The 52073-nt window shown below is 60.1% G+C and carries 53 protein-coding genes and 2 tRNA genes (1 of these 55 only partly in view); 9 read left to right on the forward strand and 46 right to left on the reverse strand.

Annotated elements, in window-relative coordinates; translation table 11 throughout:
• The 14 genes from AC1Q6Y_RS15635 to AC1Q6Y_RS15700 form a co-directional block, all read right to left on the reverse strand.
• Positions 1 to 350, reverse strand: the beginning of a protein-coding gene (locus tag AC1Q6Y_RS15635) for a GTP 3',8-cyclase MoaA (RefSeq protein WP_407514819.1). Its footprint begins 619 nt before the window's first position; the window shows 350 of its 969 coding nt (coding positions 1–350); the start codon lies at positions 348 to 350; the stop codon falls past the left edge of the window.
• A gap of 137 nt (positions 351 to 487) precedes the next feature.
• On the reverse strand, positions 488 to 1126 hold the full coding sequence (locus AC1Q6Y_RS15640) for a TetR/AcrR family transcriptional regulator (protein WP_007977040.1): 639 nt from the start codon (positions 1124 to 1126) through the stop codon (positions 488 to 490).
• Between the two features lie 342 nt (positions 1127 to 1468).
• A complete protein-coding gene (locus tag AC1Q6Y_RS15645; protein WP_492624782.1) occupies positions 1469 to 2254 on the reverse strand; it encodes a TatD family hydrolase in 786 nt (261 codons plus the stop codon).
• Between the two features lie 67 nt (positions 2255 to 2321).
• Positions 2322 to 3308, reverse strand: a complete 987-nt coding sequence (locus AC1Q6Y_RS15650) for a DNA polymerase III subunit delta' (protein WP_492624783.1) — start codon at positions 3306 to 3308, stop codon at positions 2322 to 2324.
• A complete protein-coding gene (gene tmk, locus AC1Q6Y_RS15655) occupies positions 3301 to 3933 on the reverse strand; it encodes a dTMP kinase (RefSeq protein ID WP_057713719.1) in 633 nt (210 codons plus the stop codon). Before tmk ends, AC1Q6Y_RS15650 begins: the two co-directional genes overlap by 8 nt.
• Before the next feature lie 19 nt (positions 3934 to 3952).
• Positions 3953 to 5185 (reverse strand): endolytic transglycosylase MltG, encoded by a 1233-nt coding sequence (gene mltG / locus AC1Q6Y_RS15660; protein ID WP_492624784.1) that lies wholly within the window; start codon positions 5183 to 5185, stop codon positions 3953 to 3955.
• A 3-nt stretch (positions 5186 to 5188) separates the two neighbouring features.
• Positions 5189 to 6004 (reverse strand): aminodeoxychorismate lyase, encoded by an 816-nt coding sequence (pabC, locus tag AC1Q6Y_RS15665; RefSeq protein ID WP_057713717.1) that lies wholly within the window; start codon positions 6002 to 6004, stop codon positions 5189 to 5191.
• Positions 6004 to 7248: a beta-ketoacyl-ACP synthase II gene (gene fabF / locus AC1Q6Y_RS15670; protein WP_057713716.1), complete on the reverse strand. Its 1245-nt coding sequence runs from the start codon at positions 7246 to 7248 to the stop codon at positions 6004 to 6006. Before fabF ends, pabC begins: the two co-directional genes overlap by 1 nt.
• A 109-nt stretch (positions 7249 to 7357) precedes the next feature.
• Positions 7358 to 7594, reverse strand: coding sequence for an acyl carrier protein (gene acpP, locus AC1Q6Y_RS15675; RefSeq protein ID WP_003175607.1), 237 nt, complete (start codon positions 7592 to 7594; stop codon positions 7358 to 7360).
• Between the two features lie 196 nt (positions 7595 to 7790).
• Entirely contained in the window at positions 7791 to 8531 is a 741-nt protein-coding gene (fabG, locus tag AC1Q6Y_RS15680) for a 3-oxoacyl-ACP reductase FabG (protein WP_090457205.1), read from the reverse strand.
• 16 nt (positions 8532 to 8547) lie between these two features.
• Positions 8548 to 9486 (reverse strand): ACP S-malonyltransferase, encoded by a 939-nt coding sequence (gene fabD / locus AC1Q6Y_RS15685; protein ID WP_008050436.1) that lies wholly within the window; start codon positions 9484 to 9486, stop codon positions 8548 to 8550.
• Between the two features lie 125 nt (positions 9487 to 9611).
• The gene (plsX, locus tag AC1Q6Y_RS15690; RefSeq protein ID WP_079246722.1) at positions 9612 to 10622 is read right to left on the reverse strand and encodes a phosphate acyltransferase PlsX; all 1011 of its coding nucleotides are present in this window, start codon (positions 10620 to 10622) and stop codon (positions 9612 to 9614) included.
• Positions 10623 to 10626: 4 nt separating this feature from the next.
• On the reverse strand, positions 10627 to 10809 hold the full coding sequence (gene rpmF / locus AC1Q6Y_RS15695; RefSeq protein WP_003179396.1) for a 50S ribosomal protein L32: 183 nt from the start codon (positions 10807 to 10809) through the stop codon (positions 10627 to 10629).
• Between the two features lie 13 nt (positions 10810 to 10822).
• The gene (locus AC1Q6Y_RS15700) at positions 10823 to 11350 is read right to left on the reverse strand and encodes a YceD family protein (protein WP_007942001.1); all 528 of its coding nucleotides are present in this window, start codon (positions 11348 to 11350) and stop codon (positions 10823 to 10825) included.
• A gap of 105 nt (positions 11351 to 11455) precedes the next feature.
• Here AC1Q6Y_RS15700 and AC1Q6Y_RS15705 point away from each other — a divergent pair, with 105 nt between their 5' ends.
• On the forward strand, positions 11456 to 12034 hold the full coding sequence (locus tag AC1Q6Y_RS15705; protein WP_492624785.1) for a Maf family protein: 579 nt from the start codon (positions 11456 to 11458) through the stop codon (positions 12032 to 12034).
• A 54-nt stretch (positions 12035 to 12088) separates the two neighbouring features.
• On the opposite strand, the gene AC1Q6Y_RS15710 is transcribed toward AC1Q6Y_RS15705, so the two are convergent.
• The 3 genes from AC1Q6Y_RS15710 to rluC are packed head-to-tail and all read right to left on the reverse strand — an operon-like array spanning position 12089 to position 14714.
• Positions 12089 to 13078, reverse strand: a complete 990-nt coding sequence (locus AC1Q6Y_RS15710) for a S49 family peptidase (RefSeq protein WP_150812203.1) — start codon at positions 13076 to 13078, stop codon at positions 12089 to 12091.
• Positions 13079 to 13102: 24 nt separating this feature from the next.
• The gene (locus AC1Q6Y_RS15715; RefSeq protein WP_492624786.1) at positions 13103 to 13765 is read right to left on the reverse strand and encodes an HAD-IA family hydrolase; all 663 of its coding nucleotides are present in this window, start codon (positions 13763 to 13765) and stop codon (positions 13103 to 13105) included.
• Complete coding sequence (rluC, locus tag AC1Q6Y_RS15720; protein WP_492624787.1) at positions 13752 to 14714, reverse strand: 23S rRNA pseudouridine(955/2504/2580) synthase RluC; 963 nt, start codon at positions 14712 to 14714, stop codon at positions 13752 to 13754. Before rluC ends, AC1Q6Y_RS15715 begins: the two co-directional genes overlap by 14 nt.
• Before the next feature lie 702 nt (positions 14715 to 15416).
• Between rluC and rne the strand changes: the two genes are divergently transcribed.
• Positions 15417 to 18680 (forward strand): ribonuclease E, encoded by a 3264-nt coding sequence (gene rne, locus AC1Q6Y_RS15725; protein WP_057713710.1) that lies wholly within the window; start codon positions 15417 to 15419, stop codon positions 18678 to 18680.
• Between the two features lie 187 nt (positions 18681 to 18867).
• Here the strand turns inward: rne and AC1Q6Y_RS15730 are convergent, their stop codons facing one another.
• The 12 genes from AC1Q6Y_RS15730 to AC1Q6Y_RS15785 all read right to left on the reverse strand — a co-directional run bounded on the left by AC1Q6Y_RS15730 (position 18868) and on the right by AC1Q6Y_RS15785 (position 30328).
• The gene (locus tag AC1Q6Y_RS15730) at positions 18868 to 19464 is read right to left on the reverse strand and encodes a nucleotidyltransferase family protein (protein ID WP_492624788.1); all 597 of its coding nucleotides are present in this window, start codon (positions 19462 to 19464) and stop codon (positions 18868 to 18870) included.
• Positions 19461 to 20444: an XdhC family protein gene (locus tag AC1Q6Y_RS15735; protein ID WP_349735051.1), complete on the reverse strand. Its 984-nt coding sequence runs from the start codon at positions 20442 to 20444 to the stop codon at positions 19461 to 19463. The genes AC1Q6Y_RS15730 and AC1Q6Y_RS15735 overlap by 4 nt, the downstream gene beginning before the upstream one ends.
• Complete coding sequence (locus tag AC1Q6Y_RS15740; RefSeq protein WP_492624789.1) at positions 20444 to 22765, reverse strand: xanthine dehydrogenase family protein molybdopterin-binding subunit; 2322 nt, start codon at positions 22763 to 22765, stop codon at positions 20444 to 20446. The genes AC1Q6Y_RS15735 and AC1Q6Y_RS15740 overlap by 1 nt, the downstream gene beginning before the upstream one ends.
• The gene (locus tag AC1Q6Y_RS15745; RefSeq protein WP_492624790.1) at positions 22762 to 23232 is read right to left on the reverse strand and encodes a (2Fe-2S)-binding protein; all 471 of its coding nucleotides are present in this window, start codon (positions 23230 to 23232) and stop codon (positions 22762 to 22764) included. The genes AC1Q6Y_RS15740 and AC1Q6Y_RS15745 overlap by 4 nt, the downstream gene beginning before the upstream one ends.
• Before the next feature lie 241 nt (positions 23233 to 23473).
• Positions 23474 to 24493 (reverse strand): UDP-N-acetylmuramate dehydrogenase, encoded by a 1020-nt coding sequence (gene murB, locus AC1Q6Y_RS15750; protein ID WP_090457214.1) that lies wholly within the window; start codon positions 24491 to 24493, stop codon positions 23474 to 23476.
• Positions 24490 to 24954: a low molecular weight protein-tyrosine-phosphatase gene (locus tag AC1Q6Y_RS15755; protein ID WP_090457215.1), complete on the reverse strand. Its 465-nt coding sequence runs from the start codon at positions 24952 to 24954 to the stop codon at positions 24490 to 24492. The genes murB and AC1Q6Y_RS15755 overlap by 4 nt, the downstream gene beginning before the upstream one ends.
• The gene (gene kdsB, locus AC1Q6Y_RS15760) at positions 24954 to 25718 is read right to left on the reverse strand and encodes a 3-deoxy-manno-octulosonate cytidylyltransferase (RefSeq protein WP_090457217.1); all 765 of its coding nucleotides are present in this window, start codon (positions 25716 to 25718) and stop codon (positions 24954 to 24956) included. The genes AC1Q6Y_RS15755 and kdsB overlap by 1 nt, the downstream gene beginning before the upstream one ends.
• Complete coding sequence (locus AC1Q6Y_RS15765) at positions 25715 to 25900, reverse strand: Trm112 family protein (RefSeq protein WP_003179363.1); 186 nt, start codon at positions 25898 to 25900, stop codon at positions 25715 to 25717. The genes kdsB and AC1Q6Y_RS15765 overlap by 4 nt, the downstream gene beginning before the upstream one ends.
• Positions 25901 to 25924: 24 nt before the next feature.
• Complete coding sequence (gene lpxK / locus AC1Q6Y_RS15770; protein WP_150812195.1) at positions 25925 to 26935, reverse strand: tetraacyldisaccharide 4'-kinase; 1011 nt, start codon at positions 26933 to 26935, stop codon at positions 25925 to 25927.
• A complete protein-coding gene (locus AC1Q6Y_RS15775) occupies positions 26935 to 27363 on the reverse strand; it encodes an ExbD/TolR family protein (RefSeq protein WP_057713701.1) in 429 nt (142 codons plus the stop codon). Before AC1Q6Y_RS15775 ends, lpxK begins: the two co-directional genes overlap by 1 nt.
• Positions 27360 to 27995: a MotA/TolQ/ExbB proton channel family protein gene (locus tag AC1Q6Y_RS15780; RefSeq protein WP_057713700.1), complete on the reverse strand. Its 636-nt coding sequence runs from the start codon at positions 27993 to 27995 to the stop codon at positions 27360 to 27362. The genes AC1Q6Y_RS15775 and AC1Q6Y_RS15780 overlap by 4 nt, the downstream gene beginning before the upstream one ends.
• Before the next feature lie 98 nt (positions 27996 to 28093).
• Positions 28094 to 30328, reverse strand: coding sequence for a DNA internalization-related competence protein ComEC/Rec2 (locus AC1Q6Y_RS15785; RefSeq protein WP_492624791.1), 2235 nt, complete (start codon positions 30326 to 30328; stop codon positions 28094 to 28096).
• 135 nt (positions 30329 to 30463) lie between these two features.
• On the opposite strand from AC1Q6Y_RS15785, the gene AC1Q6Y_RS15790 reads away from it, so the two are divergent.
• The gene (locus tag AC1Q6Y_RS15790) at positions 30464 to 30979 is read left to right on the forward strand and encodes a DUF2062 domain-containing protein (RefSeq protein ID WP_057713698.1); all 516 of its coding nucleotides are present in this window, start codon (positions 30464 to 30466) and stop codon (positions 30977 to 30979) included.
• Positions 30980 to 31134: 155 nt separating this feature from the next.
• Here AC1Q6Y_RS15790 and AC1Q6Y_RS15795 read toward each other — a convergent pair whose 3' ends face one another.
• The 4 genes from AC1Q6Y_RS15795 to AC1Q6Y_RS15810 all read right to left on the reverse strand — a co-directional run bounded on the left by AC1Q6Y_RS15795 (position 31135) and on the right by AC1Q6Y_RS15810 (position 34302).
• A complete protein-coding gene (locus AC1Q6Y_RS15795; RefSeq protein WP_057713697.1) occupies positions 31135 to 31914 on the reverse strand; it encodes an ABC transporter permease in 780 nt (259 codons plus the stop codon).
• Positions 31911 to 32843 carry an ABC transporter ATP-binding protein gene (locus tag AC1Q6Y_RS15800; RefSeq protein WP_057713696.1) on the reverse strand — a complete coding sequence of 311 codons (933 nt, stop codon included), beginning with the start codon at positions 32841 to 32843 and terminating at the stop codon, positions 31911 to 31913. Before AC1Q6Y_RS15800 ends, AC1Q6Y_RS15795 begins: the two co-directional genes overlap by 4 nt.
• A gap of 132 nt (positions 32844 to 32975) precedes the next feature.
• On the reverse strand, positions 32976 to 33599 hold the full coding sequence (locus AC1Q6Y_RS15805) for a glutathione S-transferase family protein (protein ID WP_154860330.1): 624 nt from the start codon (positions 33597 to 33599) through the stop codon (positions 32976 to 32978).
• A 43-nt stretch (positions 33600 to 33642) separates the two neighbouring features.
• The gene (locus AC1Q6Y_RS15810) at positions 33643 to 34302 is read right to left on the reverse strand and encodes a transglutaminase-like domain-containing protein (RefSeq protein WP_492624792.1); all 660 of its coding nucleotides are present in this window, start codon (positions 34300 to 34302) and stop codon (positions 33643 to 33645) included.
• Positions 34303 to 34551: 249 nt separating this feature from the next.
• Between AC1Q6Y_RS15810 and AC1Q6Y_RS15815 the strand changes: the two genes are divergently transcribed.
• From AC1Q6Y_RS15815 to AC1Q6Y_RS15835, 5 genes are all read left to right on the forward strand, one after another.
• The gene (locus AC1Q6Y_RS15815) at positions 34552 to 36999 is read left to right on the forward strand and encodes an acyl-CoA dehydrogenase (protein WP_492624795.1); all 2448 of its coding nucleotides are present in this window, start codon (positions 34552 to 34554) and stop codon (positions 36997 to 36999) included.
• 74 nt (positions 37000 to 37073) lie between these two features.
• The gene (locus tag AC1Q6Y_RS15820; RefSeq protein WP_007972361.1) at positions 37074 to 37481 is read left to right on the forward strand and encodes a PA2817 family protein; all 408 of its coding nucleotides are present in this window, start codon (positions 37074 to 37076) and stop codon (positions 37479 to 37481) included.
• A gap of 595 nt (positions 37482 to 38076) precedes the next feature.
• A complete protein-coding gene (locus AC1Q6Y_RS15825; RefSeq protein ID WP_057713692.1) occupies positions 38077 to 39300 on the forward strand; it encodes a type II and III secretion system protein family protein in 1224 nt (407 codons plus the stop codon).
• Between the two features lie 119 nt (positions 39301 to 39419).
• Positions 39420 to 40133, forward strand: coding sequence for a tetratricopeptide repeat protein (locus AC1Q6Y_RS15830; RefSeq protein ID WP_057713691.1), 714 nt, complete (start codon positions 39420 to 39422; stop codon positions 40131 to 40133).
• Positions 40134 to 40151: 18 nt separating this feature from the next.
• Complete coding sequence (locus tag AC1Q6Y_RS15835; protein ID WP_057713690.1) at positions 40152 to 40421, forward strand: DUF3613 domain-containing protein; 270 nt, start codon at positions 40152 to 40154, stop codon at positions 40419 to 40421.
• A gap of 220 nt (positions 40422 to 40641) precedes the next feature.
• Here AC1Q6Y_RS15835 and AC1Q6Y_RS15840 read toward each other — a convergent pair whose 3' ends face one another.
• The 11 genes from AC1Q6Y_RS15840 to AC1Q6Y_RS15890 form a co-directional block, all read right to left on the reverse strand.
• Positions 40642 to 41604: a type II secretion system F family protein gene (locus AC1Q6Y_RS15840; RefSeq protein WP_057713689.1), complete on the reverse strand. Its 963-nt coding sequence runs from the start codon at positions 41602 to 41604 to the stop codon at positions 40642 to 40644.
• A 29-nt stretch (positions 41605 to 41633) separates the two neighbouring features.
• Positions 41634 to 42620 carry a type II secretion system F family protein gene (locus AC1Q6Y_RS15845; protein WP_057713688.1) on the reverse strand — a complete coding sequence of 329 codons (987 nt, stop codon included), beginning with the start codon at positions 42618 to 42620 and terminating at the stop codon, positions 41634 to 41636.
• Positions 42617 to 44059, reverse strand: coding sequence for a TadA family conjugal transfer-associated ATPase (locus tag AC1Q6Y_RS15850; RefSeq protein WP_057713687.1), 1443 nt, complete (start codon positions 44057 to 44059; stop codon positions 42617 to 42619). The genes AC1Q6Y_RS15845 and AC1Q6Y_RS15850 overlap by 4 nt, the downstream gene beginning before the upstream one ends.
• 3 nt (positions 44060 to 44062) lie before the next feature.
• On the reverse strand, positions 44063 to 45283 hold the full coding sequence (locus AC1Q6Y_RS15855) for an AAA family ATPase (RefSeq protein ID WP_057713686.1): 1221 nt from the start codon (positions 45281 to 45283) through the stop codon (positions 44063 to 44065).
• A complete protein-coding gene (locus tag AC1Q6Y_RS15860; protein ID WP_057713685.1) occupies positions 45277 to 45771 on the reverse strand; it encodes a TadE/TadG family type IV pilus assembly protein in 495 nt (164 codons plus the stop codon). Before AC1Q6Y_RS15860 ends, AC1Q6Y_RS15855 begins: the two co-directional genes overlap by 7 nt.
• Entirely contained in the window at positions 45771 to 46250 is a 480-nt protein-coding gene (locus AC1Q6Y_RS15865) for a TadE/TadG family type IV pilus assembly protein (protein ID WP_057713684.1), read from the reverse strand. The genes AC1Q6Y_RS15860 and AC1Q6Y_RS15865 overlap by 1 nt, the downstream gene beginning before the upstream one ends.
• Positions 46251 to 46259: 9 nt before the next feature.
• Positions 46260 to 47588 carry a TadE/TadG family type IV pilus assembly protein gene (locus AC1Q6Y_RS15870; protein ID WP_057713683.1) on the reverse strand — a complete coding sequence of 443 codons (1329 nt, stop codon included), beginning with the start codon at positions 47586 to 47588 and terminating at the stop codon, positions 46260 to 46262.
• 75 nt (positions 47589 to 47663) lie between these two features.
• Positions 47664 to 48479, reverse strand: coding sequence for a Flp pilus assembly protein CpaB (gene cpaB / locus AC1Q6Y_RS15875; protein ID WP_057713682.1), 816 nt, complete (start codon positions 48477 to 48479; stop codon positions 47664 to 47666).
• 15 nt (positions 48480 to 48494) lie between these two features.
• Positions 48495 to 49823, reverse strand: a complete 1329-nt coding sequence (locus AC1Q6Y_RS15880) for a DUF8689 domain-containing protein (RefSeq protein ID WP_057713681.1) — start codon at positions 49821 to 49823, stop codon at positions 48495 to 48497.
• Positions 49824 to 49850: 27 nt separating this feature from the next.
• Positions 49851 to 50357 carry an A24 family peptidase gene (locus AC1Q6Y_RS15885; protein WP_057713680.1) on the reverse strand — a complete coding sequence of 169 codons (507 nt, stop codon included), beginning with the start codon at positions 50355 to 50357 and terminating at the stop codon, positions 49851 to 49853.
• 26 nt (positions 50358 to 50383) lie between these two features.
• Positions 50384 to 50581, reverse strand: a complete 198-nt coding sequence (locus AC1Q6Y_RS15890) for a Flp family type IVb pilin (protein ID WP_057713679.1) — start codon at positions 50579 to 50581, stop codon at positions 50384 to 50386.
• 409 nt (positions 50582 to 50990) lie between these two features.
• On the opposite strand from AC1Q6Y_RS15890, the gene AC1Q6Y_RS15895 reads away from it, so the two are divergent.
• Positions 50991 to 51860 carry an AraC family transcriptional regulator gene (locus AC1Q6Y_RS15895; RefSeq protein WP_349735072.1) on the forward strand — a complete coding sequence of 290 codons (870 nt, stop codon included), beginning with the start codon at positions 50991 to 50993 and terminating at the stop codon, positions 51858 to 51860.
• A gap of 57 nt (positions 51861 to 51917) precedes the next feature.
• Here AC1Q6Y_RS15895 and AC1Q6Y_RS15900 read toward each other — a convergent pair.
• Positions 51918 to 51993: transfer RNA gene (locus AC1Q6Y_RS15900), tRNA-Gly, on the reverse strand.
• A gap of 3 nt (positions 51994 to 51996) precedes the next feature.
• Positions 51997 to 52072 (reverse strand) — tRNA-Glu (locus AC1Q6Y_RS15905).
• Position 52073: the final 1 nt, after the last annotated feature.

Consider the following 52073-nt stretch of genomic DNA (forward strand, 5'->3'; position numbering starts at 1 on the left):
ACGTTGAGGCGCCGGATACCGGCGTTCACCAGCAGCGGCAGTTTCTTCGCCAGCAACTGGCCATTGGTGGTCAGGCTGATGTCTTCCAGGCCCATCTGCCCGACCGCCGTCATGAACGCCTCGAGTTTCGGGCTGACCAGCGGCTCGCCGCCGGTAATGCGCAGACGCTCGATGCCCGCCGCTTCAATCAGATAAGCCACGCCGCGCGCCATGGCTTCGGCCGACAATTCATCCTGCGCAGCCACCAGCCGCTTGCCGTTGGGCACGCAGTAGGTACAGGCGTAATTGCAGGCAGAGGTCAGACTGATTCGCAAGTTGCGAAAACGCCTGCCTTGACGATCAACGATCATGGTCACTCCGGCGGAAGAATATCGGGCCGCTAAAACTTGACTCAGAAATCAAGTTTTAGCAAGTCCTCTACCTGAGTATATTCCTGCGCTACTGCGCCATGTAGCGAAATCATGGCGCAATAAGGCAACTGAATGGCTCAGCTGCCGGAAGTGTCGGTGTCACGCTTGCGCTTGTTGCCCATGCGCACGCCGATGTCCATCAGGAACTGGAAGAAACCTTCCTGATCTTCCAGCACATTGCTCCAGAACGGCGAGTGATACAGCGCGACGGCACCGTGCACCAGCGCCCAGGACGCGCAGTAGTGGAAGTAAGGTGGCACGTCTTCCAGCTTGCCTTCGCTGATCCGGCCCTTGATCAGCAAGGTCAGGCGTTCGAAGTTCGAGGCACGGATCTTGTGCAGCTCCTCGATCATCTCCGGCACCTGGTTGCCCTTGACCACTTTCTCTTCGAGGCGGTCGAACAGGCGATAGCGTTGGGGATCGCGCATGCGGAATTCGAAGTAGGCCCGGGACAGGGCTTCCTTGTCCTTGTCGACATCGGCCGAATGCAGCAGAGCGTTCAAATCGCGCTCGTAGTCGAGCATCAGGCGCAGATAGATTTCCGCCTTGGATTTGAAGTGCTTGTAGATCGTGCCTTTGCCGATACCGACGGCATCAGCAATCATCTCGACGGTGACACTGTCTTCACCTTGTTCGAGGAACAGCTTGAGCGCGGTATCGAGAATTTCCTGCTCGCGGCGACGGAATTCACGGACCTTACGAGGTTCTTTATGCATAAGAAAAGGTCTGTCGGGGTCAAAATTCGAAGCCGCGTATTATGCCTAACTTACGCAAAAATGCACGGATCATCCGACCATATCTGCGCTTTCTGGTCATTCCGCGTACGTTTACAGGGTGATGAGAACTCTTCCGAAGCGCACGTATTCCAAATTTGTTTAAAAACCCGGACCGGTAAACTGGACGAGGCGCAATCCTGATCAATACTTGAACTGTCGGCGGGGCATCTCCCCCAAGTGTCACGCCGATATTGGTACCAACGGACCGCGTGCCATTGTTTTACTCCTAATGGTCTTAACCCGGATTCACCCCCCAGAACCCGGGTTTTTTTTGCCTGCGATTTAACCTTTTACGTGTGCCAGCGGGAAAAGTCGCTTGAAATTCGCCGTGGTTTGCTCGGCAAACCGCTCGTAGGGCTCACCGCGCAACATTGACAGAAATTCCGCAACCTCACGCACGTACTGCGGCAGGTTTGGTTTGCCGCGATAGGGGATCGGTGCCAGGTACGGCGAGTCGGTTTCCACCAGCAAACGGTCGGCCGGCACCTTGCTGGCCACATCACGCAATGCGTCGGCATTGCGAAAAGTGACAATCCCGGACAGGGAAATGTAATAGCCCATGTCCAGAGCGGCCTTCGCCATCTCCCAGTCTTCGGTGAAGCAATGCAACACGCCTGCCTGGGGCAGCGCCGCGTCCCGCAGCAAGTCCAGGGTATCGGTGCGGGCGCCACGGGTATGGATGATCACCGGTTTGCCGGTCTGCTGCGCTGCTTGCAGGTGCAGGCGGAACGATTCCTGCTGCAACTCTGCTGCTTCCGGCTCGTAGTGGTAATCGAGGCCGGTTTCGCCAATCGCCACCACCCGCGGGTGATTGAGTTCCTGCAACAGCCAGTCCAGCGCCGGCGCACCCCCCGGCTGCACATCCAGAGGGTGCACGCCCACCGAGCAGTCGACATCGTCATAACGTTCGGCCAGGGCCTTGACGTCGGCCGCGTTGTCCGCGCTGACACCGATACACAGAAAGTGCCCTACCCCACGCTGCCGGGCAGCTTCCAGGGCAGCATCCAGGGAGCCCTCATGGGCGGTCAGATCAAGGCGATCAAGGTGACAATGGGAATCTACGAGCATAAAGGGCTGCAACTTGTATGGGTGGGACGGTCGGATGTTCTGATACTCAGAGTCTAGGCGCAGACAGTCATCGTTGGGCAGGCAACGACGCCCATTGCACCAGCAATGCTTCCAGCAACAAGGCCGGGTTGAGGTTGGCCTTGCTCAGGACTTTCTGCCGCTGGGCGAGGATCCAGTCCTGAATATCGAGGACTTTGCCCTGGGCGCTTTTCTGCGCCAGGTATTGCACGACCTTGCGCATGTCGGTCAGGCCGAGGCCGGCTTCATCCTGAGTCAATTGATAGCGCAGGATCAGGCTCGACCAATCGCAGAACCAATCGAACAGGCGCAACATCGGAATGTTTTTCCATTCTTCGGCCAGTTGCGTCGGCGACTGCTGTTGCTTGAGGAGTTTTTTCACCCCTTCCACCACTTGCGCGCGCTGTTCACGCACGCCCTGGGCCTGGAGATTGACCGCCGCCAGCGGCGAACCGGCGGCCAGCGTCAGCAGTTCGACGCGCTCATCTTCGGAGCACTCCGGCAACGCCTGGGCCAACCACTTCAAGCTCATGGCCTCGCCCGGCAGCGGACAGGCCTGCTGCACGCAGCGACTCTTGATGGTTGGCAACAAGCGGCTCGGCTGATGGCTGACCAGCAACAGAACGGTATCGCCGGACGGTTCTTCAAGGCTTTTGAGCAAGGCGTTGGCGGCGTTGATGTTCATCGACTCGGCCGGTTCGATCAGCACCACTTTACGCCCGCCCAACTGCGCGGTCTGCACCACGAAACCGACCAGGTCGCGAACCTGGTCGACCTTGATCGCCTTGTCGGCTTCTTCCGGCTCCAGGATGTAGTTATCCGGATGGCTGCCAGCCCTGAGCAGCAGGCAGGATTTGCATTCGCCGCAGGCTTGCAGCGCGTTCGGGCGCTGGCACAGCAAGCTGGCCATCAAGCGCTCGGCCAGTGCCCGCTTGCCGATTCCGGCAGGGCCATGCAGCAGGTAGGCGTGCGCATGCTGGGTGCGACCGGCCAGTTGCTGCCAGAGGTTTTCCTGCCACGGATAGGCCTCAGCCACGGCTCAACTCCAGCAGGCGCGGCAGCAAGGCATCCAGCGATTGCTGAACCTGTGCCAACGGCTGGGCAGCATCGACCAGCACATAACGCGCCGGATCCGCCTTGGCCCGCTTGAGGAAGGCACTGCGTACGGCATCGAAAAAGGTCCGGCCTTCGAGCTCGAAGCGATCCAGACGACCACGAGCGCTGGCGCGGGCCAGGCCGACCTCGACAGGCAGATCGAAAATCAGCGTGAGATCCGGGCGCAGATCGCCCTGGACGAAGGTTTCCAGGGTCGCGATGCGCTCCAGCGACAAGCCGCGACCGCCGCCTTGATAGGCGTATGTCGAGTCGGTAAAACGATCACACAAGACCACGGCACCGCGGGCCAGCGCCGGGCGAATCACCTCGGCCAGATGCTGGGCACGCGCCGCGAACACCAACAGCAACTCGGTATCCGGGTTCATGACTTCATCGACCGGGGCCAGCAGCACTTCACGAATGCGCTCGGCCAACGGCGTGCCACCCGGCTCGCGGGTCAGCACCACCTCGATGCCGGCGGCGCGCAGGCGCTCGGCCAGGTATTCGCGATTGGTGCTCTTGCCGGCGCCTTCCGGGCCTTCCAGAGTAATAAACAAGCCAGTCACAGGCAGTCCTTAATCAGAGTCATTGCGGGCTTTTCGGTGCGCTTGCATCGGGTTCGGGCGTTTCAGGGGCTGGCGCAGGATCTTGCGCCGGTACTTGTGGCAGCCCCTCGGGAGCCGTGTTCGGTGAAGCGGCCGGGATCGGCGCCTGCTCCTGCGAAGACTTGGCCTCCTGCATACCGTTTTGCTCAGCCTGGATTGGCGGCATCTCGGGCGCAGTAGCGGGAGCCGGGCTGGAGCGGTAATCGGCGCGGCGCTTGATCTGGAACTCCTTCACGGCATTGTTGTGGGCATCCAGGTCATCGGAGAACACATGGGTGCCATCGCCACGCGCCACGAAGTAAAGGCTGTTGCCGTCCACCGGATTGAGTGCCGCATGGATGGCTTCGCGACCGACCATCGAAATCGGCGTCGGCGGCAATCCCGCATTCATGTAAGTGTTATACGGCGTCGATTCCCTTAGGTGAGCCCGGGTCAGCTTGCCGCTGTAGCGGTCGCCGAGGCCGTAGATCACCGTCGGGTCGGTCTGCAGCAGCATGCCCATCGCCATGCGCCGCACAAACACGCCGGCAATCTGCCCGCGCTCCTGCGGTACGCCGGTTTCCTTTTCCACCAGCGAAGCCATGATCAGCGCCTGGTAGGGTTCGGTGTACGGTGTATCTGCAGCGCGCTTCTCCCACTCCTTGGCGAGCACTTCATCGAGGCGGTCGTAAGCGGTTTTCAGCACCTCGACATCGGACATGCCCCGCACGTAGCGATAAGTGTCAGGGAAGAAGCGCCCTTCCGGAAAAATCCCGGTGTGGCCGAGCTTGTCCATGACCTGGCTATCGCTCAAACCGTCAAGACTATGTTCGAGCTTCTCTTCCCTGGCCAGCGCTGCGCGGACCTGACGGAAACTCCAGCCTTCGACCAGGGTCAGGCTGTACTGAACCATTTCCCCGCGTTTCCACAGGTCGATCAGGCCTTCGACGGTCATGCCGGGCTGCATGCGGTATTCACCGCTGTGCAGGGGTTGTCTGGCGAGGTTGAAGCGCCAATACACCCGCAGCCAGAATGCGTCCTTGATGACGCCGTTGGCTTCGAGTCGGTAGAGGGTGCGGGTCGGCGTGGTGCCCTTGGGCACATCCAGCAATTGTTCCTGGGTAATGTTCAGCGGCTGTACCAGCGCCGAATGAATCTTCCAGGCTGAAGCACCCATCAGCAGCCCTGCCAGAACCACACCGGTTTCCAGCAGCAGCAAGAGTTTACGTCTCACGTATCAAGCATCCAGTAGCACACGGGCAATGGTTTGGAGTTTACGGGTGAGCGGCCCAACCGGCCAGTGAAGAGCAGCATAGGCGCGCACCGGCCAGACACCATACACGCTGTTGCAGACAAAGACTTCGTCAGCCCATTGCAGCTGTTCGAGGGGGATATCGGTGATTTGCGTGGGGATTCCCAGCGACTTGGCCTGAAACAATATTTCTGCGCGCATCACGCCTGCCACGCCGCAGCGCTTGAGGTCAGCGGTGATGAGCACGCCATCACGCACCAGGAACAAGTTACTGAACACACCCTCAATTACGCGCCCGGCCTGATCGAGCATCAAGCCTTCGGCATGCTCGGTGTCCTGCCATTCGGCACGGGCGAGGACTTGTTCAAGACGATTGAGGTGCTTGAGGCCGGCCAGTAATGGTTGCCTGGACAATCGCGTGACGCAGGGAAACAGGCGAACACCCTGCTCACCGTGCGCGGCAGGGTAAGCCGCAGGTGGACTGCCTTGCACAATGCGTCGGGCCTGGGCCGAAGGATCGGGGGCATAACCGCGCAGACCGTCGCCACGGGTGAGAATGAGCTTGAGCACCCCGTCACCCAGTGCCGCGGCGTAGGCCAGCAGTTCGCTGCGGATCAGCTCCTGCTCGGCCGTTATCGCCAGGCGCGAACAGCCGTCCGCCAGACGCGACAGATGCCGGTCCAGCAACACGGGCTGGCCGCTGCGCACGGCGATGGTCTCGAACAGACCATCGCCATAAGCCAGGCCGCGATCCTTCAGCGACAAAGCGTCAGCCGGCTGACCGTCGACCCAGCTGTCCATCAGCCTGCGAACCGACGGAACACCAGCGAACCGTTGGTGCCGCCAAAACCGAAGGAGTTGGAAACGACCACATCGATATCCATGTTGCGCGCCGTGTGCGGCACAAAATCGAGATCGCAGCCTTCGTCCGGCTCATCGAGGTTGATGGTCGGCGGCGCTACCTGGCTGTTGATTGCCAGCACGCTGAAGATCGCCTCGACCGCGCCCGCCGCACCCAGCAGGTGACCGGTCATGGACTTGGTGGAACTGACGGCCAGCTTGTAGGCGTGCTCGCCGAATACCGACTTGATCGCATTGACTTCGGCCAGGTCGCCTGCAGGAGTCGAGGTGCCGTGGGCGTTGATGTACTGCACTTGATCGCCATTGATTTTGGCATCGCGCAGCGCATTGGTGATGCAGCGCGCAGCACCCGCACCATCGGCTGGCGGCGAGGTCATGTGGTAGGCATCGCCACTGGTGCCGAAGCCGATCAGCTCGGCGTAGATGGTCGCGCCACGCGCCTTGGCGTGCTCGAGTTCTTCCAATACCAGCGCACCGGCACCATTGGACAACACGAAGCCATCACGGCCCTTGTCCCATGGACGGCTGGCGCGGGTCGGCTCGTCGTTGCGGGTCGACAGCGCGCGGGAAGCGCCGAAGCCGCCCATGCCCAGACCGCAGGCCGCCATCTCGGCGCCGCCGGCAATCATCACGTCAGCTTCGTCGTACATGATGTTACGGGCCGCCATGCCAATGCAGTGTGTACCGGTGGTACAGGCCGTGGCGATGGCGTAGTTGGGTCCCTGTGCACCGAGGTGGATGGACAGGAAACCGGAAATCATATTGATGATCGAGCCTGGCACGAAGAACGGAGAGATCCGTCGTGGGCCGGTCTCGTGCAGCGTGCGGGCGGTTTCTTCGATATTGGTCAGACCGCCAATACCCGAGCCCATGGCCACGCCGATACGCTCACGGTTGGCGTCAGTGACTTCCAGACCGGCATTGCGTACCGCCTGAAAACCTGCGGCCAGACCGTATTGAATGAACAGGTCGAGCTTGCGGGCTTCCTTGACCGACAGGTATTCCTCGACATTGAAGTCCTTTACCGAGCCGCCAAAACGGGTGGAATAGGCAGAAAGGTCGGTGTGTTCGATCAGACCAATGCCACTGCGGCCAGCCAGAATGCCCTGCCAGCTGCTCGGCACATCCGTGCCCAGTGGCGACAACATACCCATACCGGTGACTACGACGCGTCTACGCGACACAGCACTCTCCTTTTTTCAAATGACGACTTTGCATCAGGCCTAAAGAAAAAACCGCACGCCATGATGGCAGTGCGGTTTTTCCATGACAGCGAGCAACGATTACAAACTATTACGCCTGGTGGCTAGTAACGTAGTCGATTGCAGCTTGTACAGTAGTGATCTTCTCGGCTTCTTCGTCAGGGATTTCGGTCTCGAATTCCTCTTCCAGAGCCATCACCAGCTCAACGGTGTCAAGGGAGTCGGCACCCAGGTCTTCAACGAAGGAAGCAGTGTTGACCACTTCTTCTTCTTTAACGCCCAGTTGCTCAGCAACGATTTTCTTGACGCGCTCTTCGATGGTGCTCATACCTTGTTTTCACTCCTAATGGACAAATTCAGGCAGCTGGCCAGTGGGTAAGTGTATAGAAAGGCTTTTCAGCTTTTCAACTGAAAGCTTCACTCCTCGAACCCGGTGACCCTCTGCCTATAAATAGATTGCAGCTTTATAACGGATTTTAGACAGCTCGTATGACATTTTTTTGAAGCAATCCGTCACATTTGAATTACATGTACATCCCGCCGTTCACCGGGATTGTAGCTCCGGTAACGTAAGCCGCACCGTCCGACGCAAGAAAAGCGACCACGGACGCGATCTCTTGAGCCTGCCCCAGACGACCCAGCGGAATCTGCGACTGCAAGGCTTCACGCTGTGCCTCGGGCAGTTCACGGGTCATATCGGTATCGATGAACCCAGGAGCCACCGAGTTTACCGTAATCGAACGCGAACCGACTTCGCGCGCCAGAGCACGGCTGAAACCTTCCAGACCGGCCTTGGCGGCAGCGTAGTTTACTTGGCCTGCGTTGCCCATGGCACCCACAACCGAGCCAATACTGATAATTCGGCCCCAACGAGCTTTGGTCATGCCGCGCAAAACGCCCTTGGACAGGCGGAACAGACTGTTCAGATTGGTATCGACAACGTCGTGCCACTCGTCGTCTTTCATGCGCATCATCAGGTTATCGCGGGTGATACCGGCATTATTGACCAGAATCGCCGGCGCACCGAATTGCTCCTGAATGCTCGCCAGAACACTTGCCACGGACTCGTCGCTGGTGACATTGAGTTCCAGGCCAGTGCCCTGAATACCGTTTTCCTTCAGGGTCGCAGCAATGCGCTCAGCACCCGACGCGGAGGTCGCGGTACCAACAACGATGGCGCCCTGACGACCCAGTTCCAGGGCGATAGCCTGGCCGATGCCACGGCTGGCACCGGTGACCAGTGCAACTTTACCTTGCAGACTCATGCAAGCTTCTCCTGATTCAGGCCAACGCTGCACGGGCGGCAGCGAAAGCGTCTGGGGTATTGAGGTTGGATGTCGACACGCCTTCGGCGCAACGCTTGTTCAGACCGGCCAGCACTTTACCCGGGCCACACTCGACCAGGTTGGTCGCGCCCTTGGCGGCCAGTGCCTGGACCGATTCAACCCAGCGTACTGGCTTGTACAGTTGCTCGAGCAGATCGCGCTTGAGGGTTTCCAGATCGGCCGGCACCTGGGCACTGACGTTCTGCACCACCGGAATCTGCGGTGCCTGCCAGTCGATCGCCGCGATCGATTCGGCGAAACGCTCAGCAGCCGGGCGCATCAGCTCGCAGTGCGACGGCACGCTGACCGGCAACGGCATGGCACGCTTGGCGCCACGCGCCTTGCAGCCTTCGATGGCGCGCTCGACGGCAGCCTTCGCACCGGCGATGACCACCTGGCCCGGCGAGTTGAAATTGACCGCGCTGACCACTTCGCCTTGCGCCGCTTCGGCACAGGCTGCCAGTACGTCGGCATCGTCCAGACCCAGGATGGCGGCCATGCCGCCCTGCCCGGCCGGAACGGCTTCCTGCATCAGCTGGCCACGACGCTCGACGAGCTTCACCGCATCGCCCAGGCTCAGACTGCCTGCCGCGACCAGCGCGCTGTATTCACCCAGGCTGTGCCCGGCAACGTAAGCCGGGCGCGCACCACCTTCGGCCAGCCACAAACGCCACAGGGCGATAGAGGCGGTCAGAATGGCTGGCTGGGTTTTATCGGTTTGATTGAGTTGCTCTTCCGGCCCTTGCTGGGTCAGTGCCCACAGGTCGTAACCCAGTGCATCGGAAGCTTCTTTGAATGTTTCAAGGACAACCGGATGTTGCGCGCCCAGCTCGGCCAGCATGCCGAGGGACTGCGAACCCTGTCCTGGAAAGACGAATGCGAGGGAAGCAGACATGTAACAAGCCCCTAATGATCTTGTCGTCGGAGAGTTGGCGCCCCGCTTTGGGGACGCAAGAAACTGACAGTTGGATGGCCCATCGAACCAAGCGGTCACATTTAAGCATTGTCCGACGAAAACGCCTAAAGCAACAAATCCTCCAGACGACCGTGCAGGCGCTCGGGAAGATTCTCCTGAATCTCGATCAAGGCGCGCTGAATGGCACTCTGAAACCCCTGAACCCCGGCAGAACCGTGGCTTTTCACCACAATGCCCTGCAAGCCGAGAAAGCTCGCGCCGTTGTGCCGGGCAGGTGCCAGATCGGCCTGCAGGCGCTTCATCAACGGTAGTGCAAGCGCACCGACCACGCGAGAGGCCACGCTCTTCCTGAACAACGCTTCGATGCGCCCGGCAATCATGGTCGCCAGACCTTCGCTGGATTTGAGCAGGATGTTGCCGACAAAACCGTCACACACCACCACATCCGCTTCGCCACGGTACAAACCGTCGCCCTCGATAAAGCCGATGTAATTGATGCCACGGGCGCCTTGCAACAAAGTCGCGGCCAGCTTGACCTGTTGATTGCCCTTGATGTCTTCGGTGCCGATGTTCAGCAACGCCACCCTAGGACGCGCTATGCCCAGGGTCTCGGCCGCAACCGAGCCCATGACCGCAAACTGCAACAGATGCTCGGCACTGCAGTCGACGTTGGCGCCCAGGTCGAGCAACTGGCAATAACCCTTTTGTGTCGGAATCGCCGCCACCATGGCCGGACGGTCAATGCCGGGCAAGGTCTTGAGCACGAACCGCGACAACGCCATCAGCGCACCGGTATTACCGGCACTGACACAAGCCTGGACCTTGCCGTCACGCAACAACTCAAGCGCCACGCGCATCGACGAGTCGGGCTTGCCGCGCAAAGCCTGGGCAGGTTTTTCGTCCATGGTGATGACTTCGGACGCTGGCATAATCGACAGGCGCGCGCGATCCACAGCCGGATGGCCAGCGATCAGTTCTTCAAGAAGGGAGGGTTGACCGACGAGGGTCAGGTGCAGCGAGGGCGTGGCAGACAGGCAAGCAAGGCTGGCCTGGACAATGCTGCGGGGACCGAAGTCCCCGCCCATTGCGTCAATCGCGATGACTTGAGCGGACAAGTGATTACTCGTCAGCGCCCTTGTCGATCACTTTACGACCACGGTATACGCCTTCTGGCGATACGTGGTGACGCAGGTGAACTTCACCGGTGGTTTTTTCTACAGACAGGGTGCTAGCCTCGAGAGCGTCGTGCGAACGGCGCATGTCACGGGCAGAGCGGGATTTTTTGTTCTGCTGAACAGCCATAATTGATTAACTCCTAAACGTTTGGGTCACGCTTTAACTGCGCCAATACACTGAACGGGTTGGACCGCGTTACCTCGTCCTCGCTCGGTTCGGGCTCATCTGCTCCCGCCGGCTGCTGGCATTCTTCCGGATGATGAGCAGGCACAATGGGCAAGGCGAGCAGAAGCTCCTCCTCGATCAGTGACTGCAGATCCAAAGGATCTTCGCCCAGTTCCAGCACGTCATAACCTTTCGGCAACGACTGGGTATTCGCACCCTCCTTCACCACAGCGTAACTGCATTCGCTATGGATCGGCAGGGTGACCAGCTCAAGACAACGCTGGCAAACCATTTTGACTTCAGTGTCGATAAAGCTGTGGATGACCACAGATTTACGTTCATCTCGTTCAAAAACGAATTTAGCCTGCACCGTACCGACATTGTCGGAAAGCGGGTCGCAGAGTCTCTCCAAATCGGCCAGCAGCATTTCACCTTGAAGGGTGGTGCCACGATCAGCCAATTTGCGCGGGTCAACGTGAGGTGGAATCGGGTCATTCAACATAGGCGCAGCATTATAGGGATGCACCCGCCCATGTCAAAGGAAATTCAGCCCTGTCCGTCACTTGGAAGCCTCGCTAGAATTCGCACACGCCTTATGGAGTTGTGCATGCTGCCTTTATTACTCGCTTCCAGCTCGGCCTATCGCCGGGAATTGCTGACCCGCCTGCAGCTGCCTTTCACTTGCAGCTCGCCGGATATCGACGAAAGCCATCGGCCGGCTGAGTCCGCCATCAAGCTGGTCAAACGCCTCGCCGAAGAGAAAGCGCGCGCCCTGGCCGACAGCCATACCGCTCATCTGATAATCGGTTCCGACCAGGTCGCAGTGCTGGGAGAGCGGATTATCGGCAAACCCCACACATTCGAAAAAGCCCGGGAACAACTGCTGGCCGCCAGCGGTGCCAGCGTGACGTTCCTCACCGGCCTGGCCCTGCTCAACAGCCAGACCGGGCACTGCCAGGTCGATTGCGTGCCGTTCACCGTACACATGCGCACACTTGACGCACCTCGCATCGAACGCTACCTGCGCGCCGAACAACCCTACGACTGCGCAGGCAGCTTCAAGGCCGAAGGCCTGGGGGTCAGCCTGTTTCGCAGCACCGAGGGACCTGACGCCACCAGCCTGATCGGCCTGCCGCTGATTCGCCTGATCGACATGCTGCTGACTGAAGGCGTACAGGTTCCCTGAATCCCGATACCAAAAAACCGGCCACGCAGGCCGGTTTTTCATGTCACATCAGAATCAGCGCAGCGACGGACCGTTAAAACCCATCCACATCGCCAAATGCTCAGCCACGCTGGCGCCGAGCTTTTTCGAAAAGCGATCGAATGGCGATTCCTGAACGGTGAAGTCCACCAGTTCTTTCTCACCGATCACATCCCGCGCAACCGAACTGGCATTACCCAGCCCATCGATCAACCCCAATGGCAGTGCCTGCTCGCCGGACCAGACCAGGCCAGAGAACAACTCCGGATGCTCCTTGTCTTTCAAGCGGTCGCCACGACCCTGCTTGACGCTATTGATGAACTGCTTGTGGGTCGTATCGAGCACGCCCTGCCAGAAGGCGGTTTCTTCCGGCTTCTGTGGCTGGAACGGATCGAGGAACGACTTGTGCTCGCCAGACGTGTAGGTACGACGTTCGACACCCAGCTTCTCCATGGTGCCAACAAAGCCATAACCGGCTGCCGTCACACCGATGGAACCGACCAGGCTCGCCTTGTCGGCGTAGATCTGATCCGCCGCACTGGCGATGTAGTAAGCGCCGGAAGCCCCCAGATCGGAAATGACCGCATAGAGCTTGATGTCCGGGTGCAGACCGCGCAGACGCTTGATCTCGTCATAGACATAACCCGACTGCACCGGACTGCCGCCCGGGCTGTTGATGCGCAGGATGACGCCCTTGACCTTCTTGTCCTCGAAAGCAGCACGCAAGCTGCCAACGATATTGTCTGCACTGGCCGACTCCTTGTCGGCAATCATGCCTCTCACATCGATCAACGCCGTGTAATTGGCACTAAGGGTGCCGGCCTTTTCCATATCCATCAGAGGCGAAAACAGGGCAATGGCGCCGAACAGATACACAAAAATCAGAAACTTGAAGAATATCCCCCAGCGACGGGACCGGCGCTGCTCCTGTATGCCGGCGAGCAGGGTCTTTTCCAGCAGTTTCCAGCTTTTGTCGTCACCGCTCTCTGCGCTCGCCTTGGCGGGCGCCTTCCATTCGTCGGTCATGCCATCCACCCCAAAAACAACCGGTTAAGCCCGCTGACTCAGCCAGGCATGCAATTCTGAAAAACGGTCGATGGCCAGTCGCGGCTCATACAACCTCAACGCGTCGATCGATTGAGCGCCATAACTGACGGCCACCGACCCCATGCCGGCGTTGCGCGCCATCTGCAAATCAAAGGACGAATCACCCACCATCAACGCCTGTTCCGGGCGGACCTCGCAATGGGCGAGAATCTGTTCGAGCATCAGCGGATGGGGCTTGCTGGCGGTTTCGTCGGCGGCGCGAGTGATATCGAAGTAATTCTCCCAGCCATGGGACTTCAACACCCGATCCAGCCCGCGACGGGCCTTGCCGGTCGCCACAGCCAGATGATAGCCCTCGGCACGAAATGCCTCGAGCGACTCGACCACACCCTCGAACAGCGGCGAAGGCTCAGCCTCCGACGCGATGTAATGCTCAGCATAGTGCTCGCGGAACGCGATCAGCTCGGCGTCGCCGATTTCGGGGTACAGGGTGCGGATCGCTTCCGGCAAGCCCAGGCCGATGATGCCCTTGACGGCCAGATCATCGCGCAGCTCAAAACCGGAACGCTGCGAGGCAACGTGCATCGCCTCGACAATCCGACCAATGGAATCGGCCAGAGTGCCGTCCCAATCAAAGATCAGCAGCTTGTAGTCAGATGGGCGCACTCAATCGCTCCACGGTTTTGGCCCACATCTCGTCGACCGGCGCTTGCAGCTTCAGCTCACCACCATCGGGGAGCGGCACCGTCAGCATGTAGGCGTGCAGGAACAGGCGTTTGCCGCCCAAATCGCGGATTTCCTTGCTGAAACCTTCGTCGCCATACTTGGTGTCGCCAGCGATGCAATGCCCGGCGTGCAATGTATGGACGCGGATCTGGTGAGTCCGGCCGGTAATCGGCTTGGCTTCGATCAGGGTGGCAAAGTCGCCGAAGCGGCGCAGGACCTTGAACACGGTCACGGACTCCTTCCCCTCCTCCTCGTCGACCTCGACCATGCGCTCGCCGGAGCGCAGATTGCTCTTGCCCAGCGACGCACGGATTTGCTTGATCGAGCTCGCCCAGTTACCGCGGACCAGCGCCATGTAGCGCTTGTCGACGCCATCACCGCGCAATGCGGTGTGCAAGTGGCGCAACATGCTGCGCTTCTTGGCGATCATCAACAGGCCGGACGTATCACGGTCGAGACGGTGAACCAGTTCGAGCTCTTTGCAATCGGGGCGCAACTGACGAAAGGCTTCGATTACCCCGAAAGTCAGGCCGCTACCACCATGAACAGCAATGCCCGCGGGCTTGTTGATCACGATCAGCGCCTTGTCTTCGAAGACAATCGAGGCCTCTAGCCGCTGCAACAGGCCTTGTGCCAGTGGCACCGGTTCGTCGCGCTCAGGCACGCGAACCGGCGGCACGCGCACGATATCGCCCGCCTGCAGCTTGTACTCGGGCTTGATCCGACCTTTGTTCACGCGCACTTCGCCCTTGCGCAAAATGCGATAAATCAAGGTCTTGGGCACGCCTTTGAGTCGGGCGAGAAGGAAATTATCAATGCGTTGGCCGGCATATTCCGGCGAGACCTCAAGCAGTTGTACGCCTGGAGTCGGGGGGGTAGTCGTCGTCATGGCGCGGATGATAACAATTTTTTATGGAATTGAAGCACTTAATCATTGCTGCTATAGTCGCGAACGCCGCCAAAAGCGGCCTGGACAGCGGACCAACGGTCAAAAACCGGCCCTGACCAACGCAATTCACCAGGACGCGAGGCCGTCCTACGGGGCTTTCGCTACGTAACGGTGGAGTTTGCAGGTGTAACGAGCGCAGGTGACATGAGGCCTGAATCACGCCACAAAGCAGAGTTTTCCACTCGTTTTGCGAGCCATATTCACGGCCAGTTCACAAAGTGCAGTCAGCTGCGAATGACCCCGAGCGAAGGCATCGGAAACAACGCCTAAATTAGCCATGATGCGTGACCTCCCCTTTCGGAGCTCACGGTAAATGCCAACCCGCTGCGGATTCTGCGCGCGGCAGCACCCGAATTATCAGGGATACGTGTAGGGTGGAGATGCACAACCGCCGGACTGTGTAGCAACAGGCTTTCTCAAGACGCTTCATCTCGTCCACAGCCGCTGGTTGATTCCTCCTCCTGACTGAGTGCTTAAGTAGCCACAGCAAGCAGGACGCGTACGTCGCGATGAAGGCCCACATTGGCCGGACTTCGCTGGACACGGGAAATGGCCAACCACTCCCGACGCACCTGACACCGACCGTGAGAAGTCGTGTGTGCCGAACGCCGTTTCCGGCAGCCCGGAAACCGACGGTACTACATGAAAAGAATGCTGATTAACGCAACTCAACCCGAAGAGTTGCGTGTTGCACTGGTAGATGGCCAGCGCCTCTACGACCTGGACATCGAATCCGGTGCACGCGAGCAGAAGAAGGCCAACATCTATAAAGGCCGGATTACTCGCATCGAACCAAGCCTCGAGGCTGCCTTTGTCGATTTCGGCTCTGAGCGCCACGGCTTCCTGCCCCTCAAAGAAATCTCCCGCGAATACTTCAAGAAAGCCCCGGAAGGTCGCGTCAACATCAAGGACGTCCTGAGCGAAGGCCAGGAAGTCATCGTTCAGGTCGAAAAAGAAGAACGTGGCAACAAGGGCGCCGCCCTGACCACCTTCATCAGCCTGGCCGGTCGTTACCTGGTGCTGATGCCGAACAACCCGCGTGCCGGCGGTATCTCCCGTCGCATCGAAGGCGAAGAGCGCAACGAACTGCGTGAAGCCCTGAATGGTCTGGTTGCCCCGGCCGACATGGGCCTGATCGTGCGCACTGCAGGCCTTGGCCGCAGCAGCGAAGAAATGCAGTGGGACCTCGACTACCTGCTGCAACTGTGGACCGCCATCAAGGAAGCTTCGCTGGACCGCGCCGCGCCATTCCTGATCTACCAGGAAAGCAACGTGATCATCCGCGCGATCCGCGATTACCTGCGCCAGGACATCGGCGAAGTGCTGATCGACAGCGTTGAAGCCCAGGACGAAGCCCTGACCTTCATCCGCCAGGTAATGCCGCAGTACGCCAGCAAGATCAAGCTGTACGAAGACAGCGTTCCGCTGTTCAACCGTTTCCAGATCGAAAGCCAGATCGAAACCGCTTTCCAGCGCGTTGTCGAACTGCCTTCCGGCGGTTCCATCGTGATCGATCCGACCGAAGCCCTGGTGTCCATCGACATCAACTCGGCGCGCGCCACCAAAGGCAGCGACATCGAAGAAACCGCGCTGCAAACCAACCTTGAAGCGGCCGAGGAAATCGCCCGTCAGTTGCGCCTGCGCGACATCGGCGGCCTGATCGTCATCGACTTCATCGACATGACCCCTGCCAAGAACCAGCGCGCCGTGGAAGAAAAAGTCCGCGAATGCCTGGAAGCCGACCGCGCTCGCGTGCAAGTCGGTCGCATTTCGCGCTTCGGCCTGCTGGAAATGTCCCGTCAGCGCCTGCGTCCATCCCTGGGTGAAAGCAGCGGCATCGTCTGCCCGCGTTGCAACGGCACCGGCATCATCCGTGACGTTGAATCGCTGTCCCTGGCGATCCTGCGCCTGATCGAAGAAGAAGCCCTGAAAGACCGTACCGCCGAAGTTCGTGCACAAGTGCCGATCCCGGTGGCGGCGTTCCTGCTCAACGAAAAACGCAACTCGATCACCAAGATCGAACTGCGCACCCGTGCCCGCATCGTCATCCTGCCGAACGATCACCTCGAAACGCCGCACTTTGAAGTACAGCGCCTGCGTGACGACAGCCCGGAAGCGGCGACCAACCAGTCCAGCTACGAAATCGCCGCTGCCGCTGCCGAAGTCGAAGAAGTCCAGCCAGCCGCTGCGACCCGCACCCTGGTTCGCCAGGAAGCTGCGGTCAAAACGGCCCCGGCCCGTGCCAACGCTCCTGTGCCAACAGAGGTGGCCGCTCCAGCCCCTGCCCCGGCCGCCGTACCGGAGCCAAGCCTGTTCAAAGGCCTGGTGAAGTCGCTGGTGAGCCTGTTCGCCACCAAGGAAGAGCCTGCCGCACCGGTTGTGGTTGAAAAACCTGCCGCCGAGCGTCCGGCCCGCAACGAAGAGCGTCGCAACGGTCGCCAGCAGAGCCGCAACCGTAACGGTCGCCGCGATGAAGAGCGCAAGCCTCGCGAAGAGCGTGCACCGCGTGAAGAACGCGCACCACGTGAGCCGCGTGAAGAGCGTCAGCCACGGGAAGTGCGTGAACCTCGCGAAACCCGCGAAGAAACGCCAGCGGTAGCCCGCGAAGAACGCGCACCACGCGCGCCTCGTGAAGAACGTGCACCGCGCGCTCCGCGTGAAGATCGCAAGCCACGTGGCGAGCGTGAAGAACGCGTTCGTGAACTGCGCGAGCCTCTGGATGCCGCTCCGGCTGCTCCGGCCGCTGCTGCTACCGCTACGGCTGCTACCGCTGAAGAACGCCCAGCTCGTCAGCCACGTGAAGAACGCGCGCCACGCCCACCGCGTGAAGAACGTCAGCCACGTGCCGAACAAGCTGCCGCAGCCGCAACTGAAGAAGAACTGACCACCAACGAAGAGCAACTGTCGGAAGACGGTCAGGAAAGCGCCGAAGGCGACCGTCCACGCCGCCGCTCCCGTGGTCAGCGTCGTCGCAGCAACCGTCGCGAGCGTCAGCGTGACGCCAACGGCAACGTGATCGAAGGTTCGGAAGAGTCCGAGTCCGGCGAAAACGCTGAAGCGCCAAGCACTGCCGATCTGGCCGCCGGCCTGGCTGTCACCGCAGCTGTTGCCAGCAGCGTGATCAGTGCTCCAGCAGAAGCTGAAGCCAATGTGCAAGCCGAACGCGCCACTGCCGCGACCCTGGAAGCAGCTCCGGTTGAAGCGCCAGTCGTTGAAGCGACCACACCGGTCGAAGTCACCGCCTCGCCGGAAATCGAAGTGGCGCCAGCGCCAGAAGCCCAGCCTGCTGTTGAAGCGGCTGCCGAGCCAGCACCAGTGGTAGAAGCACCTGCCCAGGCTGCGGAAGCGGTTGTTGAAACCGTGACTGACACCGTGCGTGAAGTTCGCGAAGAGCAAACCGCATTCAACTGGGTGGCCGAGCCAGCCGTCGCTGAAACCGCTGCACCTGCCGCTGAAACCCAAGTGGCTGAAGCCATGGTTTCCGAGCCGGTGGTTGCCGCAGCAGAACCGGCCCCGGCGCCGGTGGTTGAAGCGCCGGCAGTTGAAGCACCGGTCGTTGCCCAGGCACCTGCACCAGTGGTCGAAGCCGCTCCTGCCAGCGCCCTGACGCCAAGTGGCCGTGCGCCTAACGACCCGCGTGAAGTGCGTCGTCGCAAGCGTGAAGCCGAGCGTCTGCAGAAGGAAGCTGAACTGGCTGCCGCTGCGGCTCCAGCTGAAGCGGTTGTCGCCGCCGAGCCTGCACCGGTTGCTGCTGAAGTGGTTGAGGCAGCTCCTGCCCCGGCTGCCGAAGTGGCTGCCGAGCCGGTTGAGTCGGTGATCCACGAAGCACCGCGCTCCGTTCAGGAAGCGGTAGAGCAACACGAGCAGGCCCAGGAAAAAGAGCACGAGCCTAAACCTCTCGTCTGATTCCATCGGCCACTAAAAAGCCCCGCCTGGTGATCCCAGGCGGGGCTTTTTTTACATCTGTGAAATCACACCATTCCCCTGTGGGAGCAGCCGGTCGACGCTCGATTGCTCGCGATGGCGGAATGACATTCAACATTGGTGCTAGCTGATCCACCGCTATCGCGAGCAAGCTCGCTCCCACAAGGATCTATGCTGGCCTGAAGGTTAGTGCTTCAGGCACATCCACATCCCACACCACACCAGAATCATCCACGCTCACTTCAACCACTCGCCCTTGGGCGAACAGCGGCTTGGCGCCGCGATCCCCCGATAACGCCATCAACCCCGCCGCGAAGTCCCGTCCGAACCCGACCGGATGCCCGTACCCGCCGTCCTGCACGGGCACGCTGATACTGTCATCGCCAATCCCCGCCACCACTTGCTCGATACTCGATGGCAGGATGAACGGCATATCCCCCAGCACCATCAGCCAGCCATCGAGTTGCTTGCAGGCAGCGACTCCCGCGGCAATGCTGTCGCCCATTCCCGTCGATTCGATCAGCACAATCTCGCAGCCATAGGCCTGAGCCATGCGAATCACTTGCGGGCGGTCAGCAGTGGTCACCAGTACGCGCTTGTCCAGCGTCGCCGGCAGGTTGACCAATGTGTGCTCGATGACGGACCGCACCACGCCGTCACGCCCGGTGCAATCGGCCACCAATTTATCCTTTTCGGTACCCGCCACCTGACGAAACCGGCTGCCCTGCCCCGCTGCCAACACGATAACGCCGATGGATTTGCTCATACGCTCTCCCGCAGGACTTTCTTCTGCTTCAGTTCGATGCCGTTTTTGACCGCCACGATTTCCGCCATGAGCGACAAGGCAATTTCCGCTGGATTATGACTGCCGATGTGCAAACCGATCGGACCATGCAAGCGGTCAATCGCCGATTGCGACAAACCCAGTTGAGCCAGGTTTTCCCGGCGCTTCTGGCTGTTGACCCGCGACCCCAGCGCTCCGACGTAAAAAGCCCTGGAGTCCAGGGCCGTGAGCAGCGCCATGTCATCCAGACGCGGATCATGGGTCAAGGCCACGATAGCCGTGCGTTCATCGGTCTGGATATTCAATACCGCCTCATCCGGCATGCCCGAAACGAATCGTCCGTGCTGCTGCTCCCAGCCGTAGACGAACTCGCTACGCGGGTCGCAAATCAGCACCTCGAAATCCAGCAGCCGGGCCATTTCCGCCACATAGCGCGACAGCTGCCCCGCGCCGATCAGCAGCAAGCGCCAGCGCGGGCCATGGATCACCCGCAAGGTCTGTCCATCGAACGTCAACACGTCAGTTTTACTGGCCGGCTGCAAAAGTACTGCGCCGGTGGTCAGGTTCAGTTCACGCGCAACGATTTCATGGGCCTCGCAACGGGCGAGCAATTGCTCGACCCAATCCCCATCGTCGATACGCTCCTCGGTCAAGCGCAAGGTGCCACCGCAGGGCAAGCCGAAACGTGCGGCTTCCTCGCGGGTCACGCCGTAGGTGATCAATTGCACCGGCGGCCCGTCAAGTGCGAGGCGTCCGTCGTGCAGCCGGGCAATCAAGTCATCTTCGACACACCCGCCCGAGACCGAACCAATCACCATGCCGTCTTCGCGCAAAGCCAGCATGGCGCCGGGTGCCCGGGGCGCAGTGCCCCAGGTTTCGACCACGCTGTACAACACCACCCGCTGACCGGCGCGATGCCATTGCAACACGCTGCGCAGGACGTTCAGATCGGCACTGTCCATCAGGCGCCGGCCTTCTGCCAACCCGACAACTGATAACGAACAGGCAGATTGCGGATGCGTTTGCCGGTGGCGGCGAAGATCGCGTTGCACAGTGCCGGCGCAATCGGTGGCACGCCCGGTTCACCCACACCACCCAACGGGACATTGCCCGGCGGCGTCACCAGATGCACCGCCACTTCTTTCGGCGCCAGGGACATGCGCGCCACTTCGTACATATGGAAGTTATCCTGCTGGACTTTGCCGTCCTTGAAGCTGATTTCCCCAAGCACCGCATTACCCAGGCCCATGACACAGGCGCCTTCGAATTGCGCGCGAATCCGCTCGGGGTTGATCTGCGGCCCGCAATCGACGGCGATGTCAGCCTTGTGCACCACCAGCGTACCGTCGTCCTTGACCTCCACCTCGATCACCGCCGCCACATACGTCACGAAGCTGTAATGCACTGCCAGGCCCAGGCCGCGTCCCTTGGGCAACTCACGCCCCCAACCGGCGGCTTTGGCGGCGGTCTCCAGTACCGTGCGCAGGCGCGCGGTGTCGATCGGATAACGCTCGGGGGATTCGCCGTAGTTCCACTCTTCACTCAAGGTACGCGGATCGATCTGACGGTCCGGGCCGAGCAATCTGATCTGGTACTTCAGCGGATCCTGCCCGGCCTTGTGCGCCAGTTCATCGATAAAACTCTGGATCGCGAAACCATGGGGAATGTTCGACACCGAGCGATACCAACCTACCCGGGTATGCACCGTTGCCTCGGGGTTTTCCAGGCGAATGTTGGGGATCGCATACGCCATGTTGGTGAACCCCATGCCCAGTTCGAACGCCGCCTCATGGTTCATGCCCGGCGCAAACAACGCGGTGATGCTCGGCGCCACCGTACGGTGCAACCAGCCGGATGGCAGGCCATCCTTGTTCAGGCTGGCCTTGAGGTATTCGGCCGACACGGTGTGAAAATAGGAACAGTGGATGTCGTCTTCGCGGGTCCATTGCACCCGCACCGCTTTGCCGGGGAATTCCTTGGCGAGGATGGCGGCCTCGATGATGAAGTCAGGCTTGGACTTGCGCCCGAACCCGCCCCCGAGCAGGGTCACGTTGAACGTGACCTTGTCGAACGGCAGGCCCAGGCGCTCACCGATCCGTTCCCGGGTGACCTGCGGCGCCTGGCTTGGCCCCCAGGCTTGGCACGCACCGTCCTTGAACCGCGCAATGGCGACCATCGGTTCCATCGGCGACTGTGACATATGCGGCAAGTAGTAGGAGGCTTCCAGCGTGCTATCGGCGCTGGCCATGGCCTCATCGAGGTTGCCGGTATTGCGCACCACCTTGCCGGGCTTGAGCGAGGCGGCTTCGAGTTCCTTGCGATAGGCAATCGAGTCGTAGCTGGCGTTGGGGCCGTCGTCCCATTCGATTTTCAGTGCCTCGCGGCCCTTGATCGCCGCCCAGGTATTGCTCGCCACCACGGCGATGCCGCCCAGGGGTTGGAACTCCGAAGGCAACGGGCGGCTTTCGATCTGTACCACTTTGACCACGCCTGGGACTTTCATCGCCGCACTGCCATCGAAGCTTTTGACCTTGCCGCCATACACCGTGGGTCGCGCGATGGTCGCGTACAGCATGCCGTCGAAATGCACGTCGGCGCCGTACACCGCACGACCATTGACGATGTCCTCACCGTCGATGGCCTTGGTGCCTTCCTTACCGATATATCGAAATTCCGAAGGTTGCTTGAGTCTCAGGCTTTCTCGCGCAGGCACGGCCAAAGCGCCAGCGGCGGCGGCCAGCGCGCCATAGCCCAGTTCGCGGCCCGACGGTTTATGAATGACTTTATGAAGTTGCGCCTGGCACTCGCCGACTGACACTTTCCATTGGTCAGCGGCGGCTTGTTCCAGCATCGCGCGTGCGGCGGCGCCGCAACGACGCATCGGCTCGTACCAGTGACGCATGCTGCGCGAGCCGTCGGTGTCCTGGTTGCCGAAGCGCGCTTCATCGCCGGGGGCCTGCTGTACCTTGACCATCGCCCAGTCGGCTTCCAGTTCATCGGCCACCACCATGGTCAAGCTGGTGCGCACGCCCTGGCCCATCTCCGAGCGGTTGCAGATAACGGTCACCGTGCCATCGGCGGCGATGCTCACATAGACTTTCGGATCGTCGACCCAGCCGTGGGGCATGCCGTCGGCGCCGAACTTCTTCTCTTTCTCTTCGGCAAACGCGTCTTGCCAGCCCCAACTCGCGGCGACCACCAGCGCACCGGTCGCCCCCACACCCTTGAGAAAACCACGGCGACTGAGGTTGCTCAGGGCGAAATCATTCGGTAACCGGCTCATGCCTTGGCCTCCTTCAGGTGAGTGGAAGCCTGACGGATCGCGGTCTTGATACGGTTATAGGTGCCGCAGCGGCAGATGTTGCCGACCATGGCTTCTTCGATCTGCTCGTCGCTCGGGTTCGGATGGGTCTTGAGCAGCGCCGTCGCCGACATGATTTGCCCGCCCTGGCAGAAGCCGCATTGAGCCACTGCCGTGTCGAGCCAGGCTTGCTGCACGACTTTGCCGACCGGATCGGCGTGCAGGTTGTCGATGGTGCTGACATTCTGCCCGACGACTGAACCGATGGGCGTAATGCAACTGCGTGCCGGAGCCCCTTCGATATGAATGGTACAGGCGCCGCACAGGCCCATGCCGCAGCCGAATTTGGTGCCGTTGTAACCGGCCACGTCGCGGATCGCCCAGAGCAGCGGCATGTCCTCGGTGACGTCGAGTTGATGGTCTTGACCATTGAGTTTCAGGGTAATCATGGGCACGCCCGCATAGGTCTTGAGTTATGGGGTCGAGCAATCTGCCGCTGGATCTCGGTGGGTCGCACGCAGATCGACTCAGGCTAATGGGCTCTCTTATGCTGACTCAAACGGTCTGCACCGGGCCTTTGGTGGAGCAAGAGTGTGCATCGTTAGCTGACTAAGTTAACCGAGCATTAACAAAAAAGCCCTGCACAATAAACATTGTGCAGGGCTTTTTGATCCGTCCTGAAAGCTTAGCTCAATACCGGTTCGGCTCCATTTCCAGATCGACATGGAAACGCTCGAGAATGTCTTTCTGGATGCGCTGCGCCAGGTTCAACAGTTGCAGGCCCGTCGCGCCTCCATAGTTGACCAGCACCAGCGCCTGCAATTTATGCACGCCAGCATCAGCTTCACGGAAACCTTTCCACCCTGCCCGCTCGATCAGCCAACCGGCGGCCAGTTTCATCTGCCCGTCGGGTTGCGCATAGGCCACCAGGTCCGGGTATTCACCCTTGAGCCGTGCAGCCAGCGCCGACGACACCAAAGGGTTCTTGAAAAAGCTGCCGGCATTGCCGAGTACGGCCGGGTCCGGGAGTTTTTCGTTGCGGATGCTGCAAATGGCCTGGCTGACATCGCTGGCGGTCGGATGCTCGATGCCTTGTTCGGTCAGGCGCTGGCGCACCGGGCCGTACTCCAGGTGCAGATGCGCGGCGCGGTCGAGGGCGAAACGCACACGCAGGATCAACCAACGCCCCGGCTCCTGCTTGAACAGGCTGTCGCGGTAGGCGAAGTTGCACTCTTGCAGGGTAAAGTCGCGCAGTTCGCCGGTCTGGCGATCGAGGGCGGTCAGGCCGGCGAACACGTCCTTGATCTCGACGCCATAAGCGCCGATGTTCTGCATCGGTGCCGCACCGACAGTGCCGGGAATCAGGCTGAGATTTTCCAGGCCGGACAGCCCCAGGGACAGTGTGTGTTGCACAAATGGATGCCAGGGCTCGCCTGCCTCGGCCTCGATCACCACTTTGCCGCCCTCATCGCTCAGCACGCGAATCCCGCGCGTGGCCATGCGCAGAACCAGTGATTCGATATCTGCCGTCAGCAACAGGTTGCTGCCGCCGCCGATCACCAGCACCGGGACCTTGTGCTCCAGCCCGTAGGCCAGAGCTTCGCGCACATCGGCGTCGCTATGGGCCTGGGCAAACAGCCGGGCCTGGACATCCACGCCAAAGCTGTTGAACGGCTTGAGCGAAACCTGTGATTGAACCTGCAAACTCATAACCGTCCCTTCAATTCGATCACCAGCAAATCACTGGCGTGCTCGATCAGGTCCAGCACCTGCTCGAAGCCTTGTTCGCCGTCGTAGTACGGGTCCGGCACTTCATCGACTGGCGACTGGTAGCGACGCAGGAACAGGTCCAATTCGGCCTTGCCCTTGGCCGGCTGCAAGGCCTTGAGGTTGCGCAGGTTGCTGTTGTCCATCGCCAGGATCAGGTCGTAGGTGGCGAAATCGGCACGACTGACTTGCCGGGCGCGCTGGGCGGACAAGTCATAACCGCGCAGCTTCGCCGCGGCCTGACTGCGCTTGTCCGGCGCCTTGCCGACATGCCAATCACCGGTGCCGGCGGAGGCCACTTCAACCTGATCGGCCAAGCCGGCCTCGCGCAGCTTATGCCGCAGCACGCCTTCGGCCGTGGGCGAGCGACAGATGTTGCCCAGGCAGACAAACAGAACCCGCATCACGCCTCCAGCAGGCGACGAACGCGCTCAAGGTCTTCAACGGTGTCGACACCGGGCGGCGGCGCGATCAGTGCATCGGCGACGTGAATTCGTACGCCGTGCCACAGCGCACGCAGCTGTTCCAGACACTCAGTGTTTTCCAGCCAGCATGGACCCCAGCTGACGAAATCCTGCAGGAATCCGGCGCGATAGGCATAAATGCCGATATGGCGGCGGTACGGCACACCTTCGGGCAACTGCTCACGGTTCACGGCGAAGGCATCCCGCGCCCAGGGCAAGGTAGAGCGGCTGAACGTCAGCGCCAGGCCATTGAGGTCGCTGACGACCTTGACCACGTTGGGATTGAACAGGGTGTCCACGTCTTCGATCGGTTCGGCCAGGGTGGCCATGCGCGCTTCGGCGTGGGCTGCCAGGTTGGCGGCCACCTGATCGATCACGTTCGGCGGGATCAGCGGCTCGTCGCCCTGGACGTTGACCACGATAGCGTCGGGCGCCAGGCCCAGCTTCATCGCGACTTCGGCCAGGCGATCGGTGCCGGAGTTGTGATCCTCACGGGTCAACACCACTTCGGCGCCAAAGCCATTGCAGGCCTCGACGATGCGCGCGTCGTCGGTGGCCACCACCACCCGCTCGGCGCTGCTTTTGCTCGCCTGTTCCCAGACGTGCTGGATCATCGGCTTGCCGGCGATCAGCAGCAGCGGCTTGCCGGGCAGGCGTGTGGAGGCGTAACGCGATGGAATGACGACGGTAAAGGCTGTGGTCATTTATCCAGGCGCTCGTCGGTGGTCAGGGTGCGCGCTTCGGATTCGAGCATCACCGGGATACCGTCGCGAATCGGGTAGGCCAGGCCTGCGCCCTTGCTGATCAGCTCGGTCTTGTCGGCGCTGAGCTTGAGCGGGCCTTTGCAGACCGGGCAAGCGAGGATATCGAGCAATTTGGTGTCCATGAGCATTCCCTGGAAAAAACGGAGTTAAGGCAACAAACGAGCCGGCAGCAGGCGCATCAACTGCGTGTCGAACCAGGCCACGAAGGCCGGCGACGGCACAGCATCGACCGCCAGGTACCACCAGTCGGCGGCGGCAAAAGCACGGCATTTCACCGCGTCCTTTTCCGTCATCACCAACGGCAATGACGGCATGAAATTCAACGCCTCCACGCTGTATTCGGCGTGGTCGGCAAACGCATGTGGGACTGGCTGCCAGTGTAGCGTTTCGAGAGTCTTGAAGAAACGTTGTGGATTGCCGATGCCGGCCACCGCGTGCACGGCCTGGCCTGCGCCAAAGTGGTCGAGGGGACGACGTTCGCCGCTGCGCAGGTTGACCAGCGCGGTGGGTTGCAACTGGAAGGCAAATCCATCATCGCGGTCGGCCACGGCACCGTTGTAGAGGACCGCGTCGACGCTTTGCAGGCGCTCGACCGGCTCACGCAATGGCCCGGCAGGCAGGCAACGGCGATTGCCCAGGCCACGGGCAGCGTCGATCAGCACCAGTTCCAGGTCACGGGCAATGCGGTAGTGCTGCATGCCGTCGTCGGACAGGATCAGGTCCAGCGGCTCACTGGCCAACAAGGTTTTGACGGCGTTGCTGCGATTGGGGTCGATCATCAGCGGGACGCCCGTGCGCTGGACGATCAGCAACGGCTCGTCACCGGCGACGTCGGCGCTTTGCTCGGCCTCGACTCGCCATGGCAGTTGCGGCGGTTTGGCGCCGTAGCCGCGGCTGACCACGCCGACCCGCAGGCCGCTGCGCTGGCAGTGCTCGATCATCCACAGAATCAGCGGTGTCTTGCCGGTGCCACCCACGGTGATGTTGCCGACCACGATCAGCGGCACCGGTGGCTGATAGATCTCGCCCTCTCCGGCCAGAAAGCGCTTGCGCTTGTTCATGACCACGCGCCGGTACAGCCATTCCAGCGGCTGCAACAGTTTCAGGGCCGGATGACCTGCGTACCACGCGGCGAGCAATCGATCGGACATGGCCATCAGGACGCGGGGGGCGCCGCTTCGACAGTGGTCATGCGCAAATGGCTGAAACCGAGCTTGCCGGCCGCATCCATGGCGGTGATGACGGACTGATGCTGTGTCTTGCCATCAGCGCTGATCGACAGTGGCCGGTTGGTGTCGCCATTGGCTTCCTTTTGCAGCGCGTCCATCAGCGAAGCCAGGTCGCTTTTCGGCAGGATCTGGTTGTTCACCGAGAACACGCCGTCGGCACTGATGGCGATGTCCAGAGGCTTGTTCTGATCGTCGGCCGGCGCGCCGCTGACCGCTTCCGGCAGATCGACGCGTAGCTGGGTTTCACGGGTGAAGGTGGTGGTCACGACAAAAAACAGCAGCAGGATGAACACCACGTCGATCAGCGACGCGAGGTTGATGTCCACCGTTTCCCGTGGTTTGCGGCGGAATTTCACGCTTTGCTCCCGGCCAGGTCCACATCACGGTCGCCCTGCACTACCTCGACCAGTTTGATCGCTTCCTGCTCCATCCCTACCACCAGCTCATCGATCCGGCGTTGCAGGAATCGATGGAAGAATACCGCCGGGATACCAACCATCAAACCGGCAGCCGTGGTGATCAGGGCCTTGGAAATACCACCGGCCAGTACCGAGGCGTTGGTGGTCATGCCTGAGCCTGTGAACGCGCTGAAAATATCGATCATGCCCAGCACGGTACCGAGCAAGCCCAGCAATGGGGCCATGGCAGCAATGGTGCCCAGGGCGTTGACGTAGCGTTCGAGCTCATGGATGACCCGTTGAGCGGCCTCTTCGATGCACTCCTTCATGATCTCGCGACCATGCTTGGAGTTGGCCAGGCCGGCCGCCAGGATCTCGCCCAAAGGCGAATTGGCGCGCAGTTCCTTGAGCTTTTCCTTATTGAGCTGTTTGTCCTTGATCCAGACCCATACCTGCCCGAGCAAGTGCTCCGGGGTCACGCGGCTGGCCCGCAGGGTCCACAGACGCTCGGCAACGATCGCCATGGCCGCGATGGAACTCAAAATGATCGGCAGCATCATCCAGCCGCCGGATTTGACCAATTCCCACACAGTGACAGCCCCCTCGAAAAAGTGCGCCACTCTAACATAGGGGGTGGACGCACCGAAGACCGTGATGTCGCATCCGGTCGGGCTTTGATAACGCTCGGTTATGGGTTCAAGGGCGGCGGATCGCGCCAGAAACGCCGTTCCTGGCGCAATGACCACGGCGGCTCGAAGCGTCCCAGTTGCAGACGAATGGCACCCTGTTCGACGCTGTCGTAGATCGCCATTCCACGTTTTTGATAACGCGCGATGACCGTGGGATGCGGATGGCCAAACGAATTGCCCTGCCCGCGGGAGATCAGCGCACCTTTGGGTTGCAGGACATCCAGCAGGGCATTGGACGACGAGCTGCGACTGCCGTGGTGTGGCGCCTGCAGCCAATCGGTGGGCCGAGCCAACGGACTGTCCAGCAGGGCTCTCTCGGCGGCGGCATCGATGTCACCACTCAACAGCAGCCGTTCGCCATTGGCCTCGATCAGCAAGACACAAGAGTTCTGGTTGCTATCGCCGGCCAATGGCCAGTGCCAAAGCTGGAAATCGACTTCATCCCAGGTCCATCGCCGACCGCTCTCACATCTCCCGGCCTGCAGTTGCGCAGGCAAGTCTGACGGTTCACCACTGACCACCTGTTTCACCGGCAACCCCCTGGCAATCGCCGGGGCACCGCCGGCATGATCGGCGTGGGCGTGGCTGATCAGCATCAGGTCTATGCCCTTTACCCCCAGTTTGCGCAATGCCGGCAGCACCACCCGTTCCCCCTGGTCGAGTTCTCCGAAACGCGGTCCGGCGTCATACAGCAACGTGTGATGCCGGGTGCGCACCAGGATCGCCAGGCCTTGACCGACATTCAGTTGCCAGACTTCCGCCATGCCCTCCTGCAACATCGGCCTGGGCGAAAAAACCAGCATCAACAGCATGGGCCACCCTAACGGGCGCATCGGCAAGCCTCGCGGCAGCAAGAGCAAAAAGGCGCCAATAGCACCGATTGCCCAGGCCCATAGCGGGACTGCCGCGGGCACCCAAGCAGGAACCTGACCGGAGACGAACCCCAATCCGCTGAACCAACCGTCGATCAGACCGCCCGCCAGCCACAGCAATTTCTCACCCACATAAGGCACCGGCAGCAACAGCGTCCCGAGCAACGCCGGTGGCAATACCACCAGACTGATCCAGGGCACCGCAAACAAATTGGCCAGCGGCCCGCTCAGACTGATGGGCAACCCCAGTGCCAATAACAACGGGCACAGCCCGATTGCAATCAGCCACTGGGCACGGGTCCAGGTCTGCCACCAACGCCACGGCCCCAAACGTCCGCCGAAGGTCAATATCAAGACTGCCACGGCCGCGAAAGACAGCCAGAAACCAGGCTGGAGACTCGCCAGCGGCGCCAGCAGCAAAATGCCGTTGAGTGCCAACAACAGTGGCCACCACGCACCGAGATGACGGAACCGCAGACGCCACAACAACACCAGACCAATCATCAAGCAGGCCCGTCGCACCGGCACCTCGAAACCGGCCAGCATCCCGTAGCCGAGCGCAGCGGCGAATGCCAGGCCACACGCCCAGGGCAACCATGGCAGACGGTTCGGCCATAACCCAAAGCGGGCCAGGCCGGCGATCAGCAGATACACGACGCCCGCCAGCAATCCGATGTGCTGCCCGGAAATCACCAACAGATGAACCGTGCCGGTGTCCTGCAATACCTGCCAGTCTTCGCGACTCAACCCGGCGCCGTCCCCGAGCACCAACGCCGTCAACGCGCCGTTTCGCCCTTGGGCATCCACCGCCAGCAAACGCTGACGGATTGCATCGCGCCAGGCCCATTGGGCTGGCGCAAGGCGTTCGCCCTGCTTGATCGTCCCGGTCGCCCCGATGCGTTGTGCCAGCAACCAGGCCTGGTAGTCGAAGGCCTGCGGATTGAGCAGCCCGACCGGACGCTTCAACTTGACTGCCAGGCGCCAGCGCTCGCCACTGTTCACCGGCGGCCCGCCATACCAGGCCAGACGCATTTGCTGCGGCAGCCGGGTACGTCGGGACTGGATGTCGGTCAACTCGAAACGCACGACACCGTCGTCATGCCGGGGCAAGCCAGTGACCCGCCCTTCGACCCAACGGGTTTCTCCGTCCAGCGCCGGCGGTAACCGGTCATCCAGCGCCCACTGCGCATTCGCGCAGGCCCAACTCAGGCCGAACAAGTAAAACGCCACCGGATAAGTCCTGAACGGCAGCAACATCAAACCCGCTACCGGCATCGCCAGCCATAACCAGACCGGCGGTAATGCCGGTAAAAAACGCAAGGTCAAAAGACCCAACGCCAGCGCCATCATCCCTGTGCGCATAAGCCCGTCCTTGAAAGTCCCCTTCAAGGCTTAGCCCGCTCGTCGCATGGGCGCCGTCAATAATTGTCACAAAATCTGAATAGGCAGTTCATGGAATCCAGACATACTTGCCGCCCTGACCGACCGAGAAGCCTTATGCCCCGGCGCTTATTCAAACGCTACATGCCAGACCCGATGAGCATCAGGGAACACAAGTCCTTACGCTTTCTCGGCACGCTGTTGCATGACCCGAACCTGTGGCACCTCAACCGCCACTCCGTTGCCCGCGCCATGGCGGTGGGGCTGTTCGCCGCGTTCCTGCCGATCCCGCTACAGATGCTGCTGGCGGCAATCCTCGCCATCATCGTGCGCGGCAACATGCCGATTGCCGTGAGCCTGGTCTGGCTGACCAACCCGATCACCATGCCCGCCGTGTTCTTCTGCACGTACCAGACCGGCGCCTGGCTGATGGACGTTCCCGCCCGGCAGTTGCCGGACTCACTGAACTGGGAATGGATCACGGGTGAAATCTCAACCTTGTGGCAACCGTTTCTGTTGGGCTCGGTGGTAACGGGGCTGGTACTCGGCGCACTGGCCTACTTCCTGGTGATGATGTATTGGCGCTGGTGGGTGGCCAGGCAGTGGAAGCGGCGCAAGAAGAGCCGGATGTGAGAATGCAAAACGGCCTCCACTTGGGAGGCCGTTTTTTTTTGCGGTGTCCGGGCTGACGCCATCGCGAGCAAGCTCGCTCCCACATTCAATCTACGCGGCGAACAAGATCCCCTGTGGGAGCGAGCTTGCTCGCGATGCAGGCGACGCGGTATTCCTTAAGTCCGCATCCCGCGCCCGCTGACCAGCAACCTTGCACTACCGAAATACAGCACCGCGGTCGCAACCAGCATGAAGGCGATGGCCACGCTGATGCGGATATCCGATACGCCAAGAATGCCGTAGCGGAACGCGTTGACCATGTGCAACACCGGGTTGGCCAAGGACACGGTCTGCCAGAACGGTGGCAGCAAGGTGATCGAGTAGAAGACCCCGCCCAGGTAGGTCAGTGGCGTCAGCACGAAAGTCGGGATGATCGAAATGTCATCGAAGTTGCGCGCAAACACGGCGTTGATGAAGCCCAGCAACGAGAAGATGGTCGCGGTCAGCACCACCACCAGAATGGTCACGCCCAGGTGATGCACCTGCAAGTGGGTGAAGAACAGCGACAGCAGGGTCACGATGATCCCCACCATCAGGCCACGCAGCACGCCACCCAGGGTATAGCCGATCAGAATGGTGTGCGGCGACAACGGCGAGACCATCAATTCTTCAATGGACCGCTGGAACTTGCTGCCGAAGAAACTCGACACCACGTTGCCGTAGGAGTTGGTGATCACCGACATCATGATCAGCCCCGGCACGATGTACTCCATGTAAGTGAAGCCACCCATGTCGCCGATCTGCCGACCGATCAGATTACCGAAGATCACGAAGTACAGGACCATGGTGATGGCCGGCGGCAGCAGGGTCTGGGGCCAGATCCGGGTGAAACGCCGGACTTCACGGTAAACGATGGTGTTGAGGGCAACGAGGTTGGGGCGCAGCTCGGAACTCATACCGCCACCTTCGACAGATTTTTCTCAACCAGGGACACGAACAACTCCTCGAGGCGATTGGTTTTGTTACGCAGGCTCAGCACTTCGATGTTCTGCTGCGCCAACTGGGTGAACAGCGCGGTGATGCCCATGGACTTTTCCACCTGGACTTCCAGGGTGTGGCTGTCGATCAGCCGTGACGGGTAGCCGAGCAACTGCGGCGCCGCTGGCAGGTCGCCCTTGAGGTCCAGCAGGAAGGTTTCGACATGCAACTGGCTGAGCAACTGCCGCATGCTGGTGTTCTCGACGATGGTGCCGTGGTCGATGATGCCGATGTTGCGGCACAGCTGCTCAGCCTCTTCCAGATAGTGGGTCGTGAGGATGATGGTGATGCCTTTCTGGTTCAGCTCGGTGAGGAAGCTCCACATCGAACGACGCAGCTCGATGTCCACCCCGGCGGTCGGCTCGTCGAGGATCAGCAGACGCGGTTCATGAACCAGCGCGCGGGCGATCATCAGGCGACGCTTCATACCGCCGGAAAGCGAGCGCGATGGCACGTCCTTCTTGTCCCACAGGCCGAGCTGGGTCAGGTACTGTTCGGCGCGTTCCTTGGCGATTTTCGCCGGGATGCCGTAGTAGCCGGCCTGGGTCACGACGATGTCGAAGGTCTTTTCGAACTGGTTGAAGTTGAATTCCTGAGGCACCACGCCGATGGAGCGCTTGAGCTGCGCAGGATTCCTGTCCAGGTCGTGACCGAAGATGTTCACCGTGCCGCTGGTCTTGTTCACCAGGGTCGAGAGAATGCCGATGGTCGTGGACTTGCCGGCGCCGTTCGGGCCGAGCAAGGCGAAAAAGTCACCTTCGGCGACATCCAGATCGATACCACTCAGGGCCTGGAAACCGTTGCCGTAGGTTTTGGTTAGCTGCCGGATGGACAGAGCGGAACTCATATCTGATTTACGCACCAAGAAGGGAAGAAAAGGATAAGTATGGGCGGCGGCGAACAAAACAACCGCAGCGGAGTGGCACAATGGTGCTTGTCGCCGCCACACAAGTACAGTCAAGCGTGTCGATAGTGAGTATTAAGTCAACGCGGTCATGACCGCCTTTTGATACGCCGGACGCTGCTTCAACCGGCCATACCAGGCCTGCAGATGCGGTTGTGGCGCACGGTCGATCGGCATCTCGAACCAGGCATAAATGAAACTGCCCAGGGGAATATCACCCATGCCGATCTCGTCTCCGGACAGGTAGGGCTTGTTCGCCAACGCCTGATCGGCCATTGCCAGCAGCGTGTCGCACTCCTTGATCGCCGCCTTGATGGCGGGCCAGTCCTGCTGGTCTGCCGGGGTACGCAGCACACCCCAGAACACGGTACGGAACGGGCCGGCAAAGCTTGAGGTGGTCCAGTCCATCCACTTGTCGGCAGTGGCCCGGGCCTTGGGACTATTCGGGTACCAGGCCGTGCCGTCGGCATGCAAGGCCATCAGGTAACGCACGATGGCGTTGGACTCCCACAACACAAAACCGTCGTCTTCAATGACAGGCACGCGACCATTGGGATTCATGGCGCGGTATTCGGGTGTATCGACGACACCAAAGGCGCCACCGGCATCGATCGCCTCGTAGGCCAGTCCCAGTTCTTCGGCGGCCCACAATGGTTTTCTGACATTCGACGAGTTTTTCCGACCCCAGATCTTCAGCATGACCGCCTCTTTTTCGGTAAGTGGGCAGGCAGCATACGCCGGATCAGGCGCGACTCAAATCGCTCTGCATGTCGCCCAATAGTGGTTGCTGTTGCTCACCGAACAGGTGCGGATAGCACTTTTCCAGGTGTTCGAAAAAGAACGCTTCAGGTACGTCGGCGAACTGGCCGTGATCGACCAGGTACTCCATCAGCTTCGCGCCATCGCGGTTGAAGGGATGAAAAACGCTGTCGTTGATCCCGTCGAATTCCAGCGGCGCCACATTGAACAGGTCGCAGAGTTTGCGGTTGAACGCGGGTGTCGCCTTGACCCAGCGATCCTGCAAGTAAAACTCGGTGTAGCCGTGCATGGCGAACATGTCGCTCTTGAGCAATTCGAGCAGCCGTGGCGTCGACAAATGATTGCGCACATCCGCCAGACCGATCCGCGCGGGAATCCCGCAATGCCGCGCTGCACCTGCCAGCAACGTGGCCTTGGGCACGCAGTAACTCTCCCCGACCGCCAGCGCATAACTGCCGCGCAGGGTCTGCGGGTCGCGACTGAACGTGTACGGGTTGTAGCGCACCGCTTCGCGCACGGCGTAATAGAGACTGATCGCCTGCTCTAGCGGATCGCGACTGGCGCCACGGTGCTTTTCGGCGAACTCCACCACGGACGGATGGTCACTATCGATGAAGCGGCCGGGACTCAGATACTCGCGCATGAAAGTAATCTCCTGGGGAAGCCCCGAGTCTAGCGAGAGCTTCAGCACAGAGGTAACGACGTTTCGGCCAAACATGGCCGCTTTGCCGCTCGCTCAATGAACGTATTTCCCACGTGTGCGGCCCATTTGTCGCACGAAAATCATCCGGGGTTTCCCACGATTCGAATCACATCGCTCCAACCAGCCTGTTTCGCGGATGCCGTCTAAGCTCTGTGGGCTGGTTCGCCCTGGTTTCACGGAGGAATGAATATGCTGTTGTTGTGGATACTGGTTTTGCTGGTCGGGATTGCTTATTTGGCCCACCGCCGCATCGCCCCGCTGCCCGCCTTGGTCATCGTGGCCATCTATGTTGTGGCCATGGGCGCTTTCAGCCGCGCACCGGGCTGGCTGCTGCTGGTTTTCTGGGCGTTGATCGCCGCCGTCGCCGCGCCTTTGCTGCTGCCCGACCTGCGCCGCAAATTGTTCAGCGCGCCGATGTTCAACTGGTTCCAGAAAACCCTGCCGCCGATGTCGCAAACCGAACGCGATGCCATCGACGCTGGCACGGTCTGGTGGGACGGCGAACTGTTCACTGGCCGTCCGGACTGGAGCAAGCTGCTGTCCTATCCCAAGGCGCAATTGAATGAAGAGGAACAGGCCTTCATCGACGGGCCGACCGAAACACTCTGCGCCATGGTCAGTGAATGGCAGCTCGGTCAAACCATGGACCTGCCGCCGCAAGCCTGGACATTCATCAAGGACAACGGCTTTTTCGCCCTGATCATCCCCAAGGAGTTTGGCGGCAAGGGCTTCTCCGCCTATGCCCACTCGCAAGTGGCGATGAAACTGGCGAGCCACAGCGGCGACCTTGCCTCAACCGTGATGGTCCCCAATTCCCTCGGCCCGGCCGAACTGTTGCTGCATTACGGCACCGACGAACAACGCAATCATTACCTGCCTCGCCTGGCGCGCGGCGACGACATCCCGTGTTTTGCCCTGACCGGTCCGCTGGCCGGCTCCGACGCCGGCGGCATGCCGGACTCAGGAGTGATCTGCAAAGGTGAATGGGAGGGCCAGGAAGTCCTCGGCTTGCGCCTGAACTGGGAAAAACGCTACATCACCCTCAGTCCGGTGGCCACCCTCCTCGGCCTGGCCTTCAAGGCCTACGATCCGGATCACCTGCTGGGTGACAAGGAAGACCTGGGCATCAGCCTGGCACTGATTCCGACCGACATCGCCGGTGTCGAGATCGGCCGCCGGCATCTGCCATTGGGCGCGGCATTCATGAATGGCCCGAACTCGGGCAAGGACGTGTTCGTCCCGCTGGAGTTCCTCATCGGCGGCCAGGAGATGCTCGGCAAAGGCTGGATGATGCTGATGAACTGCCTGTCGGTCGGGCGTTCGATTTCCCTGCCGGCGGTGGGCACCGGCATGGCCAAGTTCACCAGTCTGGTAACGGGCCAATACGCTCAGGTTCGCGAGCAGTTCAATGTGCCGATTGCCTCGTTCGAAGGCATCCAGGAAGCCATGGCCCGCATTGGCGGCAACGCCTGGATGATGGACGCCGCCCGCATGCTGACCGCCAATGCAGTCGATCTGGGCGAGAAACCGTCGGTGCTGTCGGCAGTTCTCAAGTACCACCTGACCGAACGCGCCCGCGACTGCATCAGCGACGCCATGGATGTGCACGGCGGCAAGGCGATCATCATGGGGCCGAACAACTACCTCGGCCGCAAATGGAACGGTGCGCCGATTTTCATCACCGTCGAAGGCGCGAACATTCTCTCGCGCAACCTGATGATCTTCGGCCAGGGCGCGATTCGCTGCCATCCGTTCGTGCTCAAGGAAATGGCCCTCGCCGGCCGTGAAGACAAGGATCAGGCGCTCAGAGAGTTCGATGACCTGCTGCTCAAGCACATCGGTTTCGCCGTGGGCAACGCCGCCAGTACGCTGGTGCTCAATCTCGGTTTCGGGCATCTGGAACACACCCCGGGCGACAAACTCAGCCAGGGTTATTTCCGCGCACTCAACCGTCAGGCCGCTGCTTTCGCCCTGCTCGCCGACCTGAGCATGATGTTGCTGGGCGGCGCACTGAAACGCCGCGAACGCCTGTCCGCACGGCTAGGCGACGTATTGAGCAACCTTTACCTGGCGTCCGCCGCACTCAAGCGCTACAACGACCTTGACTCACCGCTGTACATGGCACCACTGCTGACCTGGGCCATGGAAGAAAGCCTGGGCCAGGCGGAACGGGCAATGGATGAACTGCTGAGCAACTTCCCGAACAAAGTCGTGGGCTGCCTGTTGCGAGTGATCGTGTTCCCGTTCGGGCGCCGGCACAAAGGGCCATCGGACAAACTCGGCGCCGAAGTCGCAGGGGTGATTAGCCGCGCCAAGGGCGACCCGGCACTGGAGGAAGTGCTCCTGGGGTGCTACCGCCCGCAAGCGAGCGACGATCCGGTCGGTGCATTGCAACACGCCTGCAATCTGTTGAGCGCCGCACAGCCGCTGCAGAAAAAACTGCATATGGCACTCAAGAGTGGCCAGGTCAAACCGGTGGCCGGCGAGTCGGTGATCGATGCCGCCCTCGAGGCTGGCGTATTGCAGCCGGTGGAGGCCCAAACCCTGCGAGAAGCCGAAGTGGCTCGGCGCAAGGTGATCGATGTCGATGACTTTGACCAAGAGGCCTTGGCACTGGCCAAGGGAAAAGTCCGCTGATCCCCTCAAACATGTAAAAACGGGCGCGGGCGCTTTATACTCCCGCGCCCGTTTTGCTCTTGAGGACTTATCTCGTGTCCAACATCGTTGCCGATCATCTCGTTTTACTCGACCACCTGCGCAGCATCCTGGTCGCCGTAGGTGAGGCCGAGCAGGTTCCCGACGAAAGTCATGCCTTGTTCCTTGAGCGCTTCGACGAACTGCTTGCGTTACTGCCTGTCGACCCGATCGAAAGCCAGTACCTGGGCCAGGACATCCTGTGCCAGGTCATCACTCGCTACCCGCAAATCGCTCACCTGGTCCCGCGCGACCTGCTGTGGTATTTCGCCGGCGACTGCCTGCACTACATGCCCGATGATGAAATCGACCTGTATCAGGCACTGGAAGAGCGCCGCTTCGAAGCCGAACAGAACGACGAACCCTTCGACTGGAACCAGGAAAAGCAGCTGCTGGCGCTGTCGAACCAGGACAGCAAGCACTGATTATCAATCAGTGATGCCAAAGGCCCGCATGCTTGAGCATGCGGGCCTTTTTTTTCCTTCAGCGCACCCCGTCAACTTCAGGCAACCGCACTGTGCTGCGACCTTTTCCGCAGCGTCCGCCTGCCTAGCTCCAGCCTTTGCACCAATAGTTTTCTCTCTATCTCATGGCACTTTGGTTTGATTGAACTACCTTCAAACTACAAGAAGTCATAACGGCTCGAGTTTTCACGTTAGCTTCAGTGATCAGATAGCGGATTGGCAAAAGGAGTTACCTCACCATGATCCTGGCAGGCGTTTTCCGGCTCTGTACCTGCATTGCCGATGACTTTCCGGGGGGACCAGGTCGAACCATAGGCGCGAGTATCGCTCCGACAGGCAGTCCAGGTCACCGGATCACTGAAAACCGTTTCAGCAATGGTCGCTCGCTATCCAGCCAGATCAGCGAATTGCGCCCGCTCGTGTGTAGCACGCAAGGAATAACGCCAAGGCCGTGGATAAGTGGTCTGGCGCATTGGGAGAGGTAGTCCGGTCCCCGTGAGTGATCCGAGACAACTTAGTCAGCCTGAAGATGGCCTATCCAGCGAGGATGTCCTTAATGAGCTTTCGTACCGAGCCCGCTTTCAAGCGAATTATCCATGGCCTGTTCTGGATGGGCCTCAGCGTGGATGCGGCTCAGGCCGCGCCGGCCAATTGTTCACAACTGGACAATTGGCCGACAACGTACGAGGTCGGTCAGGGGCTGCAGAATGAACTGCGCAGCCCCGTTCCGGTGACGCAACTGGCGGTGGGTGACCCGAAAATTGCCGACGTGCAGCCCAGCGGCAGCAGCGCGTTCATACTCACGGGCATTGCGCCGGGGACCACCAGCCTGATGGTCTGGACCGCCTGTTCGAAAACGCCACGCCAAAGCATGGTGTTCGTCAAGGGTAGAGCCACATCGGCGCTGACCAGTGTGCCGTCGGTGCCCTCCGACGACCCGTTGCTACCGAGCCAGGTGCAGACCGATATCCGCTTCGTTGAAGTCAGCCGGACCAAACTCAAGGAAGCCTCCGCCTCGATTTTCGGCGTCCGTGGCAACTGGCTGTTCGGCTCGCCGAGAACCTTGCCCACCATCGGCGGCATTGTCACGCCGTCAATACCGGTGAACAACGACAACTTCAACCTCACGTTTGCTACCGGCAGTACCCTGGTGGCGCTCAATGCGCTGGAGGGCAGCGGCTTCGCCTACACCCTGGCGCGGCCAAGCCTGGTAGCGCTCAGCGGGCAGAGTGCGAGCTTCCTGGCCGGCGGTGAAATACCGATTCCGGTGCCCAGTTCAGGCAGCGATAGCATTTTCATCGAGTACAAGGAGTTCGGTATCCGCCTGACCCTGACGCCGACCATCGTTGGGAAAAACCGAATTGCACTGAAGGTGGCGCCGGAAGTCAGTGAACTAGACTTCACCAATGCAGTGAGCATCGCCGGCACGATAGTCCCGGCCCTGACCGTGCGCCGTACCGATACCAGCATCTCCCTGGCCGACGGCGAAAGCTTTGTCATCAGCGGCCTGATCAGCTCCCGCAACAATTCCCAGGTGAACAAGTTTCCGGGGCTGGGCGATATCCCGGTTCTGGGCGCGTTTTTCCGCGACAACACCATCAACCGTGAAGAGCGCGAACTGCTGATGATCGTCACCCCGCATCTGGTCCAGCCACTGGCTGCCAACGCACAACTGCCGTCATTGCCTGGCGAACAGCTGCGCAATTACGACCCGAACTTCTACCGCATGTTTTTCCTGGAAAATGGCGATTTCGACAGTCGTAGCGGGCTCTCGCAATGAACCGAAGCCTGAACCGGATGTGCCTCGCCCTCACTCGTAACGGTGACGTTGAACGCTTGCCGGGCCAGCTGTATTGCCATTGGCCAGGCGTTCAACCTGTTGTCGCCAGAGGACCTTCAATGAAAGCAGTCATTGCAATAGCGGCAACATTGATGCTCGCCGGTTGTGCCAGCAATGGCCTGTCTTCGCGACCGGCCAGCTGTGCCAAGCCCGGTTCGGAGCAAGAACTGGCCCTGAACCTGGCCGACAACATGGCCGACGAAGGCCGTTTGTATGCCAGCCTGGCGAATCTGGAAGGATTGCCCGATAACCTGGTCCAGGTTCGCCTGCGCAAGGCTCGGGTACTGCGCTTGATGGGGCGTAGCGGCGACGCGCAGCCGTTGTACGAAGGCTTGCTAGGCACCTGTCTGGCGGCTGAAGGGGAACATGGCCTGGGCCAGTTGGCCGCCGCCAGAAATGATAATGCCGCCGCTGCCACTCACCTCGAGCGTGCGGTGAGGATGGCCCCCACCGACGACAGGATGCGCAATGACCTGGGGGTCGTCTACCTCAATCAGCAACGGATCCCTGAAGCACGCTTTGAGTTCATGACCGCCATGGAGCTCAAGCAGGCAAACACACTGGCGGCACTCAATATGGTGACGCTGCTGATCTACCAGGATAACTGGAAGGCGGCCGCCGAACTCGTGACCCGCGCCGACTTGAGCCCCAAGCAAGTCGTAGAGGCTCAAACCCGCGCGGAAAAACTCAAGGCCTCCGCCAAAAAAGTGGTGGCATCCGAGGGGAATCGCAAGACTGAGGTAGCAGATGCCTCAGCCAGTGCGAACAAGTAGAACGTTCGAGGAGTCGAGATGAATACCAAACGGCTGTTGATCGTGTGCACGGCTTGTCTGTCAACCACTGCCTGGGCCATTGAGCCGGGCCCCTCCTCGCCGTATCAACAAGGCACCGAGCAGTGGTTGCAGCTGCAGATTCGCGGAGTGGTTGCCTCCCCTAAACTGCAAACCGCTTCGGCCACCGAACGTGACCTGGCCATGCAGCGCTGGCTCAATAGCTTCAACTACCCGATTCCGGAATTTTATGACCAGGATGCAGCGGGAGAAATGACCATCGGCAACTGAGTCATGTCGATGGGTGATCAGCCTCTGGTGTCGTCCAGAGTAGCCTGGCTGCAAAGCCGGGCTTGATGTCGTGTGCAGGAAAGCAGTGGTATCTACACATTATCCAATCCTTACCGAATTACCCCCGAAGCTGCCGCAGGCTGCGACAGCTCTGGGGAGATGTGTAGATCAAGCTCGGATGGCGAGGCCATCGCGCTCGACAGCCTCCGGCCGTTTTACCTCACCCGAATGCTTTGAATACCCCGATCAAGGCGGGGCCGATAGCGACCAGAAAGAAGCTCGGCCATAGACAGAAAATCAGTGGAAATATCAGCTTGGTACCGATTTTCGCCCCCATCTCTTCGGCGGCCTGCGTACGCCGGTCACGGAACTCTTCGGCATAGATGCGCAAGGTGTCGGCCACGCTGGTACCAAAACGGATACTCTGCGCCAACAGGTTGACCAGACCTTGTACGTCATCCAGCCCAGTGCGCACAGCCAGTTGCTTGAGCGCCGCGGTACTCGAAATACCTGCGCGGATTTGTGCATTGACCAGGGCCAGTTCTTCAGCCAATTCGACCTGACTGACCGACATCTCCTCAGCCACCCGTTCGATGGTCATGGGCAAGGCCAGGCCCGACTCCACGCACACCACCATCAGATCCAGTGCATCCGGAAACGCGGCGCGCAGCCGGCCTTGTCGCTTCTGTTTGCGCTTGGCGACATACAGCGCTGGCATCAACCATCCGATACCCGCCACCAAGACCACCAACAGCAGCCCCATGATCAGGGAAACCTTGGGAATCATCGGCAACAGCAGCAACGCAATACCGATCAATAACAGCGGTAACATCAAGCGCACTGCCCAGTACATCTGCACCGCCGACGAGGAGCGGTACCCCGCATGCATTAACAGGGTCTGGGTGGCGGATGTTTGAGCTGACTCGGCCGAGGCAAAGCGCTGGCCGACCCGCTCCAGCAACAGTTGCAGGTTACCCGGAGCTTCCTGCCCGGTCGCGTTGCCTAAATAACCACGCTTGATCAGCGAAAGACGACGCTGCACGGGATCCTGAAGCCCTATCATCAGCAGGATCACGGCACCAACCGCAAGTACCGTACTCAAACCGATCGCGCCAAGGAACAACAGGCGCGCCATCTCCTCGTTCCCCGTGACCCGACTGAACAACCCGAGTAAAAAATCCATGACCTGTACCTCCCGGCAGCGAATACCGCTTAAACCTGAATCCGGATAATTTTGCGAATCCAGAAAATCCCGACCAACATGGCACCAAAAGCCCAAAGTATCAGCCTATGGCCCATCGGATCATTGAGCAGCAACGGCATGTACATAGGGGTAGTGAACAAAATCACAGCCGCCAGTACGAAGGGAATGGCCACCAGTATCCAGGCCGACATCCGCCCTTCGGCCGACAGAGTTTTGACCTTGCGCTGAAAACGGAAGCGCCCGCGGATCAGCAGACTCAGACGCTCCAGCACCTCGGTCAGATTACCGCCGGTCTCACGATGGATAAGGATCGAGGTCACCAGCATCATCACCGTCATGCTCGGCATGCGCTCCAGTAAGCCGAGCATGGCCCGGCGTACATCGTTGCCATAGTTGATATCGGAGAAGGTCAGGCCAAACTCATGAGCCACCGGCCCCTTGTGCTCCTCGGCCACCAGGCGCAGGGTTTCGTTGAATGGGTGCCCAGCGCGCAAAGCGCGGCACATGGCATCCAGCGCGTCCGGCAGGCCTTCCTCGAACGCAGCGAAACGCTTGCCACGGTCGTGAGAGATTTTCAGTATGGGTAACCAGAAAACCGCGAAACCCGCCAGCAGCGCCATCCACCAGACTGACCAAACCATCCAGATCAAGATACCCGCCCAGACACCCAGCGCCAGCCCGAGCAGCAATACCCGATAGGCCCGGTATTCGTGCCCGGACTGCTCGATCATTTGCGTCAATGCCTCCATAAAAGGCAGCTGCTCAAGCCTGGCCTCCAATGGCGACAAACGCGTCAGGTATTTCTGTCGCAACACGGTATGCATGCTGGACTGATTGTTGGCTTTCTCCAGTACATGCAAGCGGCCGCGGATGCGCTTGCGCATCTTGCCGGCCTCGCCGAATACCGGCACCGCCACGCCCTGGGACAGGAGGAAGACGGCAATAAACACCATGCCGAGGAACATCAGAATGAATTCACCAGGAACCTGGTTCATGATTGCCGTGCCTCCATCCACTCAGGCCTGAACATCGCAAGCGGCAACTCGATCCCGCGCTTGGCCAGCACATCGCGGAAGGCGGGGATCATGCCGCTAGGCCGAAAATCACCGAGTACTTCGCCGTTTTCGCCTACGCCGTGGCGCACGAAGGAGAAGATTTCGGTCATGGTGATGATCTCGCCCTCCATGCCGTTGATCTCCTGCACGCTGACCAGGCGGCGCTTGCCGTCCTCCTGGCGTTCCAGCTGGATGACCACTCCGATGGCCGAAGCGATCTGTTGGCGCATGGCCTTGATCGGGAAGGTCGCCCCGGTCATCGACACCATGTTCTCGATTCGCCCCAATGCATCGCGTGCGGTGTTGGCGTGGATCGTGGTCAACGAGCCGTCGTGACCGGTGTTCATCGCAGTCAGCATGTCCAGCGCCTCGGCGCCGCGCACTTCGCCGATCACAATACGGTCCGGCCGCATCCGCAGGCTGTTGCGCACCAACTCCCGCTGGTTCACCTCACCACGTCCCTCGATATTCGAAGGCCGGGTTTCCAAGCGCACCACATGGGGTTGCTGCAGTTGCAGTTCGGCCGAGTCTTCGATGGTGACGATGCGCTCGTTGTGCGGAATGAAACTGGACAGGACATTGAGCATGGTGGTCTTGCCGCTGCCGGTACCGCCGGAAATCAGCACGTTCAAGCGCCCACGGACAATCGCCTTGAGCAGCAGGGCAATGGCCGGGGTCAATGCCCCCACCTGGATCAGGCTATCGGTATTGAGCAGGTCCACGGCAAAGCGCCGGATCGACATGCTAGGGCCGTCGATGGCCAGCGGCGGGATAATCGCGTTGACCCGCGAACCGTCCTTGAGCCGCGCATCCACCAACGGCGAAGACTCGTCGATACGCCGACCCAGGCTGGAAACGATGCGGTCAATGATGTTCAGCAAATGCCGATCATCGCGGAAACGAACATCGGTGCGTTGCAGCTTGCCGAAGCGCTCGACATACACTGAGTCATGTCGGTTGACCAAAATGTCGGACACACTGTGATCGGCCAGCAGGGGTTCCAGAGGCCCCAGACCGAGCACCTCGTCGATAATCTGCTTGATGATCAATTGGCGGCTGGAAGTACTCACCGGTGCCGAATGCTCATCGAGCAGGCGCTGGCAAATATCGCGAATCTGCCGCGCGGCCTCAGCCTGTTCCAGGGAGTCCAGCAAGGACAGGTCCATGACCTTGAGCAACTGCTGGTAAATCTTTTCTCGCCACTCGGCTTCCACCGGGGTGACCTGACTTTTGGTTTCGTAAAGAACGTCCGGCGTTGCACGTTCCCACGCCATTATTTCCTCTGCCGGATCCGGCAGGTCGTCCCCCGGCTGGTTAGCCGACGATGAGGCGGGTTTACCGGACTGTTTGCGCAAGCGGTTACGAAAGTCGCTGATCATGGGTCACCCCCCGAAAAAACGGTTGAAGGCGCGTTTGAACACACCTTTTTTTCCAGCCATCTGGTTGCCGACCAAGTCGTCGGCCACGTTGCGCAGGGCAGTGGTGATCGCCGCCTTCGGCGCATGCAGCTCCAACGGCACGCCAGTGTTCTGACTCTGGCTGACCAGGTTGAAGTCGTTGGGTAATTTCGACAGGTTCGTGCTACGCAGCGCCTCGCCGATATCCTTGAGGCTGACCGCTGCCGTCTTGTCATAGCGGTTGACCACTATCTGCAACTGATCTCCACGCACACCCAGGTCTTCGCGAAGAATCCGCACCAGAGAGCTGGCATCGCGCAAATGGCTGACGCTCTGCTGCACCACCACGTACACCCGATCCACCTGTTCCAGCACGGAGCCGGTGAGGTGGTCGATTTGTCGCGGCAGATCGATCACTACCCAGTCATAGCTGGCGCGGGCCAATTGCAACAAGGTATCAAGTTGCTCGGGCTGGGCATCCTGCGGCAGGCACAGCTCGCCGGCCCGCCCACCCAGCACATGCAAGGTCGGGCTGAAGTGGCTGCAAAAACCGCGTAACGCGACGCTGTCCATGCCGTCGATCTGGTGCAACACCTCCAGATGACTGTGCGACTGCGCCACATCCAGGTAATGCGTCACGCTGCCAAATTGCAGGTCCATGTCCAGCAACAGGGTACAGCCACCCTTCATGCTGAGCTGCTGGGCCAGGTTGCAGGCCAGCATGGTGCCGCCGGATCCACCCTTGGCGCTGATCACGGAGATCAATTTCCCTACTGTCCCGCTGCCGGTCCGAACCTCCATGACCAGCCGATTCAAGGCGGCGACCAGCTCCGTCTCGGCGACGGGCTCGGGCAGCACGTCACGGGCGCCGGCCTGCATCGCCAGGCGCATGCCTTCCTGTTCGCTCAGCAGCCCGCACACCAACATCGGCGGACGCTCATGGGCCGGGCGCAGCAACAGTGCCGCCAACTCCTCGCGCCACAGGTGGCTGACGCGCAACAGCAACAGATCGGGCATCCGGTCCAGGCCGTAGAGCGGGTCGACATGCCCATTGCTCACCAGCCGAGTACTCACCTCCAGGCTGGGCATGCGTTGGCAGACGCCTTGCAGGTCGCGCAACGACGTGGCATCACGGCTGCTGATCAGCAACCTGAGCCCGGCTTTGCCGGTAGAACTGGCGAGTGGGGTGTCCTTGGTATTCAGCATGGCGTGATCTCCCCGGAATCGGAATGACGCCCGAGGCTTTCGCGTGGCAACGTTGCCCTGAATGTAGGCAAGGTAATGGGCACGCCGAACCCGGGAATGAACAGATTGAAAACGAAGTTTTGCAGGCTCAACCGGACATAGCGGATTGCACGAAAACCATTGACGCTGACCAGATCAGCGGGGTTGGCCACCTGTGCACCGTTTACATCCAGGTAGGTCAACGTCAGGTGAGTGGTGGCCAGATCGCCGATCAGCTGGCTATTACCTGCATTGCCCGCGGCATTGAAGATCGCCCGCCGCAATACCACCGGATCGCTGATATCGCACACCGCCGCCAGGCGCGTACCACGCCGTACGGCTTCATCCAGCGCATTGACCGTGAAGTACAGGCGGCCCATTTCCACTACGCCGAACAACAGTGTGAACACCAACAGACCAACGATGGCGAACTCCACCGTATAGGTGCCGCGCATGTATTTTCTATTCATTACAGGGCCCTCATCACGGTAGTGGCGACCAGCGGAATGCCCAGTGCAATCTGATTACCAAAAAAACCGGGAAGCGATCCGGTGCAATTGCCAGCGCCAATCACCGGGCAGAACGTATAAGTGATGGTGACCCGAACATGGTCGGTGCCCACTGCGGCGACGACCACATTGCCAGTCGTCAACCCTGACATCACAGCGGTCCCGGTGTTGGCAGGCACGCCATACACCGCAACGTTTTTCGTCTGGGTCAGTAGCGTACTGCTCATGGCGACCGCACCCAGCGTCGAGTCCCAAGCCTGGCTGGCGACGAAACGGTCGGCATCGCGGCTGGCCTGCAGCAACAAGTTGTACTGATAGAACATGCGGCCGAACTCACCGAAGCCCAGTAACAGCAACAGCAACACCGGCAGGACGAGGGTGAATTCCACCATGGCCAGGCCTTGCTGGCGCTGCCGATGTTTAAATCCATGAAGTCTCATGACGCCCCCCTACGAGTCAGTGCTCGGAGTGCTGCTGCCGTTGAGATAGGTTTTGTAGAGCTGAATGATCTGCGGGCCAGAATCGGTGGACGGCGAGGGGCCGGCCACGTTGTCGCCTTCGCACTCCTTCACGAACTGGCCGAAGATCTCCGCTTCCCCGCCGCCGCCATCCATGGGCTGCACCACGAAATAACAGCCAAAACCGAGGACGGGGATCGAGGTTGAACCACTATTTTTCCCAGCGCAGTTGCCCACCACGATTTTCAGCATCCGGCGCTCGAACACCCCATTGCTCTGACAACCACTGCTGCCCCCTGCCACACACGCGGCAACGCTCGCACGCCAGTCGTTGTAGTCCAGTATCGGGTTGCCGCCCGCTGTGAGATTGCCATTGCTTGAGGTAATGGTTTGCCCTTGGTACTTCGGGCCTGTGCCGTCGTCAGTGATGGCGGGATTACTGGACGTCGTCACCAGGTCCGGCGGATAGGCCGAGGCACTGACCGGGCCGTTGTAGATGCCGAAGCGCGTATTCAGGCCTTGAGACGCAGGGCCGACCTTGTTGCCAGGCTCGGTCGTGACGTTGTCTCCCACATTGCGACAGACCTTGCCGCCTCCCGCCATCTCCTCCCTGACCGCATTGCCGCCCGAGCCAAAATCGAGCAACTGAAAGTTGCCTGGACCAATTGGAGACTGATTGCCGGAAGCCGTCTTCAATACCTTCAAATCACCAAACTGGAAGCCCCAGAACATGCCCGCGTCCGGGTCGTATTGAGCAGGGTTGCCACAGACCATCAAAGGCGCGAGATCGCAGGGGCTGGTAGGGCTGGGTCCCGCGGTGGCGATAGCCGCCACCGCCTTGTTCCCCACGACGCCTAATGACTGGGCGAAGTTCCAGAAAAACTCCGTCAGGCCATAGCTCGCTACCGATACCCGAACGTACTTGGCATCCGTCGGCCCGGGAAAAGAGAACGGGCCATAGACACTGCTTGCCATTTCCACCACTGCAAATGCGCCTGCGTTGCCGCCGACCGCCGTGGCCAATTCTTTGTTGCCCGTGGCATTGGCATTCTGTATCAGCGTATTGAGCGCGGCGGTTTGCGTCACGCTGGCACCGGTGATACCCCCTCCCACCTGACTCAGGGTTTTGGCGCCACTCAGGGCGGCGGCGTCCACCGCATTCTGCAGGCGCGTTTTGTTCAGCATCATATGCCCGCCGTCCAGAGCCAACGCCGCCATCATGGCCATCACCGCCAACGCGATCACCATCAATACACTCACCGATCCTTCCTGGCGCCTTGGCGTCGAAGTGAACGGCCGCTGAATACGAAGATTCATCATCAAGCCCTCGATTGCCGATACTGATCCGGATCGGCTCCGCCAATAACGTGGTATCCAGGCAGCTGCTGCGCAAAGTCAGCGAATGTTGACTACTTTGGCTTCAGTCCCGCGGATAACGGTGATACCCGCCCCCTCGCCGCTGCTGTGCTGTACCACACGTTTTGGCGCCGCGACGGTGGCCACGGCCATGGCCGGCGCTACAGGTGCAGCAGGTGCAACGGCCGCGATTTTCTTCTCGAGGTTCAGTGGGTTACGCAGCGCCAGTTGCAACTTGCCTTCCGTCTGCGCCGTGACCAGGGCTTCAGCCTCTGCGGCCGTCATCTCCAGCGTCACTGCACGCACCACCACCGGTTGGGTTTTGTCGGTACCTGCGGTCTGGTCCACCGCCAACACCCGTAAATTCTCGAGGATGGTCTTGGACACAGCATTATTGCTGGCATTCTCCGTGCGTTTGGTCGCCAATACATCGACCCGGTTACCCGGCAACAGGAATCCGCCGACACCAACCACATCGTCCACCCGTACCGATATGGCACGTTTGTCAGGCGCTATCAAAGAGGCCAGGGTGCTGCCCCCCAGGTGCTCGCTCAGACGTGCACCGCGCACGATGTCGCCCCGCAGAATGTCGAACGTTGCGATCTTGCCCACGGCTTTTTCGCTGGCATCGAAGGCATCGTCCGGGATCGTATCCATGGGCATGCGTACGGTCGTGACCTGCTGGGCCTCGACCATCTGCCCGAATGGAATCTCTACCGTGGCGACCACCACACTTCGAAAGTGGTCATCCGGGCTGGCATTGAGCCGTGCGCTCAGCCAAGAGTCGGCCATCCATGCAGCCCCAAGGCCCATGACCAGAGAAGCGCCTATCAGGGTAAGCGTACGAGAGCTCATGTCAGTATCTCCGTATCAAAGAAAGTCGAGCTGGACGAAGTAGTTGTGCCAGGCCCATTCCAACTCTTTCGGTGACAGTGGTCCGGAACCGCCGATATAACGCTGGCGATCGAGTGCCATGTTCAGGAGATCGCGGGGATGGCAAGGCACCAGGGGCATGCCTTCACTTGCATAAAGCCTTTGCAGCACATAACGCACCAGCAGCGGGTCATAGGAAATACCCAGACGCTCGCTTTCCTGACGCCAGATCTTTTCGTACTGCTCGGGCTTCAGGTAACCGAACTGCAGCTTGTAGCCAATCCGGCGAAGGAAGGCCTCATCGGCCAGCTCCAGGGGATTGAGGTTGGTGGAAAACACCAGAATCAGATCGAAAGGCAGCTCGCAATGCCGACCGCCGCCCAGGTTGAGGAAATCGCGTTTCTCTTCCATCGGGACGATCCAGCGATTGAACAGCTCGGCGGGTGCCATGCGCTGGCGTCCCATGTCGTCGATGATGAACAGGCCATTGCTGGCCTTGAGCTGCAAGGCGGCCTGGTATTGACGGGTGAAGGGGTCATAGCGAACGTCCAGCTGTTCCATGCTCAACTCACCGCCCGTGATGACGATCGGGCGTTTGCAGCACAGCAATCGACGGTCGATACCTTCGTTGAGCATCAGGGTGTTCTGCTGAGCGTTGTCATCAAGGCGCTGATGCACCTGCGGGTCATAGATCTCGATCACCGACTCGTTGATGACGATGGCATGAGGGACCCAGATGGCCTCGGCGAACAGTCGGATCAGCCGACTGCTGACATAGGTCTTGCCGGTACCCGCGGGACCATAAATCATGATCGCGCGCCCGGAGTTCATCGCCACACCCAACTGATCGAGCATCTCCTCCGTGAGCACTACGCCAGCCAGGGCATTGCGCATATCGTTGGCATTGATGCGACCATGGTGAATGGTCTGTAGCTTGATCAGGGACCGGTAGGTACTCACCGGGAAGGGTGCCGCTCCTATATAACCGCTGCGCGACAGGGCATCACGGGCGGCACTGCGACCACGTTCGGTCAGGCCATAACGCAACATCTGCCCGCCGGTTTGGCTCACCTGGCCCAGCACTTCGACACGGCCGTCCTTGCGCAGAAACGCCAGGACCTCTTCAAGTACCGCGCCGGTCAGCGCCAGGCGTTCCACCAGCCGCGACATGTCCAGCACACCGGCATCAAACAAATGCTTGCACACCAACTCTCCGAGAAAACTGTCCGTCAGGCCAGTTTCGCGGATAGTGCAGGGCTGAGGAGCCAAGCGTTGTACCGCTCCCCGATCGCTGGGGTAGGCATCACTTTCGACGATGACGTGCATGGCTAGCCTCCTGGGCTGCGGGCCGATCTACAGCCAATAGCCACTGGCCAGGGTTCCGAGCAAAATTGCAACGGAGTATGGGAAAGGCTTTCCGGCCACTTCATCTACCGCCGGAGCCAAGTAGGTTCGCGCCCTTAATATCAACCCGTAGCGCGCTAAGGTTTGCAGCAGCTGGCCACGAAAAAGTATGATCAAAAAACCGCACAAACCACCGGCCGTCAGACTGAAAAGCGCCGTCCACAACGCGTCATGCGGTGTAAAAAAACATCCGACCATGGCCATCAACTTGACGTCCCCGGCGGCCATACCACCCAAGGCGTACATGGGTAGAAACACTGCAAATCCGATCAGCATGGCCAGCGCAGCATTACCAAGCCCCTCAACTCCACTGGCGTAAGCCTGACTGGTCAAACCCAAAACAAGTCCTATAAGAACCAGCAGGTTGGGGATGCGGTGGCGACGAAGGTCGCTCACCACCGCAATACCTAGCAGCCCTAATAGAACAATTGATATAAATATCTGCTCAAAAGGCATCGCTGCATCTCTCACTGGGAATAGACTTACACGCATGCCCCACCTGGGACCATACAAGTAGCTAGCCTACCGAGCTGGGTGGTAATGGCGGTGCCCAAGGTGGTAAAAGCAGTGACAACCGCTAGGGTTATTAGCCCGCCAGCCACCGCGTACTCCACGATGGTCAAACCATCTTCGTCATTGATGAACTTCACTACCGAAGCCTTGATTGTTTGCATGATCATTTTGCCCACCTCACTCGAATGTTGTTTTTTCTGAGGCAGTACTTTCTGCGCTGCCTGATGCAACCCTAGTCAGGGACAAGGCATTGGCGTTAGGAAGATTTTGCACATCGTTAGGACTTTTTTGCGGGGCGGCCAAATACGGGGCATTGGCCTTTGCAGAAGTAACTGGAGGGGTGAACAAGGCATTGAAACGCAAAGGCAATTGTCATTGATTCACAAGCGACAGGCGGCTAAACCCAGGTTTATCGACAACACACGAGCAAACACTCGCCCGGGGCTGCCCTCCAGGTAACCCATAGAGCGAAAAGAACTAAAAATCGTCTTTCCTATCAGGATTAAATCTGCAAAGTGATGGCACCTTGGCAATACTCCTTAGCGAGAGAGTCACCAAGAACCCTAGAGTAGAGACATGACGTCCAATTTGACCAAAAGGCCATCGCTCCTGTGGTTCGATCTGACTCATGATCGGTCCACGAAAGAACTCGTCGCGCAGTTCGAGGGTACCTGCGACTGCAAACTGGCGAAAAACTCCGTGTTGCCCATCGGGGAACCGGCAGACATGATCTGCGTCCATTTTGATCGCCCCGACACGCCAGGCTTGCGACTGTTGCTGGAGATCAAACGCACCACCCCCAGCATCCCGATCACCATGTTCACCGTGCAGCACTCGGAGGAACTGGCTGTATGGGCCATGCGCTCCAGCGTCTGGGAATACATGGTGCTCCCGCTCTCGACCACCGAGAAGAATCGTTACCTGACGGCGGTGGTGCAGCTCTGCGAGCTGCGCCGAAATGCCAACGGCCGGGGCAAGTCATCGCAGATCGACCACTCCCCTACCCTGCCTGACAGCATCCGTCGGACCTCAGGACACCAAAAACACCAGGCGCTGAGCAATGTCATGCTGTACATCGAACAGCACTTTCGTGACAGCATCGATCAGAGGGAATTGGCGCAACGCTGCGGCATGACGACATTTCGCTTCAGCCGCCTGTTCAAGGAAGCCAATGGGCTTGGATTCACGGATTACATCCTGGACAAGCGCATGAACTTCGCCAAGGATCTGCTCGACAATAGCCAGATGCCGATTACCAGCATCGGCTATGAGGCCGGCTTCAAGGATCCTTCCTACTTCGCCCGTGCCTTCAAGCAGTTCGCAAACTGCACGCCCAGCGAATACCGCCTGGCACGCCAACTCAAAGCAGCTGCCGCTACGCAACCGGTGCAGGATGACAAAACCACTGAAGCGCTCGAAAGCCTGGTACAAAGCCTCAGCAGTTGACCTGTTTTTTACGCGCAAACAAAAACGCCGCTCAATGAGCGGCGTTTTCGTTAAATATGGAGCGGGAAACGAGACTCGAACTCGCGACCCCGACCTTGGCAAGGTCGTGCTCTACCAACTGAGCTATTCCCGCAAATGGCGTCCCCTAGGGGACTCGAACCCCTGTTACCGCCGTGAAAGGGCGGTGTCCTAGGCCACTAGACGAAGGGGACA

The sequence above is a fragment of the Pseudomonas sp. GW823-FHT06E10 genome (assembly GCF_058794995.1).

Bases quoted from the DNA above. Each gene is read 5' to 3' on its own strand.
- AC1Q6Y_RS15640 (WP_007977040.1), bottom strand. From the start codon at position 1,126: ATGCATAAAGAACCTCGTAAGGTCCGTGAATTCCGTCGCCGCGAGCAG.
- AC1Q6Y_RS15645 (WP_492624782.1), bottom strand. From the start codon at position 2,254: ATGCTCGTAGATTCCCATTGTCACCTTGATCGCCTTGATCTGACCGCC.
- pabC (WP_057713717.1), bottom strand. From the start codon at position 6,004: ATGGACAGCTGGGTCGACGGTCAGCCGGCTGACGCTTTGTCGCTGAAG.
- acpP (WP_003175607.1), bottom strand. From the start codon at position 7,594: ATGAGCACCATCGAAGAGCGCGTCAAGAAAATCGTTGCTGAGCAACTG.
- fabG (WP_090457205.1), bottom strand. From the start codon at position 8,531: ATGAGTCTGCAAGGTAAAGTTGCACTGGTCACCGGTGCCAGCCGTGGC.
- fabD (WP_008050436.1), bottom strand. From the start codon at position 9,486: ATGTCTGCTTCCCTCGCATTCGTCTTTCCAGGACAGGGTTCGCAGTCC.
- rpmF (WP_003179396.1), bottom strand. From the start codon at position 10,809: ATGGCTGTTCAGCAGAACAAAAAATCCCGCTCTGCCCGTGACATGCGC.
- AC1Q6Y_RS15700 (WP_007942001.1), bottom strand. From the start codon at position 11,350: ATGTTGAATGACCCGATTCCACCTCACGTTGACCCGCGCAAATTGGCT.
- AC1Q6Y_RS15705 (WP_492624785.1), top strand. From the start codon at position 11,456: ATGCTGCCTTTATTACTCGCTTCCAGCTCGGCCTATCGCCGGGAATTG.
- AC1Q6Y_RS15710 (WP_150812203.1), bottom strand. From the start codon at position 13,078: ATGACCGACGAATGGAAGGCGCCCGCCAAGGCGAGCGCAGAGAGCGGT.
- rluC (WP_492624787.1), bottom strand. From the start codon at position 14,714: ATGACGACGACTACCCCCCCGACTCCAGGCGTACAACTGCTTGAGGTC.
- rne (WP_057713710.1), top strand. From the start codon at position 15,417: ATGAAAAGAATGCTGATTAACGCAACTCAACCCGAAGAGTTGCGTGTT.
- AC1Q6Y_RS15730 (WP_492624788.1), bottom strand. From the start codon at position 19,464: ATGAGCAAATCCATCGGCGTTATCGTGTTGGCAGCGGGGCAGGGCAGC.
- AC1Q6Y_RS15735 (WP_349735051.1), bottom strand. From the start codon at position 20,444: ATGGACAGTGCCGATCTGAACGTCCTGCGCAGCGTGTTGCAATGGCAT.
- AC1Q6Y_RS15740 (WP_492624789.1), bottom strand. From the start codon at position 22,765: ATGAGCCGGTTACCGAATGATTTCGCCCTGAGCAACCTCAGTCGCCGT.
- AC1Q6Y_RS15745 (WP_492624790.1), bottom strand. From the start codon at position 23,232: ATGATTACCCTGAAACTCAATGGTCAAGACCATCAACTCGACGTCACC.
- murB (WP_090457214.1), bottom strand. From the start codon at position 24,493: ATGAGTTTGCAGGTTCAATCACAGGTTTCGCTCAAGCCGTTCAACAGC.
- AC1Q6Y_RS15755 (WP_090457215.1), bottom strand. From the start codon at position 24,954: ATGCGGGTTCTGTTTGTCTGCCTGGGCAACATCTGTCGCTCGCCCACG.
- kdsB (WP_090457217.1), bottom strand. From the start codon at position 25,718: ATGACCACAGCCTTTACCGTCGTCATTCCATCGCGTTACGCCTCCACA.
- AC1Q6Y_RS15765 (WP_003179363.1), bottom strand. From the start codon at position 25,900: ATGGACACCAAATTGCTCGATATCCTCGCTTGCCCGGTCTGCAAAGGC.
- lpxK (WP_150812195.1), bottom strand. From the start codon at position 26,935: ATGGCCATGTCCGATCGATTGCTCGCCGCGTGGTACGCAGGTCATCCG.
- AC1Q6Y_RS15785 (WP_492624791.1), bottom strand. From the start codon at position 30,328: ATGCGCACAGGGATGATGGCGCTGGCGTTGGGTCTTTTGACCTTGCGT.
- AC1Q6Y_RS15790 (WP_057713698.1), top strand. From the start codon at position 30,464: ATGCCCCGGCGCTTATTCAAACGCTACATGCCAGACCCGATGAGCATC.
- AC1Q6Y_RS15795 (WP_057713697.1), bottom strand. From the start codon at position 31,914: ATGAGTTCCGAGCTGCGCCCCAACCTCGTTGCCCTCAACACCATCGTT.
- AC1Q6Y_RS15800 (WP_057713696.1), bottom strand. From the start codon at position 32,843: ATGAGTTCCGCTCTGTCCATCCGGCAGCTAACCAAAACCTACGGCAAC.
- AC1Q6Y_RS15805 (WP_154860330.1), bottom strand. From the start codon at position 33,599: ATGCTGAAGATCTGGGGTCGGAAAAACTCGTCGAATGTCAGAAAACCA.
- AC1Q6Y_RS15810 (WP_492624792.1), bottom strand. From the start codon at position 34,302: ATGCGCGAGTATCTGAGTCCCGGCCGCTTCATCGATAGTGACCATCCG.
- AC1Q6Y_RS15815 (WP_492624795.1), top strand. From the start codon at position 34,552: ATGCTGTTGTTGTGGATACTGGTTTTGCTGGTCGGGATTGCTTATTTG.
- AC1Q6Y_RS15825 (WP_057713692.1), top strand. From the start codon at position 38,077: ATGAGCTTTCGTACCGAGCCCGCTTTCAAGCGAATTATCCATGGCCTG.
- AC1Q6Y_RS15830 (WP_057713691.1), top strand. From the start codon at position 39,420: ATGAAAGCAGTCATTGCAATAGCGGCAACATTGATGCTCGCCGGTTGT.
- AC1Q6Y_RS15835 (WP_057713690.1), top strand. From the start codon at position 40,152: ATGAATACCAAACGGCTGTTGATCGTGTGCACGGCTTGTCTGTCAACC.
- AC1Q6Y_RS15840 (WP_057713689.1), bottom strand. From the start codon at position 41,604: ATGGATTTTTTACTCGGGTTGTTCAGTCGGGTCACGGGGAACGAGGAG.
- AC1Q6Y_RS15845 (WP_057713688.1), bottom strand. From the start codon at position 42,620: ATGAACCAGGTTCCTGGTGAATTCATTCTGATGTTCCTCGGCATGGTG.
- AC1Q6Y_RS15850 (WP_057713687.1), bottom strand. From the start codon at position 44,059: ATGATCAGCGACTTTCGTAACCGCTTGCGCAAACAGTCCGGTAAACCC.
- AC1Q6Y_RS15855 (WP_057713686.1), bottom strand. From the start codon at position 45,283: ATGCTGAATACCAAGGACACCCCACTCGCCAGTTCTACCGGCAAAGCC.
- AC1Q6Y_RS15860 (WP_057713685.1), bottom strand. From the start codon at position 45,771: ATGAATAGAAAATACATGCGCGGCACCTATACGGTGGAGTTCGCCATC.
- AC1Q6Y_RS15865 (WP_057713684.1), bottom strand. From the start codon at position 46,250: ATGAGACTTCATGGATTTAAACATCGGCAGCGCCAGCAAGGCCTGGCC.
- AC1Q6Y_RS15870 (WP_057713683.1), bottom strand. From the start codon at position 47,588: ATGATGAATCTTCGTATTCAGCGGCCGTTCACTTCGACGCCAAGGCGC.
- cpaB (WP_057713682.1), bottom strand. From the start codon at position 48,479: ATGAGCTCTCGTACGCTTACCCTGATAGGCGCTTCTCTGGTCATGGGC.
- AC1Q6Y_RS15880 (WP_057713681.1), bottom strand. From the start codon at position 49,823: ATGCACGTCATCGTCGAAAGTGATGCCTACCCCAGCGATCGGGGAGCG.
- AC1Q6Y_RS15885 (WP_057713680.1), bottom strand. From the start codon at position 50,357: ATGCCTTTTGAGCAGATATTTATATCAATTGTTCTATTAGGGCTGCTA.
- AC1Q6Y_RS15890 (WP_057713679.1), bottom strand. From the start codon at position 50,581: ATGATCATGCAAACAATCAAGGCTTCGGTAGTGAAGTTCATCAATGAC.
- AC1Q6Y_RS15895 (WP_349735072.1), top strand. From the start codon at position 50,991: ATGACGTCCAATTTGACCAAAAGGCCATCGCTCCTGTGGTTCGATCTG.